At 65.7% G+C, this 52,675-nt stretch carries 51 protein-coding genes; 28 read left to right on the top strand and 23 right to left on the bottom strand.

The genetic code is table 11. From position 1 onward, the window contains the following. The coding region (locus N7367_RS12895; RefSeq protein WP_279942523.1) for an acetyl-CoA hydrolase/transferase family protein at positions 1 to 1,477 on the bottom strand (1,477 nt) is incomplete at its 3' end. A 318-nt stretch (positions 1,478 to 1,795) separates the two neighbouring features. Between N7367_RS12895 and glnE the strand changes: the two genes are divergently transcribed. Then, positions 1,796 to 4,591 (top strand): bifunctional [glutamate--ammonia ligase]-adenylyl-L-tyrosine phosphorylase/[glutamate--ammonia-ligase] adenylyltransferase, encoded by a 2,796-nt coding sequence (gene glnE, locus N7367_RS12890; protein WP_279942522.1) that lies wholly within the window; start codon positions 1,796 to 1,798, stop codon positions 4,589 to 4,591. A 111-nt stretch (positions 4,592 to 4,702) separates the two neighbouring features. On the opposite strand, the gene N7367_RS12885 is transcribed toward glnE, so the two are convergent. Continuing rightward, positions 4,703 to 5,269, bottom strand: coding sequence for a queuosine precursor transporter (locus N7367_RS12885; protein WP_053520117.1), 567 nt, complete (start codon positions 5,267 to 5,269; stop codon positions 4,703 to 4,705). Positions 5,270 to 5,370: 101 nt separating this feature from the next. Further along, positions 5,371 to 6,330: a mitochondrial fission ELM1 family protein gene (locus N7367_RS12880; RefSeq protein ID WP_164151055.1), complete on the bottom strand. Its 960-nt coding sequence runs from the start codon at positions 6,328 to 6,330 to the stop codon at positions 5,371 to 5,373. A gap of 126 nt (positions 6,331 to 6,456) precedes the next feature. Here N7367_RS12880 and N7367_RS12875 point away from each other — a divergent pair, with 126 nt between their 5' ends. Continuing rightward, positions 6,457 to 7,047, top strand: coding sequence for a malonic semialdehyde reductase (locus N7367_RS12875; protein ID WP_053520115.1), 591 nt, complete (start codon positions 6,457 to 6,459; stop codon positions 7,045 to 7,047). Between the two features lie 85 nt (positions 7,048 to 7,132). Then, positions 7,133 to 7,843, top strand: a complete 711-nt coding sequence (locus N7367_RS12870) for a YceI family protein (protein WP_074902043.1) — start codon at positions 7,133 to 7,135, stop codon at positions 7,841 to 7,843. A gap of 103 nt (positions 7,844 to 7,946) precedes the next feature. On the opposite strand, the gene N7367_RS12865 is transcribed toward N7367_RS12870, so the two are convergent. Then, a complete protein-coding gene (locus N7367_RS12865; RefSeq protein WP_065182556.1) occupies positions 7,947 to 8,348 on the bottom strand; it encodes a hypothetical protein in 402 nt (133 codons plus the stop codon). Between the two features lie 181 nt (positions 8,349 to 8,529). Here N7367_RS12865 and N7367_RS12860 point away from each other — a divergent pair, with 181 nt between their 5' ends. Then, complete coding sequence (locus N7367_RS12860; RefSeq protein ID WP_279942521.1) at positions 8,530 to 9,354, top strand: hypothetical protein; 825 nt, start codon at positions 8,530 to 8,532, stop codon at positions 9,352 to 9,354. Positions 9,355 to 9,370: 16 nt separating this feature from the next. Here the strand turns inward: N7367_RS12860 and N7367_RS12855 are convergent, their stop codons facing one another. Beyond that, positions 9,371 to 10,168 (bottom strand): siderophore-interacting protein, encoded by a 798-nt coding sequence (locus tag N7367_RS12855; protein ID WP_065175417.1) that lies wholly within the window; start codon positions 10,166 to 10,168, stop codon positions 9,371 to 9,373. Positions 10,169 to 10,227: 59 nt separating this feature from the next. Beyond that, entirely contained in the window at positions 10,228 to 10,785 is a 558-nt protein-coding gene (locus N7367_RS12850) for a PadR family transcriptional regulator (RefSeq protein WP_053520111.1), read from the bottom strand. A gap of 573 nt (positions 10,786 to 11,358) precedes the next feature. Between N7367_RS12850 and aceE the strand changes: the two genes are divergently transcribed. The 3 genes from aceE to N7367_RS12835 are packed head-to-tail and all read left to right on the top strand — an operon-like array spanning position 11,359 to position 16,336. Next, on the top strand, positions 11,359 to 14,046 hold the full coding sequence (gene aceE / locus N7367_RS12845; protein WP_065175416.1) for a pyruvate dehydrogenase (acetyl-transferring), homodimeric type: 2,688 nt from the start codon (positions 11,359 to 11,361) through the stop codon (positions 14,044 to 14,046). Between the two features lie 57 nt (positions 14,047 to 14,103). Next, positions 14,104 to 15,450 carry an ATP-binding protein gene (locus N7367_RS12840; RefSeq protein ID WP_279942525.1) on the top strand — a complete coding sequence of 449 codons (1,347 nt, stop codon included), beginning with the start codon at positions 14,104 to 14,106 and terminating at the stop codon, positions 15,448 to 15,450. Further along, positions 15,443 to 16,336 (top strand): DUF4435 domain-containing protein, encoded by an 894-nt coding sequence (locus N7367_RS12835; RefSeq protein WP_279942520.1) that lies wholly within the window; start codon positions 15,443 to 15,445, stop codon positions 16,334 to 16,336. Before N7367_RS12840 ends, N7367_RS12835 begins: the two co-directional genes overlap by 8 nt. A gap of 936 nt (positions 16,337 to 17,272) precedes the next feature. On the opposite strand, the gene N7367_RS12830 is transcribed toward N7367_RS12835, so the two are convergent. From N7367_RS12830 to N7367_RS12805, 6 genes are all read right to left on the bottom strand, one after another. Then, complete coding sequence (locus N7367_RS12830) at positions 17,273 to 17,923, bottom strand: Eco29kI family restriction endonuclease (protein WP_279942519.1); 651 nt, start codon at positions 17,921 to 17,923, stop codon at positions 17,273 to 17,275. Further along, positions 17,920 to 19,134 carry a DNA cytosine methyltransferase gene (locus N7367_RS12825; RefSeq protein ID WP_279942518.1) on the bottom strand — a complete coding sequence of 405 codons (1,215 nt, stop codon included), beginning with the start codon at positions 19,132 to 19,134 and terminating at the stop codon, positions 17,920 to 17,922. The genes N7367_RS12830 and N7367_RS12825 overlap by 4 nt, the downstream gene beginning before the upstream one ends. A gap of 60 nt (positions 19,135 to 19,194) precedes the next feature. Further along, the gene (locus N7367_RS12820; protein WP_279942517.1) at positions 19,195 to 19,425 is read right to left on the bottom strand and encodes a helix-turn-helix transcriptional regulator; all 231 of its coding nucleotides are present in this window, start codon (positions 19,423 to 19,425) and stop codon (positions 19,195 to 19,197) included. Between the two features lie 127 nt (positions 19,426 to 19,552). After that, positions 19,553 to 20,323, bottom strand: a complete 771-nt coding sequence (locus N7367_RS12815; RefSeq protein WP_279942516.1) for an HNH endonuclease — start codon at positions 20,321 to 20,323, stop codon at positions 19,553 to 19,555. Positions 20,324 to 20,932: 609 nt separating this feature from the next. Further along, positions 20,933 to 21,301 (bottom strand): hypothetical protein, encoded by a 369-nt coding sequence (locus tag N7367_RS12810; RefSeq protein ID WP_279942515.1) that lies wholly within the window; start codon positions 21,299 to 21,301, stop codon positions 20,933 to 20,935. A gap of 493 nt (positions 21,302 to 21,794) precedes the next feature. Continuing rightward, entirely contained in the window at positions 21,795 to 22,004 is a 210-nt protein-coding gene (locus tag N7367_RS12805) for a hypothetical protein (RefSeq protein WP_279942514.1), read from the bottom strand. A 62-nt stretch (positions 22,005 to 22,066) separates the two neighbouring features. On the opposite strand from N7367_RS12805, the gene N7367_RS12800 reads away from it, so the two are divergent. Together N7367_RS12800 and N7367_RS12795 are read left to right on the top strand one after the other, a co-directional pair. Beyond that, positions 22,067 to 23,491: a GAD-like domain-containing protein gene (locus tag N7367_RS12800; RefSeq protein ID WP_279942513.1), complete on the top strand. Its 1,425-nt coding sequence runs from the start codon at positions 22,067 to 22,069 to the stop codon at positions 23,489 to 23,491. A gap of 260 nt (positions 23,492 to 23,751) precedes the next feature. Beyond that, positions 23,752 to 24,891 (top strand): YncE family protein, encoded by a 1,140-nt coding sequence (locus N7367_RS12795; protein ID WP_279942512.1) that lies wholly within the window; start codon positions 23,752 to 23,754, stop codon positions 24,889 to 24,891. 115 nt (positions 24,892 to 25,006) lie between these two features. Here N7367_RS12795 and N7367_RS12790 read toward each other — a convergent pair whose 3' ends face one another. Next, positions 25,007 to 25,483 (bottom strand): nuclear transport factor 2 family protein, encoded by a 477-nt coding sequence (locus tag N7367_RS12790; RefSeq protein WP_279942511.1) that lies wholly within the window; start codon positions 25,481 to 25,483, stop codon positions 25,007 to 25,009. 219 nt (positions 25,484 to 25,702) lie between these two features. On the opposite strand from N7367_RS12790, the gene N7367_RS12785 reads away from it, so the two are divergent. Then, positions 25,703 to 26,515, top strand: coding sequence for an alpha/beta hydrolase (locus tag N7367_RS12785; RefSeq protein WP_053518807.1), 813 nt, complete (start codon positions 25,703 to 25,705; stop codon positions 26,513 to 26,515). Positions 26,516 to 26,535: 20 nt separating this feature from the next. Then, positions 26,536 to 26,706 carry a hypothetical protein gene (locus N7367_RS12780; RefSeq protein WP_164972344.1) on the top strand — a complete coding sequence of 57 codons (171 nt, stop codon included), beginning with the start codon at positions 26,536 to 26,538 and terminating at the stop codon, positions 26,704 to 26,706. On the opposite strand, the gene N7367_RS12775 is transcribed toward N7367_RS12780, so the two are convergent. Beyond that, positions 26,703 to 27,446, bottom strand: coding sequence for a hypothetical protein (locus N7367_RS12775; protein ID WP_279942510.1), 744 nt, complete (start codon positions 27,444 to 27,446; stop codon positions 26,703 to 26,705). The two genes, N7367_RS12780 and N7367_RS12775, sit on opposite strands and share 4 nt — an antisense overlap. A 91-nt stretch (positions 27,447 to 27,537) precedes the next feature. Here N7367_RS12775 and N7367_RS12770 point away from each other — a divergent pair, with 91 nt between their 5' ends. After that, positions 27,538 to 28,182: a hypothetical protein gene (locus N7367_RS12770; protein ID WP_053518811.1), complete on the top strand. Its 645-nt coding sequence runs from the start codon at positions 27,538 to 27,540 to the stop codon at positions 28,180 to 28,182. A 54-nt stretch (positions 28,183 to 28,236) separates the two neighbouring features. Then, positions 28,237 to 29,205, top strand: a complete 969-nt coding sequence (locus N7367_RS12765) for a polysaccharide deacetylase family protein (RefSeq protein WP_279942509.1) — start codon at positions 28,237 to 28,239, stop codon at positions 29,203 to 29,205. Between the two features lie 3 nt (positions 29,206 to 29,208). Here the strand turns inward: N7367_RS12765 and N7367_RS12760 are convergent, their stop codons facing one another. The 3 genes from N7367_RS12760 to N7367_RS12750 all read right to left on the bottom strand — a co-directional run bounded on the left by N7367_RS12760 (position 29,209) and on the right by N7367_RS12750 (position 31,029). Beyond that, the gene (locus N7367_RS12760; protein WP_345781897.1) at positions 29,209 to 30,051 is read right to left on the bottom strand and encodes an SAM-dependent methyltransferase; all 843 of its coding nucleotides are present in this window, start codon (positions 30,049 to 30,051) and stop codon (positions 29,209 to 29,211) included. Between the two features lie 44 nt (positions 30,052 to 30,095). Then, positions 30,096 to 30,485 carry a hypothetical protein gene (locus N7367_RS12755; RefSeq protein WP_279942507.1) on the bottom strand — a complete coding sequence of 130 codons (390 nt, stop codon included), beginning with the start codon at positions 30,483 to 30,485 and terminating at the stop codon, positions 30,096 to 30,098. A 127-nt stretch (positions 30,486 to 30,612) separates the two neighbouring features. After that, positions 30,613 to 31,029 (bottom strand): hypothetical protein, encoded by a 417-nt coding sequence (locus tag N7367_RS12750; protein WP_279942506.1) that lies wholly within the window; start codon positions 31,027 to 31,029, stop codon positions 30,613 to 30,615. An 85-nt stretch (positions 31,030 to 31,114) separates the two neighbouring features. On the opposite strand from N7367_RS12750, the gene N7367_RS12745 reads away from it, so the two are divergent. Then, a complete protein-coding gene (locus N7367_RS12745; RefSeq protein WP_065175406.1) occupies positions 31,115 to 31,399 on the top strand; it encodes a hypothetical protein in 285 nt (94 codons plus the stop codon). A 24-nt stretch (positions 31,400 to 31,423) separates the two neighbouring features. On the opposite strand, the gene dmeF is transcribed toward N7367_RS12745, so the two are convergent. Beyond that, a complete protein-coding gene (gene dmeF / locus N7367_RS12740; RefSeq protein ID WP_279942505.1) occupies positions 31,424 to 32,398 on the bottom strand; it encodes a CDF family Co(II)/Ni(II) efflux transporter DmeF in 975 nt (324 codons plus the stop codon). Between the two features lie 51 nt (positions 32,399 to 32,449). Here dmeF and N7367_RS12735 point away from each other — a divergent pair, with 51 nt between their 5' ends. Continuing rightward, complete coding sequence (locus tag N7367_RS12735; RefSeq protein WP_049417302.1) at positions 32,450 to 32,734, top strand: metal-sensing transcriptional repressor; 285 nt, start codon at positions 32,450 to 32,452, stop codon at positions 32,732 to 32,734. A gap of 24 nt (positions 32,735 to 32,758) precedes the next feature. Here N7367_RS12735 and N7367_RS12730 read toward each other — a convergent pair whose 3' ends face one another. Further along, positions 32,759 to 33,136: a MerC domain-containing protein gene (locus tag N7367_RS12730; RefSeq protein WP_164151030.1), complete on the bottom strand. Its 378-nt coding sequence runs from the start codon at positions 33,134 to 33,136 to the stop codon at positions 32,759 to 32,761. A gap of 67 nt (positions 33,137 to 33,203) precedes the next feature. Between N7367_RS12730 and N7367_RS12725 the strand changes: the two genes are divergently transcribed. After that, complete coding sequence (locus N7367_RS12725) at positions 33,204 to 34,529, top strand: GTP-binding protein (RefSeq protein ID WP_279942504.1); 1,326 nt, start codon at positions 33,204 to 33,206, stop codon at positions 34,527 to 34,529. Positions 34,530 to 34,539: 10 nt separating this feature from the next. On the opposite strand, the gene N7367_RS12720 is transcribed toward N7367_RS12725, so the two are convergent. Both N7367_RS12720 and N7367_RS12715 read right to left on the bottom strand, forming a co-directional pair. Continuing rightward, positions 34,540 to 36,150 carry an ATP-binding cassette domain-containing protein gene (locus N7367_RS12720; RefSeq protein WP_279942503.1) on the bottom strand — a complete coding sequence of 537 codons (1,611 nt, stop codon included), beginning with the start codon at positions 36,148 to 36,150 and terminating at the stop codon, positions 34,540 to 34,542. A gap of 163 nt (positions 36,151 to 36,313) precedes the next feature. Further along, positions 36,314 to 37,213 (bottom strand): LysR family transcriptional regulator, encoded by a 900-nt coding sequence (locus tag N7367_RS12715; RefSeq protein WP_053518823.1) that lies wholly within the window; start codon positions 37,211 to 37,213, stop codon positions 36,314 to 36,316. A 197-nt stretch (positions 37,214 to 37,410) separates the two neighbouring features. On the opposite strand from N7367_RS12715, the gene N7367_RS12710 reads away from it, so the two are divergent. Next, on the top strand, positions 37,411 to 38,589 hold the full coding sequence (locus tag N7367_RS12710) for a serine hydrolase domain-containing protein (protein ID WP_180875805.1): 1,179 nt from the start codon (positions 37,411 to 37,413) through the stop codon (positions 38,587 to 38,589). Next, the gene (locus N7367_RS12705) at positions 38,586 to 39,770 is read left to right on the top strand and encodes an MFS transporter (protein WP_279942502.1); all 1,185 of its coding nucleotides are present in this window, start codon (positions 38,586 to 38,588) and stop codon (positions 39,768 to 39,770) included. The genes N7367_RS12710 and N7367_RS12705 overlap by 4 nt, the downstream gene beginning before the upstream one ends. 3 nt (positions 39,771 to 39,773) lie before the next feature. Here N7367_RS12705 and N7367_RS12700 read toward each other — a convergent pair whose 3' ends face one another. Beyond that, a complete protein-coding gene (locus tag N7367_RS12700) occupies positions 39,774 to 41,390 on the bottom strand; it encodes an EAL domain-containing protein (RefSeq protein ID WP_065182542.1) in 1,617 nt (538 codons plus the stop codon). A gap of 226 nt (positions 41,391 to 41,616) precedes the next feature. Here N7367_RS12700 and cycA point away from each other — a divergent pair, with 226 nt between their 5' ends. The 4 genes from cycA (at position 41,617) to N7367_RS12680 (ending at position 47,403) form a co-directional block, all read left to right on the top strand. Further along, positions 41,617 to 42,990, top strand: a complete 1,374-nt coding sequence (gene cycA, locus N7367_RS12695; protein WP_180875803.1) for a D-serine/D-alanine/glycine transporter — start codon at positions 41,617 to 41,619, stop codon at positions 42,988 to 42,990. A 61-nt stretch (positions 42,991 to 43,051) separates the two neighbouring features. Beyond that, positions 43,052 to 43,828 (top strand): lytic transglycosylase domain-containing protein, encoded by a 777-nt coding sequence (locus N7367_RS12690; protein WP_279942501.1) that lies wholly within the window; start codon positions 43,052 to 43,054, stop codon positions 43,826 to 43,828. Between the two features lie 133 nt (positions 43,829 to 43,961). Then, entirely contained in the window at positions 43,962 to 45,254 is a 1,293-nt protein-coding gene (locus tag N7367_RS12685; RefSeq protein ID WP_279942500.1) for a hypothetical protein, read from the top strand. Positions 45,255 to 45,324: 70 nt separating this feature from the next. Beyond that, entirely contained in the window at positions 45,325 to 47,403 is a 2,079-nt protein-coding gene (locus N7367_RS12680; protein ID WP_279942524.1) for a gluconolaconase, read from the top strand. On the opposite strand, the gene N7367_RS12675 is transcribed toward N7367_RS12680, so the two are convergent. Beyond that, positions 47,381 to 47,785, bottom strand: a complete 405-nt coding sequence (locus N7367_RS12675) for a YciI family protein (protein WP_279942499.1) — start codon at positions 47,783 to 47,785, stop codon at positions 47,381 to 47,383. The two genes, N7367_RS12680 and N7367_RS12675, sit on opposite strands and share 23 nt — an antisense overlap. A 183-nt stretch (positions 47,786 to 47,968) precedes the next feature. Between N7367_RS12675 and N7367_RS12670 the strand changes: the two genes are divergently transcribed. The 6 genes from N7367_RS12670 to N7367_RS12645 form a co-directional block, all read left to right on the top strand. Then, the gene (locus N7367_RS12670; protein WP_053518842.1) at positions 47,969 to 48,382 is read left to right on the top strand and encodes a YciI family protein; all 414 of its coding nucleotides are present in this window, start codon (positions 47,969 to 47,971) and stop codon (positions 48,380 to 48,382) included. Positions 48,383 to 48,433: 51 nt separating this feature from the next. Further along, complete coding sequence (locus N7367_RS12665) at positions 48,434 to 48,856, top strand: VOC family protein (RefSeq protein WP_164151011.1); 423 nt, start codon at positions 48,434 to 48,436, stop codon at positions 48,854 to 48,856. 38 nt (positions 48,857 to 48,894) lie between these two features. Beyond that, the gene (locus tag N7367_RS12660) at positions 48,895 to 49,305 is read left to right on the top strand and encodes a VOC family protein (RefSeq protein ID WP_065175394.1); all 411 of its coding nucleotides are present in this window, start codon (positions 48,895 to 48,897) and stop codon (positions 49,303 to 49,305) included. A 30-nt stretch (positions 49,306 to 49,335) separates the two neighbouring features. Further along, entirely contained in the window at positions 49,336 to 49,692 is a 357-nt protein-coding gene (locus N7367_RS12655) for a DUF1428 domain-containing protein (protein WP_074901992.1), read from the top strand. Positions 49,693 to 49,737: 45 nt separating this feature from the next. Then, positions 49,738 to 51,006, top strand: a complete 1,269-nt coding sequence (locus N7367_RS12650) for a sigma-70 family RNA polymerase sigma factor (protein WP_279942498.1) — start codon at positions 49,738 to 49,740, stop codon at positions 51,004 to 51,006. Positions 51,007 to 51,060: 54 nt separating this feature from the next. Continuing rightward, the coding region (locus tag N7367_RS12645; RefSeq protein WP_279942497.1) for a M28 family metallopeptidase at positions 51,061 to 52,675 on the top strand (1,615 nt) is incomplete at its 3' end.

Below are 52,675 nucleotides of genomic sequence, written 5' to 3'. Positions count from 1 at the left end.
GCCAGGACAACGCTTCCGGCAGCAGGTGCGGGGTGTGCTTGCCATAGCTCTCACGGCTGGCGCGGTCGAAGTAGTCCTGCAGCTGCGGGCGGAAATCCGGGTGCGCGCAGCGGTCGATCAGCACCTGCGCACGCTTGCGCGGGGTCAGGCCGCGCAGATCGGCCAGGCCCTGCTCGGTGACGATCACCGAGACATCGTGTTCGGTGTGGTCGACGTGGCTGGCCATCGGCACGATCGCCGAGATGGTGCCGTTCTTCGCCGTGGACGGGCTGAGGAACGCCGACAGGAACCCGTTGCGGGCAAAGTCACCGGAGCCGCCGATGCCGTTCATGATCCGCGTGCCCATCACGTGCGTCGAATTGACGTTGCCGTACAGGTCCACCTCGATCATGCCGTTCATGCCGATGCAGCCCAGCCGGCGCACGAGCTCGGGATGGTTGGAGATTTCCTGCGTGCGCATGATGATGCGCTCGCGGTAGAAGTCGATGTTCTCCTTGAACGTCTCGTTGGCCTGCGGGCTCAGCGCGAAGCCCGTGCACGAGGCATAGCTCAGCACGCCGTCGCGCAGCAGGTCGAGCATGCCGTCCTGGATCACCTCGGTGAACGCGGCCAGATCACGGAAACCACTCCTGGCCAGGCCTGCCAGCACCGCATTGGGAATGTTGCCCACGCCGGACTGCAGCGGCAGCAGGTTCGGCGGCAGCCGGCCGTGCTTCACTTCGTGCTTGAGGAAGTCGATCAGGTGCGCGGCGATCTGCTCGCTGGTCGCATCAATGGGGCTGAACGGGCTGTTGCGGTCCGGGCCGTTGGTGCGGACCACCGCCACGATCTTGTCGGGGTCGCAGCGCAGCGCGGTATCGCCGATGCGGTCGTTGGCGTTGACCAGCGGAATCGGCTTGCGATGCGGCGGCAGCGCGGTGCCGTAGTAGATGTCATGCATGCCATCGACGCCGGCCGGCTGCCACTCGTTGACCTCGACGATCACCTTCTTCGCCAGGTCCAGCCAGGTCTTGTTGTTGCCGACCGAGGTGGACGGCACCAGCGAGCCGTCCTCGCGGATGGCCGAGACTTCCACCACGGCGGTGTCGATCTCGCCGTAGAAGCCGAACCAGACGTGCTGGGCGACGTGGCTGAGGTGGATGTCGATGTAATCCAGCTTGCCTTCATTGATGCGGTTGCGCGCATCCGGGTCGCTCTGGAAGGGCATGCGCATGGCGATGCCATCGGCCTTGGCCAGCGCACCGTCCAGCTCCGGCGCGGTGGAGGCGCCGGTCATCAGCTTGATCTGGAAGGGCTGGCCCTGGGCATGCACCGCTTCCATGCGGCGCGCCAGTTCCACGGGGACGGCCTTGGGATAGCCCGAGCCGGTAAACCCGCTCATGGCCACGGTTTCACCCGGCTGGATCAGCGCGGCTGCGGCCTCGGCGGAGACCACGCGGTCGCGGAGACGCGCGTTGGCGATGCGATCAACAGACATGACGACAGTGTTTCTGGGGGGAGCCTCGATTATCGGCCATCCCCCGGCGTACGGGGGGGCTACCTTCGTGGAATGGCTTTTCGCGGGCGGGGCTATCCATACCCGCCGGTTCTGTTTTGCAGTGCAGCGTGCAAAGTCCTTTCGCAGCCCGCAGGATGGCCCTGCATCCCGACGTGGGGGAGGGAGCAGAGCCCGCTGGCAGTTCGCTGCAAGCGGGCTTTTTTATTGCCCGATGCCCAGGATGAATGCGCGCGATGGACGGCGGCGCAGCGACTTCCCGCCGTTGGCAAAGGCGCCCGGCGCCGCGAGAATCAACGCATGACCCTCGCCCCCGCCGAACTGCCCGCCGCGCTGCAGCCCCTGGTTGATCGTGCCCTGTCGCGCCTGGCCCAGGTGGTTCCGGAACCGATCCCGGCCGACCTGCGGCCCCTGCTGACCCAACTGGCCATCGCCAGTGACTTCGCTCTGGACACGCTGGTGCGGCAGCCCGCCCTGTTGTCGCAATTGGCCCAGCCGGGGTGCCCGCCGTTGCCGACGCCGGTGCTCGACCCGGTGCAGCCCGGTGAATGGCCGGCGCAGCTGCGGCGTTGGCGTGCAGCTATGTCGACCCGCCTGGTCTGGCGCGATCTGGCAGGGTTGGATGACGTGGCGCAGACCCTGGCCGGCGCCACCGCCCTGGCCGAAGACTGCCTGCGGCTGGCGCTGGACGCCCTGCAGCAGGAATTCGCACAGCGCCACGGCGTGATCCGTGATGACGAGGGCCGCGTCGAGCAACTTGTCGTATTTGGCCTGGGCAAGCTCGGCGGTGGCGAACTCAACTTCAGCTCCGACATCGACCTGGTCTACGCCTACCCGCAGGGCGGTGAATCGGACGGACCGCGTCCGCTGGCCGCCGAAGAATACTTCGCGCGGCTCGGCCAGCGCCTGGCCAAGCTGCTGGATGAAACCACCGTCGATGGCTTCAGCCACCGCGTCGACCTGCGCCTGCGCCCGTTCGGCAGTGCCGGCCGCGTTGCGCTGTCGTTCGCTGCGATGGACCAGTACTTCCAGCGGGAGGGCCGCGACTGGGAGCGCTACGCCTGGTTGAAGGCACGTGCCGTGGCCGGTGATATCGCCGCCGGTGAGGCGTGGCTGCAGACGCTGCGCCCGTTCGTCTATCGACGCTATCTGGACTTCACCGCGCTGGACGGACTGCGCGAGATGAAGGCTGCGATCACGGCTGAAGTCGCCCGCCGCGAACTGCATGAAGACATCAAACGCGGTGCAGGTGGTATCCGCGAAATCGAATTCCTGTGCCAGGCACTGCAGCTGATCCGTGGCGGCCGCGAACCGGCCCTGCGTGAACGTCGCCTGCTGGTGGCGCTGCAGGCGCTGGTGGCGGCGGGCCAGATCGCGCCCGAAGACGGCGCATCGCTGGAGCAGGCCTACCTGTTCCTGCGCCGCCTGGAGAACCGGCTGCAGATGCTGCGCGATGCGCAGACGCATGTGCTGCCCAGCGATGCGATCGACCGCGAGCGCATCGCCCTGGGCCTGGGTTACCCCGACTGGGAAGCGCTGCGCGCTGCACTGGCCGTGCAGCAGCAGCGGGTCAGCACCGAGTTCGCTGCATTGCTGGCACCGCGCAAGGGCCAGGCGGCGCCGGATGCGCTGGCCAACTACTGGCGCAGCCTGCCGGGTGGCAGTGACGCGCCGTTGCTGGCCGAAGCCGGTTTCCTCGATGCGAACGGCGCCGATCAGTCGCTGCGCGATTTCGCGCAGAGCACCGGCGTGAAGTCGCTGTCCGACGCCGCGCGCGCGCGGCTGGACCGCGTGCTGCCGGCGCTGCTGCACGCCGCCACGCGCTCGCCGCAACCGGATGCCGCACTGAAGCGCGTACTCGGCCTGCTGCAGGCGGTGCTGCGCCGGACCAGTTATCTGGCCCTGCTGGACGAACAGCCCAGTGCGCTGGCGCGGCTGGTGGATGTGCTGGCGCGCAGCGCGCTGCTGGCCGAGCGCCTGGCGGCCTATCCGTTGCTGCTGGACGAACTGCTGGACGTGCGCGTGTCCGGCCCGATGCCGGATGCGGCCGGCATGCTGGCCGAATGCCAGCAGGCGCTGACGGTCGAAGACCCGGAAGCCGCGTTGCGCTGGCTCAACGAAACCCGGCTGGCCCTGAGTTTCCGCATGGCGATGGCCACGCTGGACGGCCGCCAGGGCGCGGTCGACAGCACCCGCCAACTGGCCGAGCTGGCGCAGGCGGTGGTGGTCACGGTGCTGGCCATGGCCGAGTCCGACATGCAGGCCGCGCACGGGGGCATTCCCGGCGGGCGCTTTGCGATCATCGGCTATGGCAGCCTGGGGGGCCTCGAACTCGGCTTCGGTTCCGATCTGGACCTGGTGTTCCTGCACGATCATCCGGCGGGCGTGGAGGCCAGCGATGGCGCGCGCGCGCTGGAGCCGGGACGCTGGTACGCGCGGCTGGCACAGAAGGTGATGGCCCTGCTCGGCGCGGTCACCGCCGCCGGTCGGCTGTACGACATCGACGTGCGCCTGCGGCCGGACGGCGGCAAAGGCTCGCTGGTCTCGTCCCTGGCCAGTTACACCGAATACCAGCGCGAACGCGCGTGGACCTGGGAGCATCAGGCGCTGGTGCGTGCGCGCGGCGTGACCGGTGATGCCAGCCTGCTGGCCGACTTCGAGCAGGTGCGTGCGCAGACCCTGGGCCGTGCACGCGACCACGCCACCCTCTATGCCGATGTGCTGAAGATGCGAGGGCGCATGCGCACCGAACTGGACCGCAGCGATGCCGCGCGCATCGACCTGAAGCAGGGCGCCGGTGGCGTGGTGGACCTGGAGTTCCTGCTGCAGACCGGTGTGCTCGAGCGCAGTGCACAGGAACCGGCGCTGCTGTCACCCCGCGACACGCCGTCGTTGATCGATGCACTGGCCGCAGCGGAATTCCTGCCGGTTGCCACCGCGCAGGCACTGCACGCTGCGCATGCCACTCTGCTGAATGTGGGCCTGGCCTGCACGCTGGACCGTCGCCCGCGGCTGGCACCGACCACACCGGCCATCGAAGCGGCCTGCGCAGCAATCAGTGCGGCCTGCCGGGCGGCCGGCCTGCCGTTCGGCTGATCGGCGGCGAGGCCGCCGGGCATGGCCCAGCGCTACCCGAACAGGCGCGCCGCGCCATGCCGGCGTCATCCAAACAAGCGCAACGGTAGCGCCGGGCCATGCCCGGCGGAATCACCGCGCGCTTTCCGCGCGCAGCGGCGCCATCTTCCACAGCAGCGCGCGGAACGGCGCCAGCAGGCACACGCCGATGGCCAGCTTCACGGCCAGATCGCCTGCCGCCCAGCTCACCCACGGCAGACTGGAACCGGCAAAGGCGATCGACCAGAAGATCGTGGTGTCCACCGTCGCGCTGCAGGTGGTGGCTACCATCGGCGCACGCCACCAGCTGCCCCGGCGCAGGCGGTCGAATACGGTGATGTCCAGCAGCTGCGCCACGATGAAGGCCGAGCACGATGCGATGGCGATGCGCGGCGTCGCCACCCAGACCGACAACAGCACCGCCACCGCGAAACCGATCCAGGCCACGCGCCGGGCCGGTCCCGGGCCGAAGCGGCGGTTGATCAGATTGCTCACCAGGAACGCGACGGGATAGCTGAACGCACCCCAGGTCAGCCAGTCGTTGATCGGGTACTGCACCAGCACGTTCGACAGCAGCACCACCGCGCCCATCGCCAGCACGGCCAGCACCAGGGCGCGCGGGGTCAGCGGGGCAAAAACGGGGGCGGGACGCACGGACATGGCGAGCCAGGAGGACAAGGGGAATCGCCCATTATCCGCCCGGCCAAAGGCAAATCCAAAACCACCCGTTCAGGAACACACCAGCCGTCAACGGTGGGGCGTTACCCCAATGCCAGCCGCGCCCTGACCTCGGCGGCGATGCGCGCGGTTTCGCGCAGTGGTTCGATGCGGTCGTACTGCCAGTCCAGCCAGCGTGTCTGCAATCGCCCGCGCTCGTGCAGCTGCTGCTGGAAGCGGGCAAGGCGTCCCTGCGCGGTCTCCGCCAGCGCCACCATCACCGGCATGCGCGTGGCGCAGGCTTCAGAGAGCAGGTTCACCGAATCGGGCGATACCACCACCCGGTTGGCCCAGCCGAGCAGGCCGCCATACGGATTCACCCCGTCGCCGCCGTCGCCCCAGATCACGTGCGGCAGGTCGGCGAAGGTCGCGCGCAGGATCTCGGCCAGTGCCGGCGGGGTGCGTCGCGAGGTGGTGGCCAGCAGGCTGCCGCCTTCGCTGCGGATCTGCGCGGCCAGGGCGCGGAACACACCGACCATCGCCGTTTCGTCCCACGGCGCCAGCGGCGTCGGGCCGCCCACCAGCAGTGCAGTGCGCGGACCGGGCAGGGTGCTGAAGCCGGCGAACGCGGCCCGTCCCCAGGCCAGCCAGTCGTCATCGACCGGGTTGAGGCTGCCGATCAAGGTCAGCACATTGCTGCCGCGCAGGCGATCATGCTCGGGTACCACCACCACGTCCCAATGCCTGGCGCCGATGCGCGGGTCGAGGATCTGCACCACCTGCGTGCCGCGGGCGCGCAGCACGCGCAGCGCACCGGCGGCCTGGCGGCCACAGCCGATCGCCAGCGCAGGGGGCTCGGCAGCCAGTGCCGCGAACGCATCGCCGTAGCCGTTGGCATCCCCGGGCAGGCGCCGCGGGGTGACCCAGCGCCAGGGCGCCCGAGGCTGTAGTACCACGGGTCGATAGGTGCCCTGGCGCAGCGCCGAGGCCAGCGCGACCGCTTGGCGGACATTGCCTGCACGGCCATCGGTGACCGTCCACGGTGCGCTCGATCGTTTCACCATTGGCATTAATTCGTTTCAGCCCTGCTGGGTGTTGCAACAGTCGCGACACTCTACACTGCGGCTGGTCGTTTCGCCCCGCGTTGCCCGCGGGCACTGACTCCCCTTCGCCGCCCTGGAGATGCACCGATGTCCCACGCGCTTGACGCCGCCGCACTGGATCAGCTGTTCCGCACCGCCCGCACCCAGAATGCCTTCCTCGACACCCCGGTGGACGACAGCCTGCTGCAGGAACTGTACGAGCTGGTGAAGTGGGGCCCAACCGCGGCCAACGCCAGCCCGGCGCGCTTCGTGTTCGTGAAGTCGGCCGAAGCCAAGGCCAAGCTGGCCCCCGCGCTGTCCGAAGGCAACCATGACAAGACCATGGCCGCACCGGTCACCGTCATCATCGGTTTCGACCTGGATTTCCACGAGAAGCTGCCGTACCTGTTCCCGCACGCCGACGCCAAGTCCTGGTTCGACGGCCCGCAGGAAGGCCGCCACGAGGCCGCCATCCGCAACGGCAGCCTGCAGGGCGCCTACCTGATCCTGGCCGCGCGCGCGCTGGGCCTGGATGCCGGCCCGATGTCCGGCTTCGACCCGGCCAAGGTCGATGAAGCCTTCTTCGCCGGCACCAGCATCAAGTCGAATTTCCTGGTCAACCTGGGGTACGGTGACCCGGCGGGCCTGTTCCCGCGCCTGCCGCGTCTGTCGTTCGACGAAGCGGCGCGCATCGCGTAAGTCGCTGTATCGGTTTCGGGCCCGCCGGTTGCGGCGGGCCATTGCTGCACCCTGTACCCACCCTACGATCCGGAGAGTTCCTCAGATGAGCGCCACCCGTAAACTGCTGCTGCCGCTGGCCCTGACCCTGGCCATCGCCGCCTGCTCCAAGCCGGCCGATACCGCTGCCCCGGCCGCTGATGCTGCCGCTCCGGCCGCCACCGAACAGCCGGCCGCCACCCCGGCTGCCGATGCTGCCGCTGCCGCGCCCGCCGCCGAAGCGATCCAGATCGCCTCGGGCACCTACAAGCTCGACCCGAGCCACACCGACGTGCTGGCGCAGTGGAGCCACTTCGGCTTCTCCAACCCGAGCGCACACTTCGGCAACGCTGAAGGCACCCTGGTGTACGACGCCGCCGACGTGACCAAGTCCACCGTTGAAGTGAAGCTGCCGCTGAGCGGCCTCAACAGCTTCACCGCCAAGTTCGACGAGCACCTGAAGAGCGCCGATTTCTTCGACGCTGCCAAGTTCCCGGCGGCCACCTTCAAGAGCACCAAGGTGGAATCGGCCGGCACCAACAAGCTGACCGTCACTGGCGATCTGACCATCAAGGACATCACCAAGCCGGTGACCCTGGACGTCACCATCAACGGCGGCGGCGAGCACCCGATGGCCAAGGTTCCGGCCGCCGGCTTCGATGCCACCACCACCCTCAAGCGCAGCGATTTCGGCGTGGGCGCCTACGCCCCGAACGTCAGCGATGAAGTGAAGATCCGCATCACCACCGAAGCCACTGGCGAGAAGCCGGCCGCTTGATGCACCCCGCTCACTCGTCGTGAGAAGGCAGAAGGCCCGCTGCGAAGCGGGCCTTCTTTTTTAGCGCCGGGAACGCGCGTTGGCCGCTACCGGGTACGTGCGCTCAGCGCAGCGCGCCCAGCCACGCTGCACACGCCTCGCTCGGGCTCTGCTTGGCCTTCACCGTCATGCCACTCACCCGCACGAAGGTCTGCGCGGCCTGCGCCACCACCTGACGTGCGATCAACGCGGCCTGCCTGGTCGCCGCCTGCTGCTTGCGCAGCTGCACGATATGCACCGACGGCCTGCCCACCGGCGCGTACTTCTGGTCGCGGCGCAGCACATCGGCCACCTGCGCCACTTCGTACTCGGCCTGCAGGAACCGGCGTTCGGCGTCCAACAGGTCCCGCAGCGGTGCACGCAGGGCGGCCGGATCAGCGAAGGCCGCCAGCGCGCCATCACAGGCGTCGTCGTCGTTGAAGCGCGAGCGCAGCGCATCGACGCCGGCCAAGGTCAGTTTGCCCACAGGGGCCTCGTTGCAACTGGGAAGGAGCGCGATTGTCGCATCTGCCCGGCTCGATCCGATGCCGGCGTCATGCGCCGCTCCGTGGGACAAGGGGTCTGACCCCGTGGCATGGGCCGAAGAGCCACCAACAGTGAACCCGGTCCTACAATCGCCTGCTGTTTCATCCACGGAAGGTAAGGCCATGCAGGACGTGCAGTACTGGTTGAACGAATTCTGGGCCGGGTTGAGCGTGCTCGATCTGGCAGTGGGCAGCGTGCTGGGCGCGCTGCTGGGCCTCATGGTCGGCCTGGCCGGCTGGTACGCGCTGCGCCGCCGCGGCTGGCTGCAGCGGCGCAGGCGCTGGCATCACTGGCTGCTGGCCAGTTACGCGCTGCTGCTGCCGCTGGGCACCGCCTTCTTCGGCCTGCAGCTGGGTTTCACCGCGGGCGCGCACCGCGCGCTGCTCCAGCAGATGGACCATTTCCAGCCGCATCTGCAGACGCTCGTGGCCCAGTGGAGCCACGGGTTCACCGACTCGCTTGACGACCCGCGCATGCGCGATGCGCTGCACAGCGAAGGCACGGTGGGCGATGTGGCCGAAGCCGTCGCCTCGGCCTACCTCAGCGAACACCCGCTGCCGGTACTGGATGGCCTGGGCGATGGCGTACTGGCACGCGCCAGTGGCTGGGTGATCGGCAAGGTGCGCGAAGGCGTGCTGCGCGGGCTGGTGGAAGACACCCTGGTGGACAAGGCCGGTGTACTGGGCGTGGAGCCGACGGTGGTGCGCGAAGCGCTGACGATGCGCGTGGACGAACTGCTGCACACCCGCGGCGTGTTGCGGCTGGTGAAAGCGCAGATCAACGGCATGATGCCGGGCGTGTATTTCGGCCTGCTGCTGCCGTGGCTGGTCGTTGTGCTGCTGATGGCGCTGGAGATCTGGGCCGCGCACCGGTTCGGATGGCGACAGCAACACATCCCGGTGGCTGCCTGCTGCAGAGCCGGGCCATGCCCGGCTCACGCAGACTGAGGCCAGCGCGGCGCGCTCAGTCGCCGTCGGTATCGTCCGGGTGCGCCTTCCAATAGCCGGTCGAGCGGATCCAGTCGCGCGGCACGCCCAGATGGCCTTCGATGAACTTGCGCATCATCCGTGCGCGACGCGATTCGGTGGCGATCCAGTAGAACGTGTCGCCCTCCGGCGCCTCGAAGTCGGTCAGCATGTCTTCCAGCAGCGTGCTGCTGGCCGCCGGGAAGCCATTGCGCTCCAGCCAGTGAATCTGCACGTTCTCGTACTGCGGCAGGTCCTGACGCTCGGCTTCGTCGCTCACTTCGATGAAAGCCTGCACCTCGGCGCCCTCCGGCAGCACGTCCAGCCAGCGGGCAATGGCCGGCAGCGCGGTTTCATCGCCAATCAGCACATAGGCGTCGTAGCTGTCGGCCACCACGAACGAGCCGCGCGGGCCGCCGATCACCAGCCTGTCGCCCGGCTGCGCCCGTTCGGCCCATGGCCCGGCAATACCCTGGTCGTGCAGCACGAAGTCGATGGCCAGTTCGCCGGCGTCGTGGTCCCACCAGCGTGGGGTGTAGTCGCGTGCCGGAGACGGCTGCTTGCCGTCCGGGTAGCTGCGGCCTTCGGCAGTCAGCACCGGCAGCACCATTTCGCCGCTGGCGTTGGGGAAGAACAGCTTGATGTGGTCGTCGGCGCCGGGCGAATCGAAGCCGGCCAGATCATCGCCGCCCAGCACGACGCGGCGCATGTGCGGGGTGACCACCTCGGTGCGCAGCACCGTCAGTTCGCGGAATCTCACATCCAGGCGCAGGCGCGCGTTGTGATGCTCAGTCATGGGAATACCTGTAAAGGTGTCGCGCAGGGGGCGCGGCGTAGGGGGAGACCTGGCTGGAGTCAGTCTGGCTGGGTCGTTGAAGAGGTGGGCTCGCTACCGGTGGTGCCGTTGATCAGTGCCGATGCCTGCGACAGCAGCGCCGCCACCTGCTCGGCCTCGCCTTCGGCCCAGCGGCCGTGGTGATGCACCAGCGCCCGCTTGAAGTCACGCAGGGCGCTGGCCAGCGGCGGTGGCAGCGATGCCTTGGTGATCTCGCGGGCGCGATCGAAGGCCCGTCGCTGGGCCAGGCGCACCTGGGTGCGCTGCACCTTCAGCTCGAACTCGCCGGCGGCGGTGATGCGGAACACCCGGCGGCCATCCACTTCCTCCGATGCCACCCAGCCGGCCTGCTCGAAGCTCGCCAGCAGCGGGTACATGGTGCCGGCGCTGGGCGTGTAGGCCTGCAGGAACTGGTTGCTGATCAACTGCATCAGCTCGTAGCCATGGCGCGGCTGCTCGCCGATCAGGGCCAGCACCAGCAGGCGCAGGTCGCCCCGGCTCAGCACGCGTGGCTGGCCATGGCGGCGGGGCACGGCCGATTCGCTGGAACGGGTTCTGGGGGAAGGGGAACGGCTCATTTCGATATATCGGTAACGAGTATCGAAACGATATATCGATAGGGCAGGCGCCGGCAAGCATCGATCCGGCCACAACCGTGCCGCGTTTGGGCCACGTACACAGAAAGGGCGCCCTTGCGGTGCGCCCCGGGGACCACTGTGGAAGGGAGCGAGGCAGCCAGACGGCGGGCCGTTGCGGCAGTGCCAACACTCGCCGCCACCTTGCGCGGCCGGCGCGGCCCGGTCCAGAGCCGGGCGCGACACCGCATCAGTCATTCAGCTGCGGTGCCCCCGGCGTAGGCCCACACGCGGTCGGCAGTGCCCTACAACGGTCATCGCCCTGGGTAACACTTCGTTCTGCACATGCGCCAGGCGGGCAATCGCGACGTGTCTGAAGCGGTCCAAGGCCCGCCGCAGCGGCCTGCAGCGCGCCTGCTGGCCCGCCGAAGACAGGCGGGACATGCCTTGCGGACACTGGCTGCATGCGTCCATACGCCAGCGTAGCCAAGTGACGAAAGCCCTTGGTGCGCTACACTTTGCGGTCTAGATATCTATACAACAGTCGCGCGCGTGCGTGCGGTTATGGGAGCGCTAATGAACTGGTTGAACGAGGTGCTGAACAACGACCCGAATCCTGTGGAAACCCAGGAGTGGATCGAGTCGTTGAAGGCCGTTATTGATGTCGAGGGCTCCGAGCGCGCGCATCAGCTGCTGGAAGGCATGGTGGAGCTGACCCGTCGTTCGGGCGCCTACCTGCCGTTCTCTCCCACCACCGAATACGTCAATACGATCGAGCCGCAGTTCGAGGCCAAGAGCCCGGGCAATGCCGAGCTGGAATGGCGCATCCGTTCGATCATCCGCTGGAACGCGATGGCCACCGTGGTCCGCGCCAACCGCAAGCCGGGCGACCTGGGCGGCCACATCGCCTCGTTCGCCTCCGGCGCCACCCTGTACGACGTGGGCTTCAACCACTTCTGGCGCGCCCCGAGCGACAACCACCCCGGCGACCTGCTGTTCATCCAGGGCCACAGCGCCCCGGGCATCTACGCCCGCGCCTTCCTGGAAGGCCGCATCAGCGAAGAGCAGCTGGACAAGTTCCGCATGGAAGTGGACGGCGGTGGCCTGTCCTCGTACCCGCACCCGTGGCTGATGCCGGACTTCTGGCAGACCCCCACCGTGTCGATGGGCCTGGGCCCGCTGGCCGCCATCTACCAGGCGCAGTTCATGCGTTACCTGGAAAACCGTGGCCTGATCGAGAAGTCCGACCGCAAGGTGTGGTGCTTCATCGGCGACGGCGAGTCGGACGAGCCGGAAACCCTGGGTGCCATCGCCCTGGCCGGCCGTGAAGGCCTGGACAACCTGATCTTCGTGGTGAACTGCAACCTGCAGCGCCTGGACGGCCCGGTGCGCGGCAACGGCAAGATCATCCAGGAACTGGAAGGCGTGTTCCGCGGCGGCGGCTGGAACGTCATCAAGCTGCTGTGGGGCGGTTACTGGGATGCCCTGCTGGCCAAGGACACCAACGGCGTCCTGAAGAAGCTGATGATGGAAACCGTCGACGGCGAATACCAGAACTGCAAGGCCTTCGGCGGCGCGTACACCCGCGAGCATTTCTTCGGCAAGTACCCGGAGACCGCCGCGATGGTCGCCGGCCTGTCCGACGACGACATCTGGCGCCTCAACCGCGGTGGCCACGACCCGCACAAGGTGTACGCCGCCTACCACCAGGCCGTGAACACCAAGGGCATGCCGACCGTCATCCTGGCCAAGACCGTAAAGGGTTACGGCATGGGCAGCGCCGGTGAAGCGTTGAACCCGACCCACCAGACCAAGAAGCTGGACGACGAAGCCGTCAAGCACTTCCGCGACCGCTTCAACATTCCGGTGACCGACGAGCAGCTCAAGGACGGCCAGGTGCCGTTCTACAACCCGGGCCCGGACTCGCCGGAAGTGCAGTACCTGCAGGAGCGCCGTGCCGCCCTGGGTGGTTACCTGCCGCAGCGCCGCCGCAAGGCCGACAAGAGCTTCAACGCACCGAAGCTGGAAACCTACGAGCGCCTGCTGAAGAGCAGCGGCGAACGCACTTACTCCACCACCATGGCGTTCGTGCAGAGCCTGAACATCACCCTGCGCGACAAGGAGCTGGGCCCGCACATCGTGCCGATCGTGGCCGACGAAGCCCGCACCTTCGGCATGGAAGGCCTGTTCCGCCAGATCGGCATCTACGCCCCGTTCGGCCAGAAGTACAAGCCGGTGGACGCCGACCAGCTGATGTTCTACCGCGAAGACCAGAGCGGCCAGGTGCTGCAGCAGGGCATCAGCGAGCCGGGCGCGATCAGCTCGTGGATGGCCGCCGGTACCAGCTACTCGGTCAGCAACGTGCCGATGCTGCCGTTCTACATCTACTACTCGATGTTCGGCTTCCAGCGCGTGGGCGACATCGCCTGGCAGGCCGCCGACATGCGCACCCGCGGCTTCCTGCTGGGTGGCACCGCCGGCCGCACCACGCTGAACGGTGAAGGCCTGCAGCACGAAGATGGCTTCAGCCATCTGGTGGCCGGTGGCATCCCCAACGTGCGCAGCTACGACCCGACCTTCGGCTACGAAGTGACGGTGATCCTGCAGCACGGCACCAAGGCGATGATGGAAGACCAGGTAGACGAGTACTACTACCTGACCCTGATGAACGAGAACTACGCCCACCCGGACATGCCGGAAGGCGCAGCCGAGGGCATCGTCAAGGGCATGTACCTGCTGACCGACGCCGGCAAGCCGAAGAAGGGCGAGCTGCGCGTGCAGCTGCTGGGTTCGGGCACCATCCTGCGCGAAGCCATCGCCGCCGCCGAGCTGCTGGACAAGGACTTCGGCGTGACCGCCGATATCTGGAGCTGCCCGAGCTTCAACGAACTGCGCCGCGACGGCTTCGATGTGGAGCGCCACAACCGCCTGCATCCGGAAGGCGAGCAGCGCAAGGCCTACGTGACCGAGCTGCTGGAAGGCCGCCAGGGCCCGGCGATTGCCGCTACCGACTACGTGCGTGCGTATGCGGACCAGATCCGCGCGTTCGTGCCGATGTCGTACACGGTGCTGGGTACCGATGGCTTCGGCCGTTCGGATACGCGTGCGAACCTGCGTCGCTTCTTCGAGGTTGACCGGTACTACATCGCGCATGCCGCGATTGCGGCGCTGGCGAAGGAAGGGAAGATGACCGCGAAGGATGTAGCCCGGGCGATCAAGCAGTACAAGATTGATCCGGAGAAGGCTAATCCTGTTGGGGTTTGATAGGATTATACAAGGCTAGACCGAATGTAAGGCGCTCCATTGGGGCGCCTTACTTCTGTGAGGCGCTTGTGCGGTAGAGATTATCTATACCCAAGGAGTGGACAGTTGAGAATAAAGCGCCTTGAAATCATCCGGCTATATGGAAGTTTTACAAAGAATGTCGACTTTGATCCCGGATTGAATCTTCTAGTTGGTATTAACGGCAGCGGAAAGACCAGTATCCTTAATTGTATAGAATGGATGACGAAGCCGAATCTTGGCAGGCTTGCATGCACTCATTTTCATTCAATTAAACTATTCTTCGAGCGTGGCGGGAAGGATTATACGATCGTAGCTCAGCGCAACTCTCACGCATTGAGCGTGCAGGTGGCCGGCGGAGACTTCGATGGTGAGCCGCTAAACATTCAAATCGAAAAGCCATCTTCTTCAATTAGATCAGAAGAGGACATGAGTGCGGCATTACGTTATTACGCCAATCTTTCGCCTGAGCCGCACGAGAAGAAAACTTGGGCGTTCCTGAAGGATCTGGCTGATCCGCTTTGCATTTCGCTTGATAGAACGATTACGGCCGAATCCGATGGTGAAGTATATATTGACGCTCAATTGCCGCGCGGGGTAAGGCGCAGGTCGCCTATTGGCAAGGTTCAGGATGTGACTAGGCGTAAGTATGCGGCATATTCTCAAAAGCTGAACGGGCTCAATGACTCGCTCAAGTCTCAAATAATAGTTTCCGCATTTAAGAGTTCATTTCTTCGGATGAGGAGTGAGCCAGTTCATTCGGTTACAATTGATGAACTTGCTATTCTCGAAAGTAAGGTTTCTAATCTTCTTTACACATCTTTGGATGTTGATTCTGATGTGGCCGAGAGCATCGCTCAGTACTTCGAGGAGGCTCGGAAGATACTTCACCACGGTGAAAATGATCCGGGGCTTCGCAGGGCATTTTATGCGCAATACAGGCAGATACACGGCCTTGCAGAGGCGTTCAGAGATTTCGAAGAAAAAAGTTTGCGTGCTTTCGAGGTGCTAGGTTCGTATCTTGGTACTTTGAATCTGTTCTTTCGAGAGAGTGGCAAAGTTATCGGATTCAATGAGACGGATGGCACGCTTGGTTTTAAGCACCTGAGTAGGGACGGCGCAAGCGGAGCGTACTTGTCAGTAGATAGAATGTCTTCGGGTGAGAAACAGATTCTTATTCTAATAACATTCTTGGCGTTTATCTCTAAGCGCAATCATGTCTACATTGTAGATGAGCCGGAGCTCTCGCTGCATCCTAAGTGGCAAAGAAGCTTTGTGGGGGCAATTCTAGATCAGTCGCCTATCGGAACCCAGGTCATTATGGCGACTCACTCGCCAGAGATTGTTTCACGTTATCGCGACAAGTGTGTGGTGTTGGATGTCTAACTCGTCAATACCTGAATATGGGGCGGATGCTCTCGGCGTTAGGGATCTCTTCTTCGCTGGATCGCCGGGCTTTCACTTCTTCGTTGAAGATGTGGATCAGGAGAATCTGTACGAGCTCTTGATGCGTAAGTGTTTCCCTGATTTTCAGGGGATTCAGATATTTCCGCAGGGCGGAAAAAGAAAGGTTATTGAGCATGCGTTGGCTGAGCATGCCGAGTATGAAGGGGTTAGAAGAATTTATATTGTTGATAAGGATTTCGATGATCTACTTGACTCGGTCGTGCGTCTTGATAGTCTTTTCTACCTTGATCAGTATGGAATTGAGAACCTTCTAATTGATGAGGATGCTTTGGTGGAGCTCTGTGTTCAGGAGTTTCCAAAACTGCAAAGAGCGGATGTCAAGGCTGGAGTTGATTTCGACACTGTAATACAGCGATGGTCTTTGCCACTTGATCGTCTTCATCGGGCCTTTCTATTAGTCCAAAAATTCTCACTAGGACTTCCGAATACCGGTAGCTCGGTCGAAAATTTCGTCTATAGAGATAGGCGGTGCACAATTGATCAAAGGTTGATCAACAGCTATGTTGATTCAGTATTTAATAAGCTCTCGGAGCTCGGTGTTGTCGGCTGCAGAGAAGCGTTTGAAAATGAGATGGATAGAGCCTTCACGACGAATGGTTTAGTCAACGTGAATGGAAAATTTGTATTGCATCTTCTCTACCATCACGTTAAGAGGCTGGGCTTGTGTGGACATGTAAAGGGGCATTCATTCGCCTATAGGATTGCAGGTGCATGCGGGCTTGGGCGATTCTCTTCCTTTATTCGCGCGGTGCGTGAATACATCGGCCGCGATTGTGCTGCTGAACAATTAGAGCACGCCAACTAATCTGGTTATCTTGATGTGGTTGTACGTAAATTATTGGGTTGCGTAGCAACCTGCTTTCATGTGTGATCTGGTGGGCGCTGTGTCGGTCTACTAGAAAACTACGGGAAGCTCGCTTGCTGTCTAGTCGAACTCGGATCTGCGAAGAGTAAGTGCCTATACTTGCTCATGGTTTATTCCGAAATCATTGGGTCGGTTGATAGACCGGAAGCTCTGTTGCCACTCAAATGCTAGTGCTGGGAATCTAGGCCGGTATATTGTCCGGTTGACCTGAGCAGGGGGCGTTGCTTCATTACAAGGTAGTAAGAAGTGGGGCGAATAAATCGCCCCACTTTCGCCTGCGCAGTGTGAGGTGTGTTCACCACTTCTGGGCGTAATTGGTCCTTACGGACTTTGAGATGAATGAGTTAAGTCCATGCCCCTGGGCTGCGAGTACCTTCATCTGGTCGACAATGGCCGAGCCGGGCCTTGTGTCATCATATAGATAGTTCCTCCACGTCCCACTGGCAAAAACTACATGGATGGACGTGGCAGTTGCTTCGTAGGAAACAATGTTGGAATCGCCATTCAGATTGAGGTACGGTGTCATTACATTTCCTTTTGTAAATGGTCGTACAAGGGCGGCGTGTAGACGCCGCGTTCCACATCTGAGAGTGCGCAAATAGCGCTAATGGCTATCCGAACACCCGCAGTTGCATTCGGTGTCGCAATGCAGAGCTGAAGGCGATGATCAAAGTTGCCCCAAGAAGGTGAATTTCCTCAAGCTCGCACCTTCTTGAATTGAGTAGGCTAGATGGAGTGATACATCTGCCTTCATCTTGTATTGGTCCGGAAAGACGTTCGTTTCACGTTTGCTCGAAAGGTGAAGGTACACATTCCCCGGCGCTCGACAAGTTAGAAGAGCCGATTAGGGGGGCTCAGCACCAACATGCCAATAGTTCATGCGCCGTCTGCCTCAACGAAGCGATCTGAGATGCATGGCGGAAGGACGCGAAGATAGGTGGCAGCATCCTCCGCCACTCTCAGCTGCGATTCCGGGCGTTCTGCCAAGCGCTGAGCCCACTCGCGTCCAGGATGGAGCACATCCCAACGAGGTCTCATGCCTGCATGTCGCCCTTTTCCTGGGTTGTGGTTCCCGAATCCATCAATCAGCGAATTCCACAGGGGCGTGAAACGGGAGATGATGAGAGACTCGCCCAGTGGGATCCAGATGTCGTCGACAACCAAGAATCGGCAGGAAAAATCCTCAACGTTTAGGTTCGTCGCAGCCTTGATGCTGTCTGCGTGCTCCTTAAGCCTCTTAAAGAGAACCTTGCCAGGTGGAACATCGGTGCCCGCACCCATACGAGCACCTGCGGGGACAGCCTTCCCCACGTAGATGGGTAGCATGAACTTTCCATCGTTGTTGAGCCGGGCGATCTGCTCGTAAGCTTCGAAGTCGCCTGTGTAATAGATGGCGTAAATGCCCGCACCATCAAACTGGGGAAGCTGGCCAAGTGGGTGCACCTCCTTCGTAAGTAGAGCCTCGGCAACGCTCGCGCCAAGGTTCTTCTTATCCAGTGGGTTGAATGGAATTACTTTGGCCGTCATGCGCGCTTTCTTTTGGTGTTTGCTTCATTCTTGGCGATTTGCGACAGTCCCGCAATCGCGAGCTGTTCCGCAACACTGGCCGCAACCCGCTGGCCCAGCAGTACTGGGACTGCATTCCCAAGCTGCCGCATGGTTTCCGACCAGCTTCCATGGAATTGGAAGCCATCAGGGAACGTCTGAATTCGAGCACTTTCGCGAATCGTGAAGTAGCGCACCGAACCGTCATCCTTCACTAGCATGTTCTCGCCGCCGGGCACGCCGTGGCCGCCAGCCTTAAGCGTCTTAGCCGGCAGATCGAGGGGGCTGCCAGTGTGACCAGGATAGGAGCGTGCACCTGCCTGATAGATGTGGTTCGCAAACTTCTTTGCTTCGCGACCCTCTGGATCTGGCAGCCCCTGCAGTGCATCTCGAACCGTCCGCCATGCCTGCGTCGGCAGCATCGTACGGAACTGCTGCAACTTAGCGACCCGAGCCGCCAGTTTTGCGGGCATCTTGGGCTGACGTATGCCGTGACGCTTCCAGTAGACCCCGGTCACCCATTGGTCATGCAAAAGAGCATCGTAGCTATGGGTTTCATGCGGGAACGACCATTCCAAGCCAAGATCGTCTCTGAAGCCCACCAAGAACACACGCTCACGCTTCTGGGGAACGCCGAAGTTCGCAGCATTCACCAAAGTAGGGATGACGTTATAGGTGTGACCCTTGCCCTTCCGCTTGCCCGATGTCTTCTCGACCTGAAGGCGTGCGAGGTGATCTGACCAGTCCTCATCCTTGCGAGGAGGAACATCTGGGAACTCCAACTGCAGTTGAATGTAATGGAAGTAGTTCGCGAACTTGGCGCGAGTCAGCCCCTTCACATTCTCAACAATGAAGGCCTTCGGTCGCAGCTGCCTGATGATCTCGACAGTCGCCGGGAACATATCCCGTCCGTCTTCATGCGCCTTGTGCTTACCGCCAATAGAGAATGGCTGGCAGGGTGGGCCACCAGCCAGGAGCTCAATGTCCTGCGGGATGGAAGACCAGTCGAACGAGCGGACATCACCTTCGTGCAGGGTCCATCCACGAACAAGGGGGTAGTCGCGCCGTTGATTCTCGCGGACCGTGTCGCACGCCCACTTGTCCCATTCGACCACGGCCAAGTGCTCGAAACCGGCAATTTCGCATCCCATGGCCAAACCGCCGGCTCCTGCGAAAAGCTCAACCGATCTCATTCCAGTACTCCAGTGAATTTTGCTTGATTGGACCAATGGTCCACATAGATTTGGACGCGATCATCCTTCTTCCGAAATGAATGATGGCGTCGTGCTGAGTGAGATTTCCATACCCAAAGCCGACAGCACTGCAATCAGTTTCCTGCTGCCGAGCTCAGAAAGGCGCCCCCTTTCGAATCGTGAAAGCAGTTCAGCAGTCACGCCGCTGGCCTTCGCTACGTCGATCTGCTTCAGGCCCAGCTGCTTACGCCTAGCAGCTACCTGACAGCCTAGTTCTTGGAGGGTCGTCACGCCCGGCTTCCGTATTCGATACGCTTCGATTATTGATCTATACGTCAAGTGAGGCAAGTGAAATCCGGACGGAAGGATCTCCCTCTGCTGTCTCAGAAGCTGAGACAACCGCGCAGGGGAAGCTCTTCTAAACCCAGGTACACTGCGACCGATGCCAGGCTAGCGAATCAGGGCTGGCCGAAAGCGTCGTTGATACTGGAGATGCCAGTTCCATGCCGGCAAGGTCGCTATAGCTTGACTGGTGCAATGCAGGCGCCAGAGACATCCGCAAGGACACAGGGTCTACGGCGATAAGGTAGAGATCAAAAAGGGTGTGAACGTCCGCGCGCAACAGCAGGCCGTTGCTGACCACGCTACTCGATTGGCCGGAGTAGGGGCGGATGTGGGCCGCCTCAAGCGCATCGACCACATTGCACCTCGTCATAGCACAGCAACCGTCGTACGCCTCCAGTAGTGCCTGACGGAACACAGGCTGGCCGCGGCGCCGAACAATAGCCGCGAGCACACGCTGCCTCTCGTCAACCTCGTCTGTTGGGGAGAAACTGCCAGATGCTTCTGCCGCTTTAGTCTCCTGCTCCAACAGTTCCCTTGCAGGACCGCAGACCGATGTGAGCGCTTCACCAGAAAGCCCAAGGAGCTTGGCAAGTTTCGGCTCAACCCTCGCACCCACGTTCGATGCTGGAAGAAGCCCGGGTAGCCACGGCTTCCCTGCCTGATCCAAAACATGAGAGATGTTCTGCATGCGGTACTCCCACGCCTTGGGCGTGCGCCCGTGGCGGGTTGCCAGGTCCCGATAGAACCTGGCCTTTTCAAGGATCAATCCATCGGCGAGACGCGCCTCCATTTGGCGATACGCCTCGACGGCAGCAGCCAATTCGTCGTCAGTCCACCTGCTCACAGCCTTCCCCTGTCCTCGACCGCGCGTGGCGCTTCCGGGGAGAGTATGCCGTAAACGACACAATGAGCCGCTGATGGCTTGGGGTGGAAGAGGGTAGTGTGTCAGCGCAAATCGAAGACTGTTCAGGTCCGTCGATGCGTCTCGTATGTGGAGTTCAGTTGCAAAGCCCTAATCGGCTGGAAGCAGTCGGCTACTCCAGTGCTGGAGTAGAGGTTGAACGCAAGGCACCTCAATGGCTCGGCCTATGAAGCCTAGGATGAACAACTGTGCTGAGGAGTTGTCCACCAGCAGAACTGGCTCACCTTGGCAAGTGAGTTCGACGTACCTTGCTTCAAAGCGTCTGGCACCGAGCGCTGCATCTTTAGCCGCTAAGCTTAGGGCTTCCTCGTGCATGACAGCAAACTCTGCAGCTGAGACCTTGAGGTAGGTCTTCAGCTCCAGATAGCATTTTGGCAGGTGGAAGTGGGCGAGCGCTGAACCAATCAGCGCTGCCAAGCACAGTACCGCGTATGTCAGAGACCTCATTGGAAGTCCTCCAGATCGAAGGCGAACGGACAATTGGGCCGCGACGACAGCCCACAGCCTATTGCTTGAGGCAAGCCTTGGGCTCTACTCCCGCACCTGCAATCGCTCAGTAACCTGCGCAGTCAACGCCACACAAGCCATCTTCAACCCCTCCATCACCCGATCCCCCACGTACTCCTCAGGCGCTCCATTCTGCCGAGTCCGCTCCGCAGCCAGCATCAACTCTGCCACCACGCGCAATCCCGCTAGCGCGCAGTCCGCATCCGCCAGCTGAAGACAACGCCCAGGCAATTGATGCCGCTCCGGCCACGGCTGTCCATCTGCGGCCGCACCCTTTCCGATGCGACGCAGGGTCGAGACAAATCCGTTGGGATCGGTGGGTGCGTCGCGCTCGGGCTCGGAATTGGCCGGATCGTACTGCGCGTGCAGGGAACGGAAATTCGATTCGTTCATGGCAATGCTCCGTACAGAACAGATAGCACCGCCACCGATGAAGGTGGCGGGACGATGCGTGGCTCGAAAACCGGTCAACAACCAATCCGGCGGGCCCGAAGGCCCCCACGCACCGTCCGCCATGGAACGCGAACGGATTGCCAGCCGGCGCCACGTAACCGTGACGCCGACTGACAAGCGCAAACACATGGTTGTTGACCGGGTTTTCGACGCCCGCGCCACCCTGTGTGAGGTGGCATGCAAAGGTGTACTCGCATGGCTGCGAGATGCCAAGGAACCGTGGGCCGCAGAGGCCACAAGTGCTGACGCTTACGGCATTGTTACACGACTCCAATGCGGCGGAACCCCTGTGGTGCGGCGGTTTCCGCCGTTGTTAAGTTACGGCCCGAATGCGCAGCAGAAAGCACGCTTTGGCGCCGTGCAAGGCCCCAAAAGCGACACCCGACACAAAGGGCTGATAGAGAAAGCGTGGCAATTGCGACACGGCTTAACGTTAGGGCTCCAGTCCCGGCCGAGGCCACAGGGCATCGTCGCGCTCCAGGTCGTAATCGCTTCCGAATGCGAGTGCCGCCTCGCGTGGCGGAAGGTCCGCGTAGCAAGCCAGCAGATACTCGTCCATGCCGGTATTGCCAAGGTCGATGGCGAACAGATGCAGCAACTCCTTGTCGAACGCTTCCAGCCATGCGGCGTCGATTCTGGTCATGGTCATCCTCAAACGGGGAGGGCAGGATACTGGGCATACGTCTGATGACAGGAACAGATGCATTGGTCCTCCCTCGCCGCCTCACCCTACATCGCTTCGTCAAGACGCATCGGCCGTCGCGGCAGGTTTCGCCGGCTCCCCATAAGCGTGTTTCCGCCTATGAGGGTGTTCTCCCCGCCGGCCTTCTCGATCTGTGGCGCCGGAAAGGTATCGGATTCTATGGCGACCTTCAGCTCGCGCTGATCGATCCCCGGCAATGGCAATCCGTGCTTGATCGCTGGATTGTTTCGCCACCCGATTCCGTACGGCGCATTCCCATCGCGCTGACGCCTTTCGGCACACTTCTCTATTACCGAAAACTGTCGGAAGCCGACGAAGACGTGGCCTACATCGATCCCGTGTCAAAGAAGACGGGTGACTTGGCGTGGAGTCTGGATGACTTCTTCAACACATTCCTTTGCGAGCAGGAGGCACTCGAAACGCTCATTTCACCGGCGTTGGCTCGGGCCGCAAGAGAAGCGTGCGGAGCACTCGCGCCCGGCGAAGTTTATGAAGTCGATCAGATGCTGTTCTCGGCCCAGACGCTAAGGGTCGCAAAGGTCAATGCGCTCGACATGCATCGCCGCCTTCGCGATGCCGTTGATTTGCCCAAGTCGAAGACCGACGAGCCGACGACAGTAGCCGACGCGCTGCCAGTCGAACATCGCTCCATGTTCGAAGGCATTGCAACAGGCCCGGGACTCGCCGGGCTGTATCTGTCTTCCTACATCGACTGGCATCGGCTGCTGGCGCTGCAGCCGAGCGGCCAGTACCACTTGCTGTTCTGGCGCATTCATCACAAGACGTTCGAGCGCACCGAGATGCGCGTTTACAGCGGCTCCTACGAGATTTCCAGCAATTCTGAGGGGGATGACATTGTCGCGCTCGACGTCACCCTGCGGGAAGATTCCCTGGGCAGTGACGCCAATGATGAAGAACTGGTGGCGATGCATGCAGATGACACGACCCTTCTGCTCCGTGCCGACGAGTTGGCGGACATGGCAACCGCCATCGGTGGGCGTGGCGTGATGGGGCGAAGTGAACACTACTTTCGTTGCGTCACGCTGGACGTGCCATTCGTAGAGGAGCCCAGCGATGGCCGCGCAGCACCATCATTCACGGATATGCCACATGCGCTGCAAGCATTGATCCATGTTGAACCTCTCCTTGCGACCATCACTCACGTTGACGATCCGGATCTCGACGAAGAGCATGACGGCGAGGGCGCTGTCATGTGCACGCTCGATCTGGGCGAGGACCACGGGTTGCGCATGAACATGCCGCTCTATTCGCCTGAGAATACCCGTCGCCAACTCAAGGGATGGGTTTGGGATATGGCACCGCTTGCCTGCAGGGCGGGCATCAGGTATCGGCGCGGAGAGGACGGTGTCATTGAATATGGACCCTTGGTCGGGGACGTGTTGACTACCCGTGCTCCGGATTCTTAGAAGGGCGCCAGGGCCGTGAATCCAACTCGGCCTCCTTGCCGACCGTGAATGCCCCCTCGCTGGCACTACGCGGGCGCACACAGGCGTTTCGCAGCGATTGCGCGGGTGCCCGGTGCAGCATCCCACCCCGCCTCCCTGTCTCCTGTTACCATTCCCCCCGCTAACCCAGCCAGCCTTTCCGTGCGCACACGCCGGAACGGCCGTCTTCGTACGGCCCAGCGAGCCAGGACACCCTTCCGTGCCCTTTCAAGGATGCTCGCATGTTCCGTCATTCCGCTTTCCGCTCGGCCGCCCTGGCCCTTGCCATTTCGCTCAGCGTCGGCGCCCCGGCGGCCTTCGCCGATAACGCGCCCGCCGCCAGCACCCCCGCTGCCGTGCAGCGCCAGGCCATCGCCAAGGGCCTGTACGAACTGGCGTACAGCTCCACCCAGAACGCCGTGTTCGTGGCCTCCTCCGGCGGCTTCGGCGATGACGCCGGCCCGTCGCAGGTGCTGCGCCTGAACCCGGCCACGCTGGCCGTGGAAACCCGCATCCCGCTGGAGCGCAAGGCGTTCGGCGTAGTGCTGGATGACGCCCACAACCGCCTGTACGTCGGCAACACCGTCGATACTTCGGTAACCGTGGTCGATACCGCGCAGAACAAGGCCATCGGCATCGTGCAGCTGATGGAGAAGAAGGTCGGCAAGGACGGCAAGGCCGCCTACACCCACGACCTGCGCGAGTTGGTGGTCGACAGCCCGGCCAACCGTCTGTACGTCACCGGCCATTCCAGCGAGGGCAGCGCGCTGTTCGTGGTCGATACCACCACCCTAAAGGTGATCAACACCATTCCGGGCCTGGGCAACGCCAAGGCGCCGGGCCTGGCGCTGGATGCCGCCAACAAGCGCGTGTACACCAGCAACCTGCTGGCCGACCTGGTGGTGGTTGGCACCGACGCCAACAAGGTGGTGGCCCAGCACAAGATCAGCGCCGAGCAGCCGATGAACATCGCGCTTCACCCGGACGGCAAGCGCCTGTTCGTGACCGACCAGGGCTCGGAGATGATCCGCAGCTACATGACCAAGAGCAGCGCGGGCTTCACCAGCAAGCACCCGGGCCAGCGCGTGCTGGTGCTCGACCGCACCACCGGCAAGGAACTGGCCAGCATCCCGACCGACGCCGGCCCGCTGGGCATCCTGCTGGACGCACCGCGCAAGCGCCTGTACGTGACCAACCGCGATGGCGGCACGGTGACCGCGTACGACAGTGAGAGCTACCAGAAGGTGGCCACCTACCCGGTGCCGACCCACCCGAACAGCTTGGCGCTGGATGCCAAGAACAACGTGCTGTACGTGAGCATCAAGAACGGCGAGAAGGATGCCAAGGACGCGAACGAGAGCGTGGCGCGCATCCAGTTGTAACGGCTGGAGGTGGCCGCGCTGGGAGAGCGCGGCCACCTGTTGCAGGCATGGGATTTCGCCAGGTGGGCGCCAGAGTGGCGGCGTGGACCCTCCGCCGCCTGCCACCTCCCCAACCTCAATCCACCCCGCGGTGGTCATAGCTGATCACCCGCTCCACCTGCCAGGTGCCGTCCACGCGTCGCCACACCTGCACGAAGCGCGCCTGCCCCACCCACCGCTCCACACCGTCCTTGCCGCGTTCGTAGAAGCGATGGTCGCCCATCTCCAATGCACGCTCATCGTGCAACGCGAACACCTGCAGCGAACGGTCCACCAATTCGCGGCGCAGGCGCCAGCCGCCCTGGCGCGCGCTGTCGCACATGCGGGCCACGCTGCGCCGGAAGTCCTCGCGGCTGCTGGCCGACTTGCCGTCCTTGTCATGGAAGAACTCCATGTCCTCGGTGGTCATCGCCGCGGCCCGATCGGCATCGCAGGCCTCGAACGCCACTGCGAACAGCTGGGTATCGGCCTGGCGGATCTGCTCGCGCAGGGTATCGGACGGGGCAGGGCTGGCGGCAAGGCCGGCGGCGAGCAAGGGCAGGGCGAACAGCATGGCGCGTCTCCGTGGATGTCGGGCGCACAGTGGCACGCTGCGGGGGCGGTCGGCGCGCGGGTGCGACGAAGCCGCGTCTGCCGGGTACGAACGGCCGGATTCCGGGTGCGGGTCCCGGGCGCCAGGCGTGTAGGGCATGTCATGGCGCGGGCGGATTCCCTCACGGTCGCCACAGGCGGCGCTGCCTAGGCTGGTGCCATCCTTACACCAGGAGTTCCCATGCCTGCTTCCCCCATCCGGCTGCACATCGAAGACACCGGCGGTGAGGGCCGCCCGGTCATTCTCATCCATGGCTGGCCGCTCTCGGCCGAGGCGTGGAAGGATCAGGTGCCGATCCTGCGGGATGCGGGCTACCGCGTGATCAGCTATGACCGGCGTGGCTTCGGTCGCTCCGAGAAGCCAGCCGACGGCTATGACTACGACACGCTGGCGGCCGATCTGGCCAGCATCATCGAGCAGCGCGATCTGAAGGAGGTCACACTGGTCGGTTTCTCGATGGGTGGCGGCGAGGTGGCGCGCTACATCGCCAATCACGGCGAGGCGCGCCTGCACAGTGTGGTGTTCGCGGCTGCGGTGCCCCCTTACCTGCTGCGCACCGACGATAACCCGGAGGGCCCGCTGACCCAGGACAAGGCGGACGAGATGCGCACCGGCCTGGAACAGGACCGCGAAGCCTTCTTCGATGGCTTCACCCGCGATTTCTTCAGCGCCAACGGCAAGCTGATGGTCACCGAGGCCGAGCGCCAGGCGGCGATTGCGCTGTGCCACCAGTCCGACCAAGCGGCGGCGCTGGGTTGCATGAAGGCGTTTGCCACCACCGACTTCCGTCGCGATCTGCAGAAGGTGAGCGTTCCCACCCTGGTGCTGCACGGCGACAGTGATGCCACCGTGCCACTGGAGGGCTCGGGCAAGCGCACCCAGCGCGCCATACGCGGCAGCGAGCTGGTGGTGCTGCACAACGCGCCGCATGGCTGCAACACCAGCCACACCGACGACTTCAATCTGGCGCTGCTGAACTTCCTCAAGCAGTAACCGGCCTCTACACTCGTCGCATGCGCCAGACCCGCACGCCACCGTGGAAGAAGCCCAACCCGAAGGGCCAGAAGTCGCAGCCGTTGTCGCCTGCACAGAAGGAGGCGGCGCGGCAGCGCGCGGAGGAGAACGGGCGACCCTATCCGAACCTGGTCGACAACATGTGGGCGGCCAAGCTGCCGCGCGGTTAGCGCGGCGTTGGGCGGCCCGCTGGTGCAGGGACGAGCAGGGGCGTCCAACCGCGTTCGCGCCAAGGCGCGAACGTGCGTGGATGGACCTGCACCGCACCGGCGGCCAGAGCGCCCCGCGCTGTCAGTGCGGCCTGCAGCTGGTGTGTCTGCATCGGCTGTGCGAACGCGACCTGCAGCAGGTCACCCTGCTGCCGTACCTGTACCGGCAGAACGTCGCGCGACTGGATTGCCAGCGGTGGGCGGCCGATGGTGTAGTCCATCTCGACCGTGCGTGCGCCCTGTGCGATGACAGGCTGCCACGCCTGCAACAGCGCGGCGTGCCGGGATGCGGGCAGGCGCACCTGGGCGATGCTCGCCGGGTAGCCGACGGTGCTTTCAACCATGACCTGGAAGCGTGCGCCGTCCGGCATGGTGACGGCCCATACCGCTGCCGTGGCGAAGATCGGTATGCAGCCGATGAAGTACCACGCGCGGGGAACCGGTGCGGCAACGTGGTAGCTCGACTGCGGATGACGACGTTGCAGGCGCCGTAGTGCCTTGCGTTCGCGACGGCGCGGTGGTGTGGCCGCAGGCAGGAGGCGCGACGTCACCGGTGGCAGCTTTGCGCGCTGGGTCTGGATGACACGCGACACGGCGTAGGCCGCCCCTGCGATCATCAACAGGCCGGTGCCGTAATGCACCAGCAGGTACAGCGTCAGCATCCAGCGCACTCCATGCAGCGGTTCTTCCTCGGTGGACATCGTACCGCCGAGCACACGTGTTGTCGCATCCGCCAGCCGACAGCCGTGATCGGCTTGGTTACGATGACAGACCGCCGACACGAGTGTAACGATGACATCCACTCCGTTCCCTCAGGGCCGCACGCGCGCCCCGGGACTGATGTTGCTTCTGCTGCAGGTGGTCGCCGTGCTGGGCCTTGGCTTGGCCGCAGGCTACTTCCACCACCGCGTGGATCTGTTGCTGGAGCCGGTGACGGCTGCCTGCGGTGGCCCGGACCCCGCGGCGCGACTGCGGATGGCCGAAGTGTTGATGGCGCGTGCCGGCGCGCTGGATGATTGGCAGCCACTGCGGTGGTTGCCGGTAGCGGGCATGGTGCTCGCACTGCTGGGTGCGATGGCCATCTGCGTGCATTGGTGGCACCGGGTACGGCGGCCCCTGCGCACCACCGCGCTGGGGCTGATGGCTCTGCATGCCAGCGCCATGGCGCTGGCGGCGTGGACCCTGCATCTGTACGAAGACGCGTGGAACAGCGTGGTCAGGCTGTCTCCGACGGCGTGTCTGGTCGATCTGACCCAGCAGGGACGCATGCCACTGGAGCAGGCCCAGGAGGTGGTCTTCCATATCTTCACCCGTGCGCACGCGCCGCTGCAGCGCAATCCGGATGACCTGGCCCTGGTGCTGGTGGCGCTGTTGACGGCCGCGATGGTGGGCGGTGTTGCACTGTGGCGGGCCGCGGCTGCGGAAGAGGGGCGCTGACGGCGCTCGCGCGCTGGGCTACAGTCGGCGTTCCTGCCGACACAAGGATGGTCCATGCGTACGTGGCTGTGTGCCCTGCCGTTGCTGCTGTTGTCGCTGGCGGTGCACGCCGCGGAGGTGGACCGGCGCATCGCGGTCACCATTGATGATCTGCCGTGGGCGCGCGTGGACACCATCCTGCCTGCGGATCTGCAGACGCGCCATGCGGCGTTGATGGCGCAGCTGCGCCAGGCCGATGTGCCGGTGGTGGGTTTCGTCAACGAGAACAAGCTGGAGGTTGATGGCCAAGTGCAGCCGGCGCGGGTGCAGATGCTGCGCGATTGGCTCGATGCGGGTTATGGGCTGGGCAACCACACCTATTCGCACATGGACCTCAATGCGCGGGGCGTGGCTGCCTTCCAGCAGGATTTCCTGCGTGGCGAACAGGTGCTGCGGCCGCTGCTGGCCGAGCGTGGACAGCGGCCACAGTGGATGCGCCATCCGTATCTGCGTGCGGGCCGGACGGCCGAGGACCGCGCGGCAATGGACGGATTCTTCCGCGACCACGGGTACCGCGTGGCGCCGGTGACGGTGGACAACGGCGAATGGGTCTGGGCCTTCGCCTACGCCAACGTGATGAATGAACAGCCGCCGTCCGCAGCCCGCGAGGCTACGCTGGCGCGGCTGCGCAAGGGCTATGTGCCGTACATGCTCAACAAGCTGGACTACTACGAGCGGCAGTCGCAGGCGCTGCTGGGCTATGCGTTGCCGCAGGTCTGGCTGATGCATGCCAATGAACTGAACGCGGCCACCTTCGCCGAACTGGTGGCGGCCACCCGGCGGCGCGGCTACCGCTTCATCACGCTGGAAGAAGCCATGCGTGACCCCGCCTATGCGCGCGGCGCGGAAGGCTACAACGGCCGCTACGGCCCGAGCTGGCTGCATCGCTGGGCGATGGCCGAGAACAAGCCGAAGGATTTCTATGCCGGCGAACCGGTGGTGCCGGCGTGGGTGATGACGCTGGCGAAGGTGGATTCGGAGTAGCGCTCAGCGCTTGACCGCCAGCACGCCGTCCAGCGCGAGCTCGGCCTTGAATCCGGCCTTTTCCAGGCGCTTGGCCACTTCGCGCGGCACATCGCGGCCGCTGGTGAGCTTGTTCGGCGCGCCGGTGTAGTGGAACAGGGGGCCGCCCTTGCGCAGGACGCGGGCGAGATGGTCGTAGAACACCTGCGAATACAGTTCGCCTGCGATGCCGAAGCGCGGCGGGTCATGCAGGATCGCATCGACGCTGTTGCTGGCGATCTGCTCGATCTGCTGCGAGACGTCGCCCTGGCTGAAGTGCAGGCGACCACCGGCAGCGGCCGAGTCGGGATCGGGCGACCACGGGTTGAGCGTGCGCAGCCACATCACGTCGGCGTTCTTCTCGAACGAGCGGATCTGGCCGACGCCGGCCTCCAGTGCGCAGGCGGCGAAGTAACCGAGCCCACCACAGGTATCAAGCAGCGCCTTGCCTGCCGGTGCAACCAGCTCGACCTTGCGGCGTGCGTCTTCGAACGGCGACAGCTTCGAGGTGGGCAGCATCTTGATGCCGTCGATTTCGAAGGTCGGCGCACCCCACTCGGTAGGCACCAGTTTGATCAGTGAACCGCTGTAGCGTGAGATGGGAGCGAAGTCTTCGCCCTCCCAGTAGTACAGCGTGCGGTCCTTCAGCTTGCCCGGCCACGGGTAGTGCTGGCCGCGGAAATGGAAGCCTTCCGCGTCCAGCCCCACGCTGTCCTGGCTGCGCCCCAGGTCAAGCGAGCCCTGCCACTCGGGCGCGCCCTTGTCATGGGCACGACGCAGGGCGTCGGCGCTGTCGCGGGTCAGCAGGGGGCCGGTGTAATGGGGCACGGCAGGCATCGGGCGGTTCGGGGGAGGGCATGGTACCGCAGCTGTCATGAAGGATAGAAAGAGCGGTGTTGGATCCCAACGCAACTGCCGGGGGCATTTTCGCGAGTGCATACCCAACCTGCTGCCGGCCCTTCAATCGTCCCTTCCCCCTGAGACGGTTCCATATCCATGGAGGCGCAGAAGGCCTGATGATAGAGCTTGGTGGCTTCCGACTGGTCACTGTATCGATAGATCAGGCGTCCAAATCCATCTGGCTTGAGATGCTGATCAACCTGGATGTGTGCTCCGTCGAAGTCTGGCCACGTTGTACGACGAACGATGATGATCTCGCCCTTGGAGTCCAACTCGGTTCTGTCGACACTCAAGGGTGTTTCTGCGAACGCAGGTACAGCCATGGCCGTCGCTATACATAGCATCAGCGCGCGTCTGCTCATGTGTGAGTCTCCGTTTCATGGTGGCGGAGACAGTAGGCTCAACAATATCCGGCATCTCGATTGTGACCGAAGTTGTGCCTGATCGAATTTGAAACTTTCCTCATCCGCTTGAATCCCTGCACTTCGATCAATCGCACTTCACCGCATACACCGGCCCGGCACCGATCAGCATCAGTGCCATGTAGTCGCTGTCACTGGCCTTGCCCTTCAGCGTGGCGCCCCTGTTGAAGTGGAAGAGGCCGAAGCCGCCGGCCATGCGGATCAAGGCGCTGTCGATCTGTGCCGCATCGTCGCGGAAGTAGCGGCTGATCTCGCTGGAGGTGGCCTTGTGCAGCCCGTTCGGGTCGCGCTGCCATTGCCCATCGCGGTTGAAGGAAACGAAGTACTGGCTGCCTTCGCGCTCGATGCGGAAATCGGCGGTCTTGCGCGGGCTGGTAGCGAAGCAGCCTTGCAGGGCATCGGAGGAGAACGGCAGCCGCGCATCGCCGCCGCAGGCGGTGAGCAGCAGGAGGGCACCGGGCAGCAGCAGGCGAAGCGCGCGCATGGGATGTCCCGACGAGGCAGGTGCGGCTAGTGTAGGCAGCAGCCGGGCGTGGCCCGTACAGAAATTCGGCAAGAGGACGCGTGCAATGGCACAGGGCAAGGCACCGTGGTGCGGAGTGGCCAGTGGATTGGGCCTGGTCGTGGGGTGGGCTGCAGGCACGCTTGCGGCACAGGCGGCGGTGGCCGCGGGAGGCAATGGCATCGCCGCAGGCCTTGGGGTGGGCGTGCTGGGCTCGGCACTGGTGGGATGCGGGCTGGCGGTGGCATCGCGGGTGCGGGGCGAGCGTTGGCCCTGGATCGGTATCGTGGGCGCGGTGCTGAGTGCGCTGCCGTTGCTGATGTACCTGCTGCGGATGATGCTGAAGCTCTGAAGCCGGGGCGAGGGCTCGGCGCTGTCAGGACGGGCTGTGATGGATCTCGACCGTCACGTGCACCAGCTCCTCGTGGATCGCCAGCGCCTGGCGCACGGTATCGGCATCAAGGCGGGCGTCGCTGGTCACCACGCTGGCGCTGACCGCGTACTTGCCCCGGCCCACCTGCCAGACGTGCAGGTCGGCCAGGCGTGCCGGCCATGGGCCCTGCTCGATCACCTCGCGGACCTCGGCCACCACCGGCGCGTCCATCTGCGCGTCGAGCAGGATGCGGCCACTGTCACGCAGCAGGCCGACCGCCCACACCGTGACCAGCACGGCGCCGACCAGACCCATCACGGGGTCCAGCCAGGTGAGGCCCAGCAGTTTGCCGCCGAGCAGTGCGACGATGGCCAGCACCGAAGTGGCCGCGTCGGCCAGCACGTGCAGGTAGGCCGAGCGCAGATTGAGATCGTGGCCCTGCGAAGGGTCATGAACGTGATCGTGGTGATGCCCGTGATGATGCGCGTGGTCGTGCCCATGCGCGTGATGCGTGTGGCCGGGGCTGTCGTGCAGCCACCACGCACAGAGCAGATTCACGCCCAGGCCGACCACGGCGATGGCGATGGCTTCGTCGTAATGGATCGGCGCGGGAACCCACAGCCGCTGCACGGACTGCGCGGCCATCAGCGCGGCGACACCCAGCAGGGCAATGGCGCTGGTATAGCCCGCCAGGATCTCGATCTTCCAGGTGCCGAAGGCGAACCGCGGGTCGTGCGCGTAGCGCCGTGCACAGCGGTAGGCGAACACCGAAAGGCCCAGCGCGAGTGCGTGCGAGCTCATGTGCCAGCCGTCGGCCAGCACGGCCATGGAGTTGAACCACCAGCCGCCGACGATCTCCACCAGCATCATGCCGACGGTCAGCCACAGGGCGCGGCGGGTATTGCGTTCGGCAAGGGGATTGCCATCGTCGAAGCGATGGTCGTGGCGACGGGCAGCGGCGAGCGTGTCCAGATGCATGGAGTGACCGGCGGGTGGAGTTGATACCCCCATAGGGTATACGATCCACCCATGGCACATGTACACAGAAATCGAAAACAGCTGCTGACCCGGGTGCGCCGCATTGGCGGCCAGGTGGCGGCATTGGAGCAGGCGCTGGACAGGCCCGAGGGTGAAGCGGGCGACTGTGCGGACGTGCTGGTGCAGGTCGCGGCGGTGCGTGGTGCGGCCCACAGCCTGTTGATGGAGTTGCTGCACGAGCACCTGCAGGAGCATGTGGTCGGGGCTGAAGACCCGCAGCAGCGGGCGGCGGAGGCCGAGGTGCTGGTCGAACTGTTGCGGCGTTACGGGAAGTAACGCGGGGCGGGCCGTCGGCGATGCTCAGCAGTGGCGGTGCCGGCGCCGCGCGTTCCAGATGTGGGTGGCGGCCAGCAGCAGGCTGCCGGTGACGGTCAGCGGCGTTTCCCAGGCATGCGAAGGTAGCTCGAGCGCGCCGGCCAGCAGCAGGCCCAGGCCGAGACCGGCCGCAGTCCAGGCCATGACGGGCAGGCGATGGCGGCGGTCGGCCCGCCACAGGGCGTAGCCGGTCAGCGGCAGGGCGATCGCCACGAACAGCAGATGCACCCATTCGGCCTGGGCCCAGGCGCCGAACAGTGGCAACGCGGCGGCAAGCAGGGGCAGCGCCAGGCAGTGCAGCAGGCACAGGCTCGACAGGGCGAGGGCTCCGGCATCGAGCAGTGCGGGGGAAGGGGACTTCATGGGGAGGTTCCTTGCGTAACAATTGTTATACAGTAACATTTCTTTCCCGCAGCCAGACCGCTCCGACATGAACACTGTTTCCCGCGCCGACCGCCGCTTGCCCGTCACCGTGCTGTCCGGCTTTCTGGGGGCCGGCAAGACCACCCTGCTCAACCAGATCCTGCGCAACCGCGAGGGCCTGCGCGTGGCGGTCATCGTCAACGACATGAGCGAGGTCAACATCGATGCGCAGCTGGTGCGCGACGGTGGCGCCGAACTGCGCCGCACCGAAGAGACGCTGGTGGAATTCAGCAACGGCTGCATCTGCTGCACGCTGCGCGAGGACCTGCTGCAGGAAGTGCGGCGGCTGGCTGACAGCGGCCGCTACGACTACCTGCTGATCGAATCCACCGGTATCGGCGAACCGATGCCGGTGGCCGCGACCTTCGCGGTGCGCGATGAGCAGGGCTTCAGCCTGAGCGACATCGCCCGGCTGGACACGATGGTCACCGTGGTCGACGGCAGTGCCTTCCTGGCCGACTTCGGATCGACCCTGCGCCTGGCCGAGCGTGGCCAGCAGGCGGGACCGGACGACGACCGCGGGGTAGTCGACCTGCTCTGCGAGCAGGTCGAGTTCGCTGACGTGATCGTGGTCAGCAAGATCGACCAGGTGGAGGAGGAAGTGCTGCAGGACACGCTGGCCGTGCTGCGCGGCCTCAACCGCGATGCGAAGCTGCTGCTGTCCAGCTTCGGTGATGTACCGCTGACGGAACTGCTCGATACCGGCCGCTTCGACTTCGAGCGGGCGCAGCGCGCACCGGGCTGGGTGAAGGAGCTGCGTGGCGAGCACACGCCGGAAAGCGAAGAGTACGGCATTGCCAGTTTCGTCTACCGTTCACGGCGGCCGTTCCATCCGGCCCGTTTCGCGCGCGCGTTGCGCAGTGGCATGCCCGGCGTGATCCGCAGCAAGGGCTGGTTCTGGCTGGCCAACCGCATGGACTGGGTGGGCGAGTTGAACTCGGTTGGCGCGGCAACGCGCACGCAGGCCGCAGGGTTCTGGTACGCCGCGCGTGATCGCGTACGTGCAGGCCTGGAAGACACCACGCCGCTGCTGCCGCCGACGCCCCTGCCGTACAGCGATGTGGGCTGGGCGCGCCAGCAGGCCAACTGCTGGAGCGCTCCGCTGCCGGGCGTGGAGGACTTCCCGGATCGCGCCGCGCATGCCGCGATGGCGCGGCTGTGGCATCCGCTATGGGGGGACCGTCGGCAGGAACTGGTGGTGATCGGCGTGCACATGGACGAACGCGCGGTGCGCGCGGAACTGGATGCGTGCCTGCTGGATGACCAGGAGCTCCGCGCCGGCCCGCTGTTGTGGCAGCAGCTGCCTCAGTCGTTCCCGGTGTGGAAGCGCTGACGGGAGGGGTTCAAGGGCGTGGGTCGTGCCATTGCCAACCGTCTGCTGTTACCTGCAGTACCTGCGTGGGCCGCAAGGCCTGCAGCAGGTGACGGTCGTGGCTGACCATCATCAACGCACCCGGCCATGCATCCAGCAGCTGTTCCAGCGCCTGCAGTGCCCCCAGGTCCAGGGCATTGCCGGGCTCGTCGAGCAGCAGCAGCTGGGGTGCCGGGTCGGCATACAGCACGCTGGCCAGTGCGCCCTTCACCCGTTCGCCGTCGCTGAGGCTGCTGGCGGGACGCTGGATGCGCTGCGCATCCAGCCCCAGCAACGCCAGGCGCGTGCGCAGCTCGCCAGGATCGGCGGCGGGGTTGGCGGCCTGCACGCTGTCCAGAATGCTGCGCGTACCGCACAACCCCAGCAGCTGCTGGTCCAGCAGGGCCAGCGGCGCGAGGCGCTGCACGGCGCCACTGCGCGCGGGCAGGTGATCGGCCAGCACACGCAGCAGGGTCGATTTGCCACTGCCGTTGTCGCCGATCACGGCGATGCGTTGCCGGCGACGGATCGCCAGCTGCAACGGCAGGCTGCAACCGTACGGCAGTACGAGATCAGTCGCCTGCAGCAGGCGCGTACTGCCACGTTCGCCCTCGCCTGCAAACAGGGCCAGCTCGGGTGTGGCCTGCACGGCCGATGAAGCGGCGCGCAGCTGCGCGGCACTGGCCTGCAGGCGCTCGTTCTGGATCTGCTGCGCACGCCCGTGGCTGGCTTCTGCGCGCTGCTTCTGCCGGCCGAGCAGGATCGGTGCCTGGTTGGCCTGCTTCGCCTCGCGCGTGCCGCGTGCCTGCCGCTGCTGTTGGCGTTCGTGCTGCTCGCGCGCGCTGCGCTGCTGCCGCCGGTGCTGCGCACGTGCGTGGTCAAGCTGTGCGTCCGCTGCGTCCCGCTCGGCGGCGCGTGCCTCGGCATAGTGCTGCCAGGGTCCGCCGTAGCGACGCAGGCCGTGCGCGTCCAGCTCGACGATCTGCTGCATGTGCGACAGCAGCTCGCGGTCGTGGCTGATCACCAGCAGACCGCCGGTCCACTGCTGCAGCTGCGCGTAGAGCTGCTGCCGATGGCGGGCGTCGAGGTGATTGCTGGGCTCGTCCAGAATCAGCCAGTCGGCGCCACTGGCCCAGGCGCCGGACAGCGCCACCTGCATCGCCTGGCCACCGCTGAGGCGGGCCGCCGGCTGCGCAGGATCGAGATCGTCCGGTAGCTGTTGCGCCTGCCAGTGCTGTGCCAGCCGCTCGCGCAGATCCCAATGCTCGCCAATGCAGGCGAAGTCGGCCTCGTCGATGCTGCCAGCCTCGATCCGCGCCAGTGCGGCCAGCTGCGGGCCGACGCCGGCCAGTTCGCCGACGCTGCCACGGGGTGGGTGGCCGGGCGTGGGCAGCAGGAACACGTTGCCGCTGCGGTGCACGTCGCCGCTGTCCGGCGTGATCTGCCCCGCCAGCAGGCGCGCCAGCACGCTCTTGCCGGCACCGTTGGCGCCGACCAGGCCGGTGGCGACCGGTTCAAAGGAAAACGACAGGTCTGAAAACAGCGACCGGCCATCGGCCAGTCGATACGACACGCGATCGAGCGTGAGGAAATGTGCGGTCATGCGACCTCCATGGATGCCGTGTTCTCCCCTGCGCGCAGGGGCGGGAAGCGTCGGGCCGTCTAGTTCGAAGACGGCGGCATCAATGGCGCATCGGTCGCGAGCCTCAAGGAGGAATGAGCGGCCAGTATAGCGCCGGCGGCTGAACGGTCGCGCCGCGGCGTGGCTACGGCACGGTGTCCAGGCGCGCGCCGACGAAGTCGATGAACACGCGCAGCTTCGGCAGTACGTGGCGCCCCGAGGGCCACAGCAGGTGGAAGGTGCCGCAGGAGTGCACGTACTCGTCCAGCACCGTCACCAGGCGCCCGTCGGCCAGCGTATCGCGCACTGAATGCACGGGTACGAAGGCCAGGCCGACATCGCGCAGGGCCAGGGCCACGCGGGCTTCGATGGTGTTGGCGACCATGTGCACGGGCAGTTCCTGCACGGGTTCGCCTTCGGGCCAGTGGATCGGCCATGGCTCCAGCTTGCCGCTGCTGGGGAAGCGGTAGTGCAGCAGCGTGTGCTGCAGCAGGTCGGCCGGGGTGCGGGGCGTACCACGCCGCTGCAGATAGGCCGGCGAGGCAACGACACGCCGGGGAAACACCCCCATCCGACGCGCGTTCATGCGCGAATCGCTGGGCTCACCCACGCGCAGCACTGCGTCGAAGCCCTCTTCGATCACGTCCACCAGGCGGTCACTGAAGTCCAGGTCGAGGCGGATGTCCGGATACGCCGCCATGAATTCGGCCATCAGCGGCAGGGTGAGGTCGCCGACCAGCGGCAGGCTGATGCGCAGGGTGCCACTGGGCGTGGCATGCGGTTGCGCCAGTTCGGTACGCGCGGCATCGCGCTCGTCGAGGATGCGCCGGCAACGGGCCAGGAACAGTTGGCCCTCCGCGGTGAGGGTGATGCTGCGCGTACTGCGGTGGAACAGGCGTACGCCCAGGGCCTGTTCCAGCCGGGCCACGCACTTGCCCGCCGCGGAGGCGGAAATGCCCTGCAGGCGCCCGGTTTCGACGAAGCTGCGGGTGTCGGCGGCGTGCACGAAGGTCTGCAGGTTGGCGAGATTGTCGAGAACGGACATGGGCGTGGCAGGCAGGGCAGCGGCGGGGGGAATGCAACACCGTGATGCAGCGCGTTGACGCGCGATGATGGCCTTCCGGTTCCGGGCATCATGCCCATTGCGGACTCCCCGGTCCATGATGCGCGGAGCGGCAACCGGCTTTTTGCCGGCGTCCAGGCTGCCTAAGGTGGCGGCCTCTCCTCCCACGGACTGCCGCCATGAATGCCGCTCTTTCCCCAGTGACTGAACCCGCCCTGCCGTCGGTGCAGCGCCTGCTGCAGCAGGTGCACCCTCATCGGCTGGTCGGTGCGGTCGTGCAGGTGCGTGTGCACGGGGTGCTGCGCCACGCCAGCGCCACCGGCCTGGCCGACCGTGAACGCGGGGAACCGATGCGCCGTGACCATCTGTTCCGCCTGGCATCGGTGAGCAAGCCTCTGCTGACGGTGGTGATCCTGCGCCTGGTCGCCGAGGGTGTGCTTGATCTGGATGCGCCCGTGCAGCGCTGGCTGCCCGATTTCCGGCCGGCGCTCGCCGACGGCAGCACCCCGGCCATCAGCCTGCGCCAGCTGCTCAGTCACAGCAGCGGCCTGGGCTACCGCTTCCTGGAAGCCGATGCGCACGGCCCCTACGCGCGGGCCGGCGTCAGTGATGGCATGGATGCCAATCCGCTGTCGCTGGCCGACAACGTGCGGCGTATCGCACAGGTGCCCCTGCTGTTCCCGCCGGGCAGCCAGTGGATGTATTCGCTGGGCGTGGACGTGGCCGGGGCGGTGGCCGAAGCCGCAACGGGCGAGACCCTGCAGGCGTTGTTCGAGCGCCTGCTGGCGACGCCGCTTGGCCTGCGCGACACCGCCTTCGCAACCGGCGACGCGAGCCGGCTGGCCACGCCCTATGTCAGCGACGACCCGCTGCCGCACCGCCTGCGCGAGGGCGAGGTCGTGCCGGTGTTCCCGGAAACGGTCGGTATCGAGTACAGCCTGGCCCGGGCCACCGATGCCAGCCGCTATCCATCGGCCGGCGCGGGCCTGGTCGGCACGGCCGACGATCTGATGACGGTGCTCGAGGCGCTGCGCGACGGGCAGGCGCCTGCGCTGCTGCCGGCCCCGCTGCTGGCGCAGATGGGCACGCCGCAGGTGGGTGAGGCGGGGCCGCCGGAGCCGGCAGGCTGGGGCTTCGGCCTGGGATTTGCCGTGCTGCGCGATGCGGTTGCCGGCGCAACGCCGCAGGCGCCAGGCAGCTGGCGCTGGGGCGGTGCCTACGGCCACAGCTGGTTCGTCGACCCGGCACGGGGCCTGAGCGTGGTGGCGCTGACCAATACGCTGTACGAGGGCATGGACGGTGCATTCGTGGATGAACTGCGCGATGCGATCTACGCCGATCTGGAGGCTGCACGATGAGTGGCCACGCGATCGATGCGGCAGCCCCCGCGGGTGCTGCCTCGCGCCTGCCCTGGGCCGGCCTGCTGGCGCTGGCCGGCGGTGCCTTCATCACCCTGCTGACGGAAACACTGCCGGCCGGGGTGCTGCGGCCGATGGGCGCCAGCCTGGGGGTGAGCGATGCGGCGGTGGGTCAGCTGGTCAGCGTGTACGCGCTGGGTTCGGTACTGGCGGCGCTGCCGATGACCGCGCTGACCCAGCGTTTGCCGCGTCGTCCCCTGTTGCTGGCCGCGATCGCCGGCTTCGTGCTGGTCAATACGCTGACCGCGTTGAGCAGCAGCTACGCGCTGATTCTGGCGGCGCGCTTCCTGGCCGGCGTCAGTGGCGGCCTGCTGTGGTCGCTGGTGGCAGGTTACGCCGCGCGCATGGTGGTGCCTGAGCTGCAGGGACGCGCCATCGCGGTGGCGATGATCGGATCGCCGTTGGCCCTGTCACTGGGCGTGCCGGCCGGTACCCTGCTGGGCCAGCAGATCGGGTGGCGCTGGGCGTTCGCCCTGATGAGCGTGCTGGCGCTGCTGCTGCTGGTCTATGCGCGCTGGGCCCTGCCGGCCCTGCCCGCAGCCGGCTCCGGACGGCGTGTGTCGCTGGCTGCGGTATGGCGCATGCCGGGCGTGCGCAGCACCTTGCTGGTGATGGCGCTGTACGTACTCGCGCACAACGTGCTGTACACCTACATCGAGCCTCTGGCCTTGCAGGCCGGTGCGGGGGCCTGGCTGGACCGCCTGCTGCTGGCGTTCGGCATGGCGGCCCTTGTCGGTATCGCGATCGCTGGCTGGGGTGTGGACCGCCACCTGCATGCGCTGGTCTGGAGCACGGTGCTGGGCTTCATCGCCGCCGTCATGGCGCTGCTGTTGTGGCCGGTGAGCGCGACCGCACTGCTGCTGGCGACGATCGTGTGGGGTATGGCGTTCGGTGCAGTGCCGACCCTGTTCCAGACGGCACTGGCGCGGCGCGCCGGCGCGGCGGCCGACCTTGCACAGTCGATGCTGGTGACCGGCTGGAACCTGGCCATTGCGGCCGGCGGCGTGGCCGGTGGCCTGGTGCTGCAGTCCGGCGACGCGCGCCATCTGGGCTGGCTGCCGCTGCTGTTGCTGGCGGCAAGTGCGGTGTGGCTGATCGCACGCCCGAAGGCCTGGGCGTAACGCTTACGGCAGTGGCTCCTGTTCGATCGGTACGCTGCGCGGGTTCTGCATCTGTTCGCGCGCTGCGCCGTAGCGCTGCTGCCGCTTGTGGTGGAACGCCACGAATTCGTCACGTGGCAGCGGCCGGGAGAACAGCCAGCCCTGCCCGAACTGCACCTTTTGACCGTGCAGATAGGCCAGCTGCGCTTCTGTCTCCACGCCTTCGGCCACGACCCACAGGCCCAGCTCGCGCGCCATACCGATGATGTGCGGGGTGACCGGGCTGGTGGCACTGTCGGTGCCGATCGCATCGACGAAGGACTTGTCGATCTTCAGCGCATCCAGTGGCAGCTGTGCCAGGTACTGCAGGCTGGAATAGCCCACGCCGAAATCGTCGATGGCGACGCTGTGCCCGGCGCGGCGTGCCGCGGCCAGCATCGTGCGGGCGCGGTCCAGGTCGAGGAAGCCGCGCTCGGTGGCCTCCATCCAGATCTGCTGCGGCAGGATGCCGCTGCCGGTCATGTGCTTGGCGATCATCTTCAACGCGCGGCCGCTGCTGATGTCTTCGGCCGCCAGGTTGATCGCCACGTGCGCGCTGCGATCGCCGACCAGCAGTTCGCGCAGGTCGCGCACCACGTTCTCGATCACCAGATCGGTGACATCGCCGATCATCCCGGCCTCTTCGGCCAGCGGAATGAACAGGTCCGGACGCACCTGGGTGCCGTCCGGACGCTGCCAGCGCACCAGCGCTTCGGCGCCCACGCAGATGCCGGTGTCCAGTTCGATGATCGGCTGGTAATGCAGGTACAGCTCGCGACGGCGGATGGCAGTGGCCAGTTCACCCCGCAGCGACAGCCGGCGGCGCGACAACCAGATCACCAGGCCGGCACCGGCGGCGGCCAGCAGCACGCCCAGCGGCACGAACAGCCACGCCTGCTGGCGGAAGCTGGCGGTGAGCGCGGTCCGCGGGGTGGTGGCGATGGCCAGCCATTCTTCATTGCGAGCGGTGGCGTACAGCGTGTTCTGGTCCAGACCAATGCCGGGATCGCGCAGCAGGCTCTGCAGCAGCGCCGGATCCATGTCGTTCTGCCGGGCCAGCAGGCGGCCGTCGGGGCTGGCCAGGGCCAGCCGCACGTTCGGATCAACGATGACATCGACGAAGCGGCGGGGATCGACCAGTACGTCGTAGGAGCCATACAGGATCGACAGCACCTTGCGGCGGCCGCTGGTCTCGGGACGCACATCGACCGCGATTCCGGCGCCGTCGCTGGTGACGTGGTCCGGCCTGGGCTGGTTCACGTCGGACAGGAACGGCCCCCATGAGGTGCACCGCAGTTTGCCGCCTTCGAAATAGCCCAGCTGATCGGCCGAAGGGGTGGTCATCACCAGCGTCTGCATGCGCCGGATGTGCTCCGGGCTGCAGGCGGGGAGTGCGGTGGCCTCGGCTGATTTCAGTGCGGCCAGCGCTTCCTGGTAGGACAGGTCCGCACGCCGCAGGGTGCGTTCGGCGATGTCATGCAGGCGCTGCTGCTCCACGCTCACGGCGCGGTCCCACGTGGCGTAGGCCATGACGGCGATGGGAATGGCCGCCGCCAGCAGCGCCAGCGCGGTTCCCCCGATGATGATCCGCAGTCGGCTCACGTCCGGGGCTCCAGCAAGGCAGGCAGGGCAGGGCGCATGGTCGGGCCGATCCTTGGGCAGATGCGGCTATCTGAGCATGCCGCCGCGCCGGGCGGAATGGGACGAATCAGGTATTCGGTCACATTGTGGTGAAAGCGGCCAACTTTGCCGGATTCAGCCCGTCCCCAGCTGGCGCAACCGGCCCGGGAGGACTACCGTCGGACGCTTCGCCCGCCGATTCCGCGCCATGACCGACCCTGCCCAGCCCCCCGAGCATCTGCGCCGCAGCCTGTCCAACCGCCACCTTCAGCTGATTGCCATCGGCGGTGCCATCGGCACCGGTCTGTTCATGGGATCGGGCAAGACCATCAGCCTGGCCGGCCCGTCCATCGTGTTCGTCTACCTGATCATCGGCGCGATGCTGTTCTTCGTCATGCGCGCGATGGGCGAACTGCTGCTGTCCAACCTGCAGTACAAATCCTTCATCGATTTTTCCACCGATCTGCTCGGGCCCTGGGCCGGCTTCTTCTGTGGATGGACCTACTGGTTCTGCTGGATCGTCACCGCCATCGCCGATGTCATCGCCATCGCTGCGTACGCACAGTTCTGGTTCCCCGGCCTGGATGCGTGGATTCCGGCACTGATGTGCGTGCTGTTGCTGCTGGGGCTGAATCTGGTGACAGTGAAGCTGTTCGGTGAGATGGAGTTCTGGTTCGCGCTGATCAAGATCGTGGCGATCTGCGCGCTGATCATCACCGGCGCCGGCCTGGTGGCGTGGGGCTTCACCTCGCCCAGCGGGCACACCGCCTCGCTGGCCAACCTGTGGAACGACGGTGGCATGTTCCCGATGGGACTGGTCGGCTTCTTTGCCGGTTTCCAGATCGCGGTGTTCGCCTTCGTCGGCATCGAGCTGGTGGGAACCACCGCCGCTGAAACCGCCGACCCGGAGCGCAACCTGCCCAAGGCGATCAACTCGATCCCGGTGCGCATCATCATCTTCTACGTGCTTGCGCTGGTGGCGATCATGGCAGTGACGCCGTGGCGGCAGGTGGTGCCGGACAAGAGCCCGTTCGTGCAGCTGTTCGTATTGGCCGGGATCCCTGCCGCCGCCAGCCTGATCAATTTCGTGGTGCTGACCTCGGCAACGTCCTCGGCCAACAGCGGCATCTTCTCCACCAGCCGCATGCTGTATGGCCTGGCGGAAGAAGGCCACGCGCCGCGCGGCCTGTCGAAACTGTCGCGCGCGGCGGTGCCGGCCCGCGGGCTGCTGTTCTCCTGCCTGTGCCTGCTGGGCGGCACGCTGCTGATCTACCTGATCCCGAATCTGGTGACCGCCTTCACCCTGGTGACGACGCTGGCGACGGTGCTCTTCATCTTCGTCTGGTCGCTGATCCTGGTGGCTTACATGGTCTACCGCCGCCGTTACCCGCAGCGCCACGAGGCCTCGATCTTCAAGATGCCCGGTGGCGTGGCGATGTGCTGGGCGTGCCTGGTGTTCTTCGCGGGCGTGCTGGTCCTGTTGAGCCTGCAGGCCGATACCCGCCAGGCCCTGATCGCCAGCCCGGCGTGGTTCGTGCTGCTGGGCGTGGGCTACGCGCTGCGCAGCCGGATGGCCCGCTAGGGGCGCGGCCGCCACCGCATTCACCCATCGTTAGCGGGGGCGGCCGGATGATCCGGCCGCCATGACCCTCCGCCCCGTCCTCGCTGCGCTGATGCTGCTGTCCCTCCTGTGGGCCGGGACGGCGGCTGCGCGCACGGTGTACCGCTGCGTGCAGGGCAACACCGTCAGCCTGGCCACCGCGCCGGAACCCGGTTCGCGCTGCACCGCGCGAGATATCGACGACAACGCCATCCAGACCCCGAACCTGTGGGGCAACATGGGGGTGTTCAGCGGCGTGCTGTACGAACGTGAGCAGGACGGCCGGCTGGTCTATTCCACCCGCAATCTGCCGGGCTCGCGGGTGTTCCTGAAATTCACCGTGGCCACGCCGCCGGGCGAGCCTGCGCATGAGGGCCTGGGCCGGGTCGGCAAGCCGCAGCTGGCGCCGCACGCGCGGCAGTTCAGGGCGGCAGCGAAGGCGACCGGTGTTGATGATGCCTGGCTGCGTGCCATCGCCCACGCAGAAAGCAACTTCGACGCGCTGGCGGTGTCCAGCAAGGGCGCCCAGGGCGTGATGCAGCTGATGCCCGAGACCGCACTGGAGTACGGGGTGAGCGACCCGTTCTCGCCACAGCAGTCGATCGACGGTGGCGCGCGCTACATGCGCGCGCTGCTGCGCCGCTACAACGGCGACCGCACGCTTGCCGCGGCCGCGTACAACGCCGGCATCGGCGCGGTGACCCGCTACAAGGGCGTACCGCCCTACGCGGAAACGCTGGCCTACGTGGACAAGGTGATGGCGTTGTACACGCGCTATCGCGAGGCGATGGGCATCCGCATCGAGGTGCCGGCAAAGTAGCCACTCGTCGGACGGTGATTGTGGGCGCCCCTCGGCCGCGGCAGGATGGCGCTGCACGGGTGGGCGGGGGAGCGCCGGCCCGGGCGTCGAGGGACGATCCGGCCTGCAGCATCGAATCCACAGGGGGATGTGCATGAAGCCTATCAGGAGCGTGGTCGCGGCATTGCTGTTCGCGATCGCATGCAATGGCTGTGCCAGCAAGAACGTGTTGTATCGCGATGCCGAACGACGACAGGACGCAACCGCGCTGTTCCTGGACCGTGAGGGCAGTCTCTACCCCGCAGCCAGCGTAGCGGTGCCGGTGCAGCAGATGCTGGAAGGGGCACGCCCGTCGTCGGCGGAGTTCGCGACGCTCCGGCATCTCTACCAGCAGTCGGCGGTGCCAGGTGCCGCCTCGGCAGCGGCGTGGCGCAGCCTGCTTGCCGATACCGGGGTGACGCCCGACGCCGCCTTCACCGACACCTGGCAGCAGATCCAGCAGGTGCTGCGTGCGCGCGCCTCGCAGCAGCTGGATCGTGCTGCGGAGGACGGCCGTGTGGTGGTGCTGCTGGTGCACGGCTACAACAACGACTACCGCGAGGCGGCCGCCTGGTACGAACGGGTGGAGCGTGATTTCCGCGAGCGCGGGGCGGCCAGCGGGCAGACGTTGTCATTCGTGCGCGTGTACTGGGATGGCCTGCATGGCAATGCGTTCCGGATCTGGGGCGCCGCCCAGCTCAACGGGCCCTACGTGGGGCTGGAGCTGCGCAGGGTGCTGGCGGGTGTGGACAACAGGGACATGCCGTTGCGGGTGTTCACCCACAGCTCGGGTGCGTACGTGATGAACAACGCACTGGGCAACGGCTCTTCGCCGCTGCGCGGCATGCAGGACGCTTACTACCGTCGCGCTGCCGGTCTGGATGGCTATGGATTCCCGCCGCTGCGCAACCTGCGCATGGCCATGCTGGTGCCGGCGCAGCCGCCGACGGCGATGGCCAACTACCATCATCCGCGCCTGGAGCAGACCTTCGGCACGATCCCCGACCGGTTGATCCTGGGCCTGAGCCGGCACGATTTCGCCACCGGCAAGGGCCGCCGGCTGGGGTCGTGCAGGATGGCGGGCAACACCTGCATGGCCACCCACATCCGCTATTCCTGCGCAGCGGTACGGCGCGACCTGCGCAGCAGCGAATCGCACGGGCGAAAGCAGGTGTGGGCCGTCGCGTTTCCGCAGCCCGCGCTGACATCGCATCCCCATGCGGTAGCGTCCTACATGCAGGATGGCGACTGGAAGCTGTTCGCGGACGCGCTGCTGCTCGACACCGCGCTGGAGCCGGCCAACCAGGCTGCGCTGTGCGAGCGCAGGGTAGGGCCGCTGAAGCACAGCGATGCCTGGCCCGACGAAATCAAGGTGCGCGCTGAAACATCACCCGAGCGTGCGGGTTGAGGCCGATGCGGGTTGGCATGGGTGGCGCTACTGGCTAAGGTCGTCGCTCCCCGTTGAATGATGGAACATGATGGCGCGGCGATACTGGATGGCGGCGGTTGCGGTGGCAACCGCCGGTGCATTGGCAGCTACCTTCTGGCTGCCGGACGAACCCCACCCCGAGACCCCTGCGGGACCGGCGCCGACGCCGCTGGCATGGACCGCGCAGATCGAACTGCTGGCCGGTGATGGCCATCCGGGCGATCGGGATGGCGCCTCCGCGCAGGCGCGCTTCGCCGATCCCTACGCGCTGCTGCGGCTGGCCGATGGCAGCGTCTACTTCACCGATGGCGGCGACAACAACCGCATCCGCCGCCGCCTGCCCGATGGCCGCGTCGAGACCGTGGCCGGGCAGGGCGAAGGTCGCGCCGATGGCCCGGCACTGCAGGCACGCTTCCACACGCCGTCCGGCATCGCCGCCGATGCACAGGGCAATCTGTACGTGGCCGACACCGGCAACCATGCGATCCGCCGTATCGGTGTCGATGGCCAGGTGACCACGGTGGCCGGCGGCGAGCAGGGGTACGCCGACGGTCCCGGCGCGCAGGCACGTTTCGATGCGCCGATGGGTATCGCCGTGGATGCGCAGGGGCAGATCTACGTGGCCGATACCTGGAACGACCGGATCCGGGTGATCGGCACCGACGGCAGTGTGCGCACCCTGGCCGGGGGCGACCGGCCCGGCTTCATCGATGCCGCAGGAGGCGAGGCGCGGTTCGATACACCGGTGGCGCTGGCCTTCGACGCGCACGGGGCCCTGCTGGTGGCGGATCTGTTCAACAACGCGGTGCGTCGTGTCGGTGCTGATGGCACGGTCAGCACGTGGGTCGGCAGTGGCGGGGTCATCAACGGGCCGCTGTCGCTGACCGCGACCCATGATGGCGTGCTGTACGTGGGCGACCTTGAGGGACGCGTGGTGCAGGTCACCGCACAGGGCCACCAGATCGCACTGGTGGGCAATGACCGACTGCCGCGGCTGGCGCGCCCCAGCGGCCTGGCGCTGGATGCGGATGGCAGCCTGCTGGTGGCCGACGCGGCCGGATACCGGCTGCATCGGCTGCGGCCGCTGCCGGTGGGCGAGCTTCCGGCCCCTGCGCTGGTTGGACCCGCCGCTGACGCAGCGCTGCCGGACACGGCCGGGCGCTGGCCGCTGGCACCGCAGGAGGGCTGGCACGAAGTGGTCGGCACGCTGGGCGAGGTGCGGGGCAATTTCAGGGGTGAGAGCCGGCACCATCTGCACGGCGGCTTCGATGTCCGCGGCGATGTCGGCCAGACCGTGCTGGCCATCGCCGAGGGCAAGATCAGCAGTCCGGTGGCCAGCTGGAGCCTGGGCGGGCAGGGCGAAGGGCTGGCGGTGGACCGGCTGAAGTACATCCACATGCGGGTGGGCCGCACGCCGCGCGGGGAACCGTTCGACGCGCGCTGGCAGGCGCTGTATGACGATCAGGGCGCGCTGGAACGCATCCGCGTGCGGCGGGGCACGCGCATCCACGTGGGCGATCGCCTGGGCAGCATCAACAGCCAGGCGCACGTGCATCTGGCGGTGGGCACCAGCGGCTTTGAAACCAACGCGGTCGCACTGGGGTTCCGCAACTTCGCCGATCACTTCGCGCCGCGCATCACCGATGTGGCGCTGCTGGACGCCAACGACCAGCCGATGGCAGCGGGGAGCGACGGCAGCGTGATGGTCGCGCGGCAGGGACGGGGCGTGCAGATCGTGGTCGAGGCCTGGGACCAGGTCGACAACAACCTGGCCCGGCGCAGGCTGGGCGCGTACCAGGTGGGCTACCAGATCCTGGATGCGGCCGGGCGGCCGCTGCAGGGCTACGAGCAGCCGCGCTGGAACATCGTGTTCAACCGCATGCCGCCGCAGAACGCGGCCGTGAAGGTTGCCTACGCACCGGACAGCGGCATCACGGTGCACGGCAGCGCCGTCACCCGTTTCCGCTACCTGGTCACCAACACCGTGCGCGATGGCCTGATGGAGACCGGTCGCTGGCAGCCGGCAGCCCTGCCGCCGGGGGACTACATCGTGCGTGCCAGCGTGCGCGACTACAGCGGCAACGAGGGCATCGGCAAGCGCGAGGTCAGAGTACGGCTGCTGCCATAGCAGGCGGGGCGCCGCAGCGCTCGCGCTCGGCGTCCATGTCCTCCAGTGGGCGCACTTCGATGCTGCCGAACCGTGCCCACGGGAACTCGCGCGCGATGCGCATCGCCTCGTCACGGTCGCGCGCGACAATGAGATTGAAGCCGGCCAGCAGCTCGCGGGTTTCGGCGAACGGGCCATCCAGCACCCGGCTGTGGCCATCGCGGACGCGCAGGGTCTGCGCGGTATCCACCGGCTGAAGTTTCTGCGCCAGCAGCAGCGTGCCTTCGGCCTGCAGCCTGTCGGCGTGGGCCAGGCAGTCGCGCATCAGGCTGTTGAACGCCTCGGCCGGCAAGGCCTGCAGCAAGGCAGGTTCGATGTAGATCAGGAGCAGGTACTGCTGCATGGCGCGATCCTGGCGGGGGCGGACCTGCATGATCGCGCAGGTTTGCGCTGGGGCATGTTGCAGCGCGGGAGACCGGCCCGCCGGTCCCCCCCCCAAAAAAAACTTTCAGAATTTGTCGATTCCCCGTCCCCTCGTTCGTTGTAACAGTGAAGGGCGCGCACCTGCGCCTCACGGGAGACCCACATGAAAGTCATGGTGATCGTCAAAGCCAACGCCGATTCCGAAGCCGGACGCCTGCCCAGCGAGCAGGAGCTGACGGCCATGGGCGCCTACAACGAACAGCTGGTTGCCGCCGGCATCATGCTGGCCGGTGAAGGCCTGCATGCCACCGCGCGTGGCCGCCGCATTCACTTCGGCGGCGCTGGACCGCAGGTCGAGAGCGGCCCGTTCGCGCCCGTCGCCGACCAGATCGCAGGCTTCTGGCTGTGGAATGTCCGCTCGCTCGACGAGGCTGTGGAATGGGCCAGCCGCGCCCCCTTTGGCAGTGGTGGCACGCTCGAGGTGCGCCCGCTGATCTCCGCCGAAGACTTCGGCGAAGCCTTCACCCCCGAATTACAGCAGCAGGAACAGCGTCTGCGCGAGCAGCTCGAAGGCTGAGCCCCGCCGCGCTGCGAACACTCGACACCTTCAACCGAACGGAGCACCCCGATGAAACTGATTCCCTTCCTTGGCTTCAGCGGCCAGGCCCACGAGGCGATGGCCTTCTACGCCAAGGCCCTGGGTGGCCAGGTCACCTCGGAAATGAAGTACCGCGACATGCCCCCCTCCGACGGCTCGCCGGGGTGCAACGAGATGCCGGCCGACACCCTTGACCACGTGGCCCACAGCCAGCTGGAAATCGGCAGTGCCATCCTGATGGCCGCCGACGGCCCCGGTGCCGGCGACGGCGGCTCGACCACCATCAATGTCGATGTCGACAGCATCGAGGAGGCCGAGCGCGTGTTCGCCGCGCTGGCCGATGGGGGCCAGGTGCAGATGCCGATCGCCGAGACGTTCTGGGCGCACCGCTGGGGCATGTTGACCGATCGCTACGGCAAGCCGTGGATGGTCAACTGCATGAAGCAGCCCTGATCGCCCGCCTTCTTTCCATTTCCCAGGGAACCTGAGCAATGAGCACACCGCAACCGCAGATGATCTTCGTCAACCTGCCCGTGCAGGATCTGGACAAGTCCAAGGCCTTTTTCGCCGCACTGGGCTACCACTTCAACCCGGCGTTCACCGATGAGAACGCGGCCTGCATGGTGGTCAGCGACAGCATCTTCGTGATGCTGCTGGTCAAGCCGTTCTTCCAGCAGTTCACCACCAAGGCGATCGCCGACGCGCAGGCGCAGACCGAGGTGATCACCTGCCTGTCCGCCGACAGCCGCAACGCAGTGGACGTGATGGTGGACAAGGCACTTGCCGCCGGTGCCACTGAACCGCAGCCGGCGCGCGACTATGGTTTCATGTACCAGCGTGGCTTCCAGGACCTGGACGGACATCTCTGGGAAATCGCCCACATGGACGGCGAGCCGGGCTGAGCGGCCACGCCCGACGACAGGAGAACGCTCATGGCTTACGTCGATGCCTATGTGCTGCCGTGCCCCGAGGACAAGGTCGCGGCCTACCGCCGCCTTGCCCGCAAGGCCGGTGCGGTGTGGAAGGATCACGGTGCGCTTCAGTACATGGAATGCGTGGCCGACGACGTGGAACCCGGCACGTCGACCTCGTTCCCGCGTGCGGTGAAGGCCAAGCCGGGCGAGACCGTGATCGTGGCCTTCGTGGTGTTCCGGTCGCGTGCTGCACGTGACCGCATCAACGCGAAGGTGATGGCGGATCCGCGCCTGGCCGACATCGGCCCGAAGGACATGCCGTTCGATACCCGGCGGATGTTCTGGGGCGGCTTCAGGCCCATCGTCGAAGCGTGACTGCCGGTGCTTGTGCGGCGGGAGCGTGCATGCTGTGATCGACGCATGCACGAGCCCTCCCTGACCCAGCGCCTGGAGACTCTCTGGCGGATGGAATCGCCAGTGTTGATCGCGCGCCTGGCGCGGCTGCTCGGCGGTGATGTCGGCCGTGCCGAGGAACTGGCCCAGGACACCTGGCTGGCCGCGCTGGAGCGTTGGCCGGAGCAGGGCATCCCGGACAATCCTGGAGCCTGGCTGATGACCACCGCGCGCAACCGGGCCATCGATGTGCTGCGCCAGCACCAGCGGGTGGCGCAGCAGCATGCGCAGTGGGGCGAGGCGCTGCATCCGGCCGCGCTGCCGGCACCCGATGACAGCACCGCGCTGGAAGACGATCTTGGCGACGATCTGCTGCGCCTGATGTTCGTGGCGTGCCATCCGGTACTGCCCGCCGACGCGCGCGTGGCGCTGACCCTGCGCCTGCTCGGCGGGTTGACCACGAGCGAGATCGCGCGCGCGTTCCTGCAACCGGAACCGACCATCGCCCAGCGCGTGGTGCGCGCCAAGCGCACGCTCGCGCAGAAGCAGGTGCCCTATGAAGTGCCGCGTGCCGAAGCGTTGCCCGCGCGCCTGGCCTCCGTGCTGGAAGCGATCTACCTGGTGTTCAACGAAGGCTACGCCGCCAGTGCCGGCGATGACTGGATGCGGCCAGCGCTGTGTGAGGAGGCGCTTCGCCTGGCGCGCATTCTCGCCCACCGCATGCCGGCCGCCGCCGTGCTGGGACTGCTGGCACTGATGGAACTGCAGGCGTCGCGCGCCGCGGCGCGGGTGGATGCGCAGGGCCGGCCGGTGCTGCTGGACCAGCAGAACCGCGCACGCTGGGACTGGCTGCAGATCGAACGCGGGCGGCAGGCGCTGGCGCGCGCGCTGTCGGCCGGCGGTAGCGACGATCCCTACGTGCTGCAGGCCTGCATTGCCGAGTGCCACGCAACGGCGCGCCGGGCCGACCAGACCGATTGGGCGCGCATCGCCGGACTGTATTCGCGGCTGCTGCAGATCCAGCCTTCGCCTGTGGTGGCGCTGAACCGGGTGGTAGCCATCCTGCGCAGTGAGGGCGCGTTCGCTGCCTGGGCGCATCTGCAGCCGCTGCTCTCCGATGACCGTCTGCGTGACTACGCACCGTTGCAGGTCGTCCGTGGCGAAGTGCTGCAGCACCTGGGTCGGGTCGAAGACGCCCGGCAGGCGTTCCAGGCCGCTGCCGCGCTCACCGACAACGTGCGCGAACGCGATCACCTGCTGGCGCGGGCCCATCCGACAGTGCCAAAAGCGCCTTAAATCCCTCGGGCCCCTTTTGTACACTCGGCTGGGATTTCCCTGCTGGAGAGAGCAATGAAGCGAGTAGCACTGGGCGTGCTGGCCCTGTCGGTGTCGGGCGCACTGATGGCGGCCACGCCGAAATTCGATGGCGCGCGGATTTCCGCCGACGTGAAGGAACTGGCCTCGGACGCCTATGAGGGCCGTTCGCCGGCCACGGCGGGCGAAGCGAAGACCATCGCCTACCTGAGCAAGCAGTTTGCCGACGCCGGGCTGCAGCCGGGTGGCGACCTGAAGGATGGCAAGCGCCTGTGGACCCAGGCCGTGCCGCTGCGCAAGGGCGACATCGTGGGGACGCCGCAGCTGGCCCTGCATCAGGGTGACAGGACCATCGCGCTGGAGCAGGGCAAGCAGATCGCCGTGCGCGCGGCCATGAACGGCGCCAGCACGGTGGACATCAGCAAGGCGCCGCTGGTCTTCCTCGGCTACGGCGTGAAGGCCCCGGAGCGCAACTGGGACGACTTCAAGGGCGTGGACCTGAAGGGCAAGATCGCGGTCGTGCTGATCAACGACCCGGACTTCGAGACCGGCAAGGGCGACTTCGACGGCAAGGGCATGACCTGGTACGGCCGCTGGCCCTACAAGTACGAGGAAGGCGCACGCCAGGGCGCGCTGGGCGTGCTGATCGTGCATGAGACCGCACCGGCCTCGTACGGCTGGGCCACGGTCGCCGGCTCCAACACCAACACCATGTTCGATGTGGTGCGCGACAACCCGGCCGACAGTCACCCTCTGCTGGAAGGCTGGATCCAGCGCGACCTGGCCGTGGACCTGTTCCGAGCGGCCGGCCAGGATTTCGAGGCACTGAAGAAAAAGGCGCAGCAGCGCGACTTCACGCCGGTCACGCTGACCGGCGCCAGCCTGGACGCGAAGTATGCGGTGAAGACCGAAGTGATCACCTCGCACAACGTGGCGGCGCGGCTGGAAGGCAGCAGCCACCCGGACGAGACCGTGATCTACAGCGCCCACTGGGACCACATCGGCGTGGGCGAGCCCGATGCCCGCGGCGACCGCATCTTCAACGGTGCGCTGGACAATGCCAGTGGCACCGCTTCGCTGATCGAACTGGCCCGTGGCTTCGCCAAGGGCAAGCAGCCGCAGCGCTCGCTGCTGTTCCTGGCGGTCACCGCCGAAGAAAAGGGCCTGCTGGGTTCGGAGTACTACGCGACCCACCCGTTGTATCCGCTGGAGAAGACCGTGGCGGTGATCAACATGGATGGCATGGCGCCGTTCGGCCCCTCGCGCGACTTCGGCATCTACGGTGCCGCGCGCTTCGAGCTGCTGGACCAGCTGAAAGAGGTGGCCAAGGGCTGGGACATCCGCTATACGCCCGATCCGAAGCCGGAAGCGGGCCTGTTCTTCCGCTCTGACCATTTCCCGTTCGCCAAGCGCGGCGTGCCGGCGCTGTCCTGGTCGGCCGGACAGGACTGGGTGGACGGGGGTGTGGCTGCTGGCAGGAAGGCCTCGGAGGACTACACCGCCAAGCGCTACCACCAGCAGGGCGACGAGTGGCAGCCCGACTGGGTGTTCGCCGGCGCCGCCCGCGACCTGGAGGTGCTGTACACCCTGGGCAACCAGCTGGCGAACTCGCGCAGCTGGCCGAACTGGAGCAAGGACGAGTCGTTCCGCG

Origin of the sequence: Stenotrophomonas sp. GD04145 (genome assembly GCF_029835135.1) — a bacterium.
GTDB classification, from domain to species: domain Bacteria; phylum Pseudomonadota; class Gammaproteobacteria; order Xanthomonadales; family Xanthomonadaceae; genus Stenotrophomonas; species Stenotrophomonas maltophilia_P.
The sequence above is the reverse complement of the archived record's forward strand: the minus strand, read 5'-3'. Positions and strand labels throughout refer to the sequence as shown.

Coding starts and splice junctions, on each gene's coding strand:
- N7367_RS12855 (WP_065175417.1), bottom strand. CDS start 10,168: ATGACTGAGCATCACAACGCGCGCCTGCGCCTGGATGTGAGATTCCGC.
- N7367_RS12790 (WP_279942511.1), bottom strand. CDS start 25,483: ATGCTGTTCGCCCTGCCCTTGCTCGCCGCCGGCCTTGCCGCCAGCCCT.
- N7367_RS12795 (WP_279942512.1), top strand. CDS start 23,752: ATGTTCCGTCATTCCGCTTTCCGCTCGGCCGCCCTGGCCCTTGCCATT.
- N7367_RS12660 (WP_065175394.1), top strand. CDS start 48,895: ATGAGCACACCGCAACCGCAGATGATCTTCGTCAACCTGCCCGTGCAG.
- N7367_RS12720 (WP_279942503.1), bottom strand. CDS start 36,150: ATGACCGCACATTTCCTCACGCTCGATCGCGTGTCGTATCGACTGGCC.
- N7367_RS12665 (WP_164151011.1), top strand. CDS start 48,434: ATGAAACTGATTCCCTTCCTTGGCTTCAGCGGCCAGGCCCACGAGGCG.
- N7367_RS12860 (WP_279942521.1), top strand. CDS start 8,530: ATGCAGGACGTGCAGTACTGGTTGAACGAATTCTGGGCCGGGTTGAGC.
- cycA (WP_180875803.1), top strand. CDS start 41,617: ATGACCGACCCTGCCCAGCCCCCCGAGCATCTGCGCCGCAGCCTGTCC.
- N7367_RS12765 (WP_279942509.1), top strand. CDS start 28,237: ATGCGTACGTGGCTGTGTGCCCTGCCGTTGCTGCTGTTGTCGCTGGCG.
- N7367_RS12850 (WP_053520111.1), bottom strand. CDS start 10,785: ATGAGCCGTTCCCCTTCCCCCAGAACCCGTTCCAGCGAATCGGCCGTG.
- N7367_RS12705 (WP_279942502.1), top strand. CDS start 38,586: ATGAGTGGCCACGCGATCGATGCGGCAGCCCCCGCGGGTGCTGCCTCG.
- N7367_RS12735 (WP_049417302.1), top strand. CDS start 32,450: ATGGCACATGTACACAGAAATCGAAAACAGCTGCTGACCCGGGTGCGC.
- N7367_RS12745 (WP_065175406.1), top strand. CDS start 31,115: ATGGCACAGGGCAAGGCACCGTGGTGCGGAGTGGCCAGTGGATTGGGC.
- N7367_RS12785 (WP_053518807.1), top strand. CDS start 25,703: ATGCCTGCTTCCCCCATCCGGCTGCACATCGAAGACACCGGCGGTGAG.
- N7367_RS12875 (WP_053520115.1), top strand. CDS start 6,457: ATGTCCCACGCGCTTGACGCCGCCGCACTGGATCAGCTGTTCCGCACC.
- N7367_RS12685 (WP_279942500.1), top strand. CDS start 43,962: ATGAAGCCTATCAGGAGCGTGGTCGCGGCATTGCTGTTCGCGATCGCA.
- N7367_RS12825 (WP_279942518.1), bottom strand. CDS start 19,134: ATGAGATCGGTTGAGCTTTTCGCAGGAGCCGGCGGTTTGGCCATGGGA.
- N7367_RS12755 (WP_279942507.1), bottom strand. CDS start 30,485: ATGAGCAGACGCGCGCTGATGCTATGTATAGCGACGGCCATGGCTGTA.
- aceE (WP_065175416.1), top strand. CDS start 11,359: ATGAACTGGTTGAACGAGGTGCTGAACAACGACCCGAATCCTGTGGAA.
- N7367_RS12715 (WP_053518823.1), bottom strand. CDS start 37,213: ATGTCCGTTCTCGACAATCTCGCCAACCTGCAGACCTTCGTGCACGCC.
- N7367_RS12680 (WP_279942524.1), top strand. CDS start 45,325: ATGGCGCGGCGATACTGGATGGCGGCGGTTGCGGTGGCAACCGCCGGT.
- N7367_RS12650 (WP_279942498.1), top strand. CDS start 49,738: ATGCACGAGCCCTCCCTGACCCAGCGCCTGGAGACTCTCTGGCGGATG.
- N7367_RS12805 (WP_279942514.1), bottom strand. CDS start 22,004: ATGACCAGAATCGACGCCGCATGGCTGGAAGCGTTCGACAAGGAGTTG.
- N7367_RS12810 (WP_279942515.1), bottom strand. CDS start 21,301: ATGAACGAATCGAATTTCCGTTCCCTGCACGCGCAGTACGATCCGGCC.
- N7367_RS12870 (WP_074902043.1), top strand. CDS start 7,133: ATGAGCGCCACCCGTAAACTGCTGCTGCCGCTGGCCCTGACCCTGGCC.
- N7367_RS12655 (WP_074901992.1), top strand. CDS start 49,336: ATGGCTTACGTCGATGCCTATGTGCTGCCGTGCCCCGAGGACAAGGTC.
- N7367_RS12725 (WP_279942504.1), top strand. CDS start 33,204: ATGAACACTGTTTCCCGCGCCGACCGCCGCTTGCCCGTCACCGTGCTG.
- N7367_RS12830 (WP_279942519.1), bottom strand. CDS start 17,923: ATGACGGCCAAAGTAATTCCATTCAACCCACTGGATAAGAAGAACCTT.
- N7367_RS12775 (WP_279942510.1), bottom strand. CDS start 27,446: ATGTCCACCGAGGAAGAACCGCTGCATGGAGTGCGCTGGATGCTGACG.
- N7367_RS12690 (WP_279942501.1), top strand. CDS start 43,052: ATGACCCTCCGCCCCGTCCTCGCTGCGCTGATGCTGCTGTCCCTCCTG.
- N7367_RS12710 (WP_180875805.1), top strand. CDS start 37,411: ATGAATGCCGCTCTTTCCCCAGTGACTGAACCCGCCCTGCCGTCGGTG.
- N7367_RS12750 (WP_279942506.1), bottom strand. CDS start 31,029: ATGCGCGCGCTTCGCCTGCTGCTGCCCGGTGCCCTCCTGCTGCTCACC.
- N7367_RS12780 (WP_164972344.1), top strand. CDS start 26,536: ATGCGCCAGACCCGCACGCCACCGTGGAAGAAGCCCAACCCGAAGGGC.
- N7367_RS12770 (WP_053518811.1), top strand. CDS start 27,538: ATGACATCCACTCCGTTCCCTCAGGGCCGCACGCGCGCCCCGGGACTG.
- dmeF (WP_279942505.1), bottom strand. CDS start 32,398: ATGCATCTGGACACGCTCGCCGCTGCCCGTCGCCACGACCATCGCTTC.
- N7367_RS12675 (WP_279942499.1), bottom strand. CDS start 47,785: ATGCAGCAGTACCTGCTCCTGATCTACATCGAACCTGCCTTGCTGCAG.
- N7367_RS12885 (WP_053520117.1), bottom strand. CDS start 5,269: ATGTCCGTGCGTCCCGCCCCCGTTTTTGCCCCGCTGACCCCGCGCGCC.
- N7367_RS12835 (WP_279942520.1), top strand. CDS start 15,443: ATGTCTAACTCGTCAATACCTGAATATGGGGCGGATGCTCTCGGCGTT.
- N7367_RS12670 (WP_053518842.1), top strand. CDS start 47,969: ATGAAAGTCATGGTGATCGTCAAAGCCAACGCCGATTCCGAAGCCGGA.
- glnE (WP_279942522.1), top strand. CDS start 1,796: ATGACCCTCGCCCCCGCCGAACTGCCCGCCGCGCTGCAGCCCCTGGTT.
- N7367_RS12730 (WP_164151030.1), bottom strand. CDS start 33,136: ATGAAGTCCCCTTCCCCCGCACTGCTCGATGCCGGAGCCCTCGCCCTG.
- N7367_RS12880 (WP_164151055.1), bottom strand. CDS start 6,330: ATGGTGAAACGATCGAGCGCACCGTGGACGGTCACCGATGGCCGTGCA.